At 59.4% G+C, this 57,671-nt stretch carries 47 protein-coding genes and 1 pseudogene (2 of these 48 running past the window's edge); 26 read left to right on the forward strand and 22 right to left on the reverse strand.

Going from position 1 to position 57,671, the window contains the following annotated elements; translation table 11 throughout:
- The 5 genes from KYE_RS19895 to KYE_RS19915 form a co-directional block, all read right to left on the reverse strand.
- Positions 1-955, reverse strand: partial view of an ArnT family glycosyltransferase gene (locus tag KYE_RS19895; RefSeq protein ID WP_008177100.1) — the 5' portion only. Its footprint begins 794 nt before the window's first position; 955 of the gene's 1,749 nt are visible here — the first part of the coding sequence; its start codon is at positions 953-955; the stop codon falls past the left edge of the window.
- Positions 956-964: 9 nt separating this feature from the next.
- The gene (locus KYE_RS19900) at positions 965-1,633 is read right to left on the reverse strand and encodes a TVP38/TMEM64 family protein (protein ID WP_008177101.1); all 669 of its coding nucleotides are present in this window, start codon (positions 1,631-1,633) and stop codon (positions 965-967) included.
- 1 nt (position 1,634) lies between these two features.
- The gene (locus KYE_RS19905) at positions 1,635-2,402 is read right to left on the reverse strand and encodes a glycosyltransferase family 2 protein (protein WP_008177102.1); all 768 of its coding nucleotides are present in this window, start codon (positions 2,400-2,402) and stop codon (positions 1,635-1,637) included.
- Between the two features lie 93 nt (positions 2,403-2,495).
- Entirely contained in the window at positions 2,496-3,917 is a 1,422-nt protein-coding gene (locus KYE_RS19910; protein ID WP_008177103.1) for an ATP-binding protein, read from the reverse strand.
- Positions 3,908-4,594 (reverse strand): response regulator transcription factor, encoded by a 687-nt coding sequence (locus tag KYE_RS19915; RefSeq protein ID WP_008177104.1) that lies wholly within the window; start codon positions 4,592-4,594, stop codon positions 3,908-3,910. The genes KYE_RS19910 and KYE_RS19915 overlap by 10 nt, the downstream gene beginning before the upstream one ends.
- Before the next feature lie 138 nt (positions 4,595-4,732).
- Between KYE_RS19915 and KYE_RS19920 the strand changes: the two genes are divergently transcribed.
- From KYE_RS19920 to KYE_RS19955, 8 genes are all read left to right on the forward strand, one after another.
- A complete protein-coding gene (locus KYE_RS19920; RefSeq protein ID WP_008177105.1) occupies positions 4,733-5,443 on the forward strand; it encodes a thermostable hemolysin in 711 nt (236 codons plus the stop codon).
- Positions 5,427-7,613, forward strand: coding sequence for an AMP-binding protein (locus KYE_RS19925; protein ID WP_008177111.1), 2,187 nt, complete (start codon positions 5,427-5,429; stop codon positions 7,611-7,613). The genes KYE_RS19920 and KYE_RS19925 overlap by 17 nt, the downstream gene beginning before the upstream one ends.
- The gene (locus KYE_RS19930; RefSeq protein WP_008177113.1) at positions 7,600-8,382 is read left to right on the forward strand and encodes an SDR family oxidoreductase; all 783 of its coding nucleotides are present in this window, start codon (positions 7,600-7,602) and stop codon (positions 8,380-8,382) included. Before KYE_RS19925 ends, KYE_RS19930 begins: the two co-directional genes overlap by 14 nt.
- The gene (locus KYE_RS19935) at positions 8,379-8,999 is read left to right on the forward strand and encodes a tetratricopeptide repeat protein (protein WP_008177116.1); all 621 of its coding nucleotides are present in this window, start codon (positions 8,379-8,381) and stop codon (positions 8,997-8,999) included. The genes KYE_RS19930 and KYE_RS19935 overlap by 4 nt, the downstream gene beginning before the upstream one ends.
- A 77-nt stretch (positions 9,000-9,076) precedes the next feature.
- Positions 9,077-10,591: a diguanylate cyclase gene (locus KYE_RS19940; protein WP_008177121.1), complete on the forward strand. Its 1,515-nt coding sequence runs from the start codon at positions 9,077-9,079 to the stop codon at positions 10,589-10,591.
- Between the two features lie 82 nt (positions 10,592-10,673).
- Positions 10,674-11,540 (forward strand): MBL fold metallo-hydrolase, encoded by an 867-nt coding sequence (locus tag KYE_RS19945; protein WP_008177122.1) that lies wholly within the window; start codon positions 10,674-10,676, stop codon positions 11,538-11,540.
- Positions 11,541-11,548: 8 nt separating this feature from the next.
- Positions 11,549-13,282: a SulP family inorganic anion transporter gene (locus KYE_RS19950; RefSeq protein WP_008177123.1), complete on the forward strand. Its 1,734-nt coding sequence runs from the start codon at positions 11,549-11,551 to the stop codon at positions 13,280-13,282.
- 81 nt (positions 13,283-13,363) lie between these two features.
- The gene (locus KYE_RS19955) at positions 13,364-14,023 is read left to right on the forward strand and encodes an energy-coupling factor ABC transporter permease (RefSeq protein ID WP_008177124.1); all 660 of its coding nucleotides are present in this window, start codon (positions 13,364-13,366) and stop codon (positions 14,021-14,023) included.
- Between the two features lie 11 nt (positions 14,024-14,034).
- Here KYE_RS19955 and KYE_RS19960 read toward each other — a convergent pair whose 3' ends face one another.
- The 3 genes from KYE_RS19960 to KYE_RS19970 all read right to left on the reverse strand — a co-directional run bounded on the left by KYE_RS19960 (position 14,035) and on the right by KYE_RS19970 (position 18,132).
- Positions 14,035-16,167, reverse strand: a complete 2,133-nt coding sequence (locus KYE_RS19960) for a GGDEF and EAL domain-containing protein (RefSeq protein ID WP_008177125.1) — start codon at positions 16,165-16,167, stop codon at positions 14,035-14,037.
- A gap of 166 nt (positions 16,168-16,333) precedes the next feature.
- Positions 16,334-16,864, reverse strand: coding sequence for a response regulator transcription factor (locus KYE_RS19965; protein WP_008177126.1), 531 nt, complete (start codon positions 16,862-16,864; stop codon positions 16,334-16,336).
- Positions 16,861-18,132 (reverse strand): sensor histidine kinase, encoded by a 1,272-nt coding sequence (locus KYE_RS19970; RefSeq protein WP_008177128.1) that lies wholly within the window; start codon positions 18,130-18,132, stop codon positions 16,861-16,863. Before KYE_RS19970 ends, KYE_RS19965 begins: the two co-directional genes overlap by 4 nt.
- 138 nt (positions 18,133-18,270) lie before the next feature.
- Here KYE_RS19970 and KYE_RS19975 point away from each other — a divergent pair, with 138 nt between their 5' ends.
- From KYE_RS19975 to KYE_RS20005, 7 genes are all read left to right on the forward strand, one after another.
- The gene (locus KYE_RS19975; protein ID WP_227497891.1) at positions 18,271-20,280 is read left to right on the forward strand and encodes a TonB-dependent receptor domain-containing protein; all 2,010 of its coding nucleotides are present in this window, start codon (positions 18,271-18,273) and stop codon (positions 20,278-20,280) included.
- Positions 20,281-20,539: 259 nt separating this feature from the next.
- Positions 20,540-21,988, forward strand: a complete 1,449-nt coding sequence (locus KYE_RS19980; protein WP_008177132.1) for a YfcC family protein — start codon at positions 20,540-20,542, stop codon at positions 21,986-21,988.
- A 36-nt stretch (positions 21,989-22,024) separates the two neighbouring features.
- Positions 22,025-23,254 carry an arginine deiminase gene (locus KYE_RS19985; RefSeq protein ID WP_008177134.1) on the forward strand — a complete coding sequence of 410 codons (1,230 nt, stop codon included), beginning with the start codon at positions 22,025-22,027 and terminating at the stop codon, positions 23,252-23,254.
- Positions 23,255-23,272: 18 nt separating this feature from the next.
- Positions 23,273-24,274, forward strand: coding sequence for an ornithine carbamoyltransferase (locus KYE_RS19990; protein ID WP_008177136.1), 1,002 nt, complete (start codon positions 23,273-23,275; stop codon positions 24,272-24,274).
- A 1-nt stretch (position 24,275) separates the two neighbouring features.
- Positions 24,276-25,184 (forward strand): carbamate kinase, encoded by a 909-nt coding sequence (arcC, locus tag KYE_RS19995; RefSeq protein WP_008177137.1) that lies wholly within the window; start codon positions 24,276-24,278, stop codon positions 25,182-25,184.
- An 85-nt stretch (positions 25,185-25,269) separates the two neighbouring features.
- Positions 25,270-26,343, forward strand: coding sequence for an efflux RND transporter periplasmic adaptor subunit (locus tag KYE_RS20000; RefSeq protein WP_008177138.1), 1,074 nt, complete (start codon positions 25,270-25,272; stop codon positions 26,341-26,343).
- Positions 26,340-29,570 (forward strand): efflux RND transporter permease subunit, encoded by a 3,231-nt coding sequence (locus KYE_RS20005; protein WP_008177139.1) that lies wholly within the window; start codon positions 26,340-26,342, stop codon positions 29,568-29,570. Before KYE_RS20000 ends, KYE_RS20005 begins: the two co-directional genes overlap by 4 nt.
- A 10-nt stretch (positions 29,571-29,580) precedes the next feature.
- Here KYE_RS20005 and KYE_RS20010 read toward each other — a convergent pair whose 3' ends face one another.
- Positions 29,581-30,636 (reverse strand): GGDEF domain-containing protein, encoded by a 1,056-nt coding sequence (locus KYE_RS20010; RefSeq protein WP_008177140.1) that lies wholly within the window; start codon positions 30,634-30,636, stop codon positions 29,581-29,583.
- Positions 30,637-30,775: 139 nt separating this feature from the next.
- On the reverse strand, positions 30,776-31,225 hold the full coding sequence (locus KYE_RS20015) for a potassium channel family protein (RefSeq protein ID WP_008177141.1): 450 nt from the start codon (positions 31,223-31,225) through the stop codon (positions 30,776-30,778).
- Positions 31,226-31,377: 152 nt separating this feature from the next.
- Between KYE_RS20015 and KYE_RS20020 the strand changes: the two genes are divergently transcribed.
- The 5 genes from KYE_RS20020 to KYE_RS20040 are packed head-to-tail and all read left to right on the forward strand — an operon-like array spanning position 31,378 to position 39,828.
- Entirely contained in the window at positions 31,378-32,616 is a 1,239-nt protein-coding gene (locus tag KYE_RS20020; RefSeq protein ID WP_008177143.1) for an efflux RND transporter periplasmic adaptor subunit, read from the forward strand.
- Positions 32,613-35,780 carry an efflux RND transporter permease subunit gene (locus KYE_RS20025; RefSeq protein ID WP_008177144.1) on the forward strand — a complete coding sequence of 1,056 codons (3,168 nt, stop codon included), beginning with the start codon at positions 32,613-32,615 and terminating at the stop codon, positions 35,778-35,780. Before KYE_RS20020 ends, KYE_RS20025 begins: the two co-directional genes overlap by 4 nt.
- 10 nt (positions 35,781-35,790) lie before the next feature.
- On the forward strand, positions 35,791-36,474 hold the full coding sequence (locus tag KYE_RS20030; RefSeq protein ID WP_008177145.1) for an ABC transporter ATP-binding protein: 684 nt from the start codon (positions 35,791-35,793) through the stop codon (positions 36,472-36,474).
- A gap of 7 nt (positions 36,475-36,481) precedes the next feature.
- Positions 36,482-38,752 (forward strand): FtsX-like permease family protein, encoded by a 2,271-nt coding sequence (locus KYE_RS20035; RefSeq protein WP_008177146.1) that lies wholly within the window; start codon positions 36,482-36,484, stop codon positions 38,750-38,752.
- Positions 38,749-39,828, forward strand: coding sequence for a lipocalin-like domain-containing protein (locus tag KYE_RS20040; protein ID WP_008177147.1), 1,080 nt, complete (start codon positions 38,749-38,751; stop codon positions 39,826-39,828). The genes KYE_RS20035 and KYE_RS20040 overlap by 4 nt, the downstream gene beginning before the upstream one ends.
- Before the next feature lie 19 nt (positions 39,829-39,847).
- Here KYE_RS20040 and KYE_RS20045 read toward each other — a convergent pair whose 3' ends face one another.
- The 9 genes and pseudogenes from KYE_RS20045 to KYE_RS20085 all read right to left on the reverse strand — a co-directional run bounded on the left by KYE_RS20045 (position 39,848) and on the right by KYE_RS20085 (position 47,967).
- Entirely contained in the window at positions 39,848-41,056 is a 1,209-nt protein-coding gene (locus tag KYE_RS20045; protein ID WP_008177148.1) for an ammonium transporter, read from the reverse strand.
- A gap of 222 nt (positions 41,057-41,278) precedes the next feature.
- Positions 41,279-42,202 carry a flagellar motor protein MotB gene (locus tag KYE_RS20050; RefSeq protein WP_008177152.1) on the reverse strand — a complete coding sequence of 308 codons (924 nt, stop codon included), beginning with the start codon at positions 42,200-42,202 and terminating at the stop codon, positions 41,279-41,281.
- Between the two features lie 2 nt (positions 42,203-42,204).
- The gene (gene pomA / locus KYE_RS20055) at positions 42,205-42,975 is read right to left on the reverse strand and encodes a flagellar motor protein PomA (protein WP_008177154.1); all 771 of its coding nucleotides are present in this window, start codon (positions 42,973-42,975) and stop codon (positions 42,205-42,207) included.
- A gap of 65 nt (positions 42,976-43,040) precedes the next feature.
- Complete coding sequence (locus KYE_RS20060) at positions 43,041-43,463, reverse strand: YkvA family protein (protein WP_008177156.1); 423 nt, start codon at positions 43,461-43,463, stop codon at positions 43,041-43,043.
- A 78-nt stretch (positions 43,464-43,541) separates the two neighbouring features.
- Positions 43,542-43,799 carry a TIGR03643 family protein gene (locus KYE_RS20065; protein WP_008177157.1) on the reverse strand — a complete coding sequence of 86 codons (258 nt, stop codon included), beginning with the start codon at positions 43,797-43,799 and terminating at the stop codon, positions 43,542-43,544.
- A 70-nt stretch (positions 43,800-43,869) separates the two neighbouring features.
- Positions 43,870-44,334, reverse strand: a pseudogene (locus KYE_RS20070) (DTW domain-containing protein); the annotation flags it as partial.
- Positions 44,335-44,469: 135 nt separating this feature from the next.
- The gene (locus KYE_RS20075) at positions 44,470-46,131 is read right to left on the reverse strand and encodes a phytoene desaturase family protein (protein ID WP_008177159.1); all 1,662 of its coding nucleotides are present in this window, start codon (positions 46,129-46,131) and stop codon (positions 44,470-44,472) included.
- Entirely contained in the window at positions 46,122-46,628 is a 507-nt protein-coding gene (locus KYE_RS20080; RefSeq protein ID WP_008177160.1) for a DUF6231 family protein, read from the reverse strand. The genes KYE_RS20075 and KYE_RS20080 overlap by 10 nt, the downstream gene beginning before the upstream one ends.
- Positions 46,629-46,644: 16 nt before the next feature.
- Entirely contained in the window at positions 46,645-47,967 is a 1,323-nt protein-coding gene (locus KYE_RS20085) for a DASH family cryptochrome (RefSeq protein ID WP_008177161.1), read from the reverse strand.
- Between the two features lie 168 nt (positions 47,968-48,135).
- Here KYE_RS20085 and KYE_RS20090 point away from each other — a divergent pair, with 168 nt between their 5' ends.
- On the forward strand, positions 48,136-49,248 hold the full coding sequence (locus tag KYE_RS20090; protein ID WP_008177162.1) for an S-(hydroxymethyl)glutathione dehydrogenase/class III alcohol dehydrogenase: 1,113 nt from the start codon (positions 48,136-48,138) through the stop codon (positions 49,246-49,248).
- A gap of 38 nt (positions 49,249-49,286) precedes the next feature.
- Here the strand turns inward: KYE_RS20090 and KYE_RS20095 are convergent, their stop codons facing one another.
- Positions 49,287-50,312 carry a peptidoglycan -binding protein gene (locus KYE_RS20095; protein WP_008177163.1) on the reverse strand — a complete coding sequence of 342 codons (1,026 nt, stop codon included), beginning with the start codon at positions 50,310-50,312 and terminating at the stop codon, positions 49,287-49,289.
- On the reverse strand, positions 50,309-51,037 hold the full coding sequence (locus tag KYE_RS20100) for a MotA/TolQ/ExbB proton channel family protein (protein ID WP_008177164.1): 729 nt from the start codon (positions 51,035-51,037) through the stop codon (positions 50,309-50,311). The genes KYE_RS20095 and KYE_RS20100 overlap by 4 nt, the downstream gene beginning before the upstream one ends.
- A gap of 95 nt (positions 51,038-51,132) precedes the next feature.
- On the opposite strand from KYE_RS20100, the gene KYE_RS20105 reads away from it, so the two are divergent.
- Positions 51,133-51,579 carry an acyl-CoA thioesterase gene (locus tag KYE_RS20105; protein ID WP_008177165.1) on the forward strand — a complete coding sequence of 149 codons (447 nt, stop codon included), beginning with the start codon at positions 51,133-51,135 and terminating at the stop codon, positions 51,577-51,579.
- 69 nt (positions 51,580-51,648) lie between these two features.
- On the opposite strand, the gene KYE_RS20110 is transcribed toward KYE_RS20105, so the two are convergent.
- Entirely contained in the window at positions 51,649-52,332 is a 684-nt protein-coding gene (locus KYE_RS20110) for a type 1 glutamine amidotransferase domain-containing protein (RefSeq protein ID WP_008177166.1), read from the reverse strand.
- Between the two features lie 191 nt (positions 52,333-52,523).
- Here KYE_RS20110 and KYE_RS20115 point away from each other — a divergent pair, with 191 nt between their 5' ends.
- The 4 genes from KYE_RS20115 to KYE_RS20130 all read left to right on the forward strand — a co-directional run.
- The gene (locus KYE_RS20115; protein ID WP_008177168.1) at positions 52,524-53,276 is read left to right on the forward strand and encodes a substrate-binding periplasmic protein; all 753 of its coding nucleotides are present in this window, start codon (positions 52,524-52,526) and stop codon (positions 53,274-53,276) included.
- On the forward strand, positions 53,273-54,655 hold the full coding sequence (locus tag KYE_RS20120; protein ID WP_008177170.1) for a ribonuclease J: 1,383 nt from the start codon (positions 53,273-53,275) through the stop codon (positions 54,653-54,655). The genes KYE_RS20115 and KYE_RS20120 overlap by 4 nt, the downstream gene beginning before the upstream one ends.
- A 40-nt stretch (positions 54,656-54,695) precedes the next feature.
- Positions 54,696-55,460, forward strand: a complete 765-nt coding sequence (locus KYE_RS20125) for a substrate-binding periplasmic protein (RefSeq protein WP_050898355.1) — start codon at positions 54,696-54,698, stop codon at positions 55,458-55,460.
- 112 nt (positions 55,461-55,572) lie between these two features.
- A protein-coding gene (locus KYE_RS20130; RefSeq protein WP_227497893.1) for a putative bifunctional diguanylate cyclase/phosphodiesterase crosses the window boundary here: on the forward strand, positions 55,573-57,671 show its 5' portion. 175 nt of this gene lie beyond the right edge of the window; 2,099 of the gene's 2,274 nt are visible here — the first part of the coding sequence; its start codon is at positions 55,573-55,575; its stop codon lies off the right edge, out of view.

Below are 57,671 nucleotides of genomic sequence, written 5' to 3' on the forward strand. Positions count from 1 at the left end.
GAAGTACAGGAATAATCGGCCGGTACCGGGCGGTTTCAGACAGGGGCCGGATCAAGGCCAGCAGCAACAGCGGAAGAGGAAACCAGAGCGAGGGAATTACGCTGGTGAGGTAATAGTACCAGGGCTGGATATGGCCCCATGAGTCGGCATAGCGCTCGCCGGTCTGCTTGAACAGGATATTATTCCGATAAGCCAGGGCCTCTTCGGTGCCGAGATTGTTAACGTAAAGCACCATGGGAATCAGCCAGGCGGCAACCACTGCCAGCATGGCCAGCGGGCCCAGTGCGCAGCGCCAGGTGAGCGTGCCACGGAACAATGCGCGATCGCGAAGCTTCATGACCACGATCGGAATGAGCATCAGCGCCGGCAGGAAGCCAACCCCTTTGGTGATGATCCCGAGCCCCATAAATGCCCAGCCAACGAAGTACCATCCCCAGGCGGGCCCGCTAAAAAAGTGTCGGATCAGGCCGTAGCAGGCAACCGCAATCCAGCAGGCGACCATGGCGTCGATCTGGGCTTTCTGGGCCTGGATCACGAACTGGGGCGCAAGCATCAGCAACATGACCGCGATGGCACCGGTTCGCTGGTTCCACAGGCGGGTGCCCAGATCAAAGACCAGTCCCAGTGTCAGCAGGCTACACAGCGCATTGGGCAGCAGGAATGCAATCTTCAGGTTGCCGGTCAGCCAGTAAAAGAAGGCAATACTCCACATGAACACCGGTGGCTTGTCCGGGTAGAACTCACCACCCCGCATGGGGATCAGCCATTGCCCGGAGGCGACCATTTCGCGGGCCACTTCCGCGAACCTCGGTTCGTCGGCAGGCCAGGGGGAACGTAGTCCGATCCCGGTAAAAATCACGACTGCGGCAAAGGCCAGCAGTAACAGCAGGAGTTGATTGCGGGAAAGGTTAAACACGGTGTCCGGCAGGTGGCGGACGAAGGGTGATGCAGGCATGGTTCGGTCTCAGAGAGAGTCGGAAACGGAATCGGCCAGCGTCCTGGCCCTCTGGTTGTGATAGAGAAAAGCACCAATCAGCGAGGCGAGAATGAAAAAGCCGATGCTCACGGCAAGCTGATAGGCATTAGCATTGCCGATACCGGCACCGGCCAGGGCAAACACCAGCATCTGGGGCAGGTAGCCAAGGGTGCTGCCGAACAGGAACGGTGAGAAACGGATCCCGGAGCAGCCTGCGACAAGGTTGGTCACCAGGTTACTGCCCACCGGCAGCAAACGCACCATGAGAACCTTCAACAGCGTCTGCTCCCGGAACAGGCGATCAAACTGCTGCATGCGATGGCTGAACCGCCGGCTCAATGGCGTTCGCAGCAGCCAGCGGGCGGTCAGGAAACAGCCGGTGGCCCCGATGGCGGCGGCCAGGGTCGACAGCAGTGTCCCGTTGAACCCGCCCAGCGCAAAACCCAGCACGAAGGCGAGCAACTGGCGTGGAGCGCCGAGGCCGGTAAACAATGCGCCGGCGAGGGTAATCACCACCAATCCGCCGACACCATGGCTGTGGAGATAGTTCGCCACTTCATTCTGGTCGGCAATGAAGTCGAGCCAGCCGTTGTGGATGGTCAGATAGCCAACCAGCACCAGGGCGGCGAAGGCCAGCCAGCGGGAACCGTTGATCATGTCAGGAGCGCTCCGCCACCGATCCCTGTGGATCGGCCTGACCGGCACTGCTGATAACAGGAACCCGGGTGCGGTGCAGCAACCAGAGTACACCGAGCAGGTCCAGGATGCCGGCCCAGGTCCGGTTCCAGGCGTTGTATTTGGAAATCCCGGCGATGCGTGGGCGGTGGTTTACCTCCACGATGGCAATGTCACCGCCGATCCCGCGTACCAGCGCCGGGATGAATCGGTGTCCGTGATCGAACCAGGGGAGTTTGAGGAAGGTTTCCCGGGGAAACAGCTTCAGGCCGCAACCGGTATCGGGCACGCCATCATGAAGCAGTGCATCCCGCACGCGATTGGCCAGGCGGGACTGGAAGCGCTTCCACGCAGTGTCCTTGCGATTCTTGCGATAGCCGGCAATACAGAAGTCCGGGTTCCGCATGGTGTTGGCTTTCTGCAGCATGGCGGGAATGTCGGCCGGATCGTTCTGGCCATCGCCATCCATGGTAACAATCAACCTGCTCCGGGCCTGTCGGATACCCGATGCCAGGGCACCGCTCTGGCCGATGCTGCGCTCGTGGCGAATGGTCAACAACCGGCCGCCGAGGGCCCGGGCTGTCCGAACGGCTGTGTCCAGCGTGCTGTCTGTGCTGCCATCATCCACCAGCACCACCTCAAAGCCGTGATAGTCACGCATTACCCCATAGGCCTCGGTCAGCAGGGTAGCGATGTTGGCTTCTTCATCCTTGGCCGGTATAACCAGCGAAAGAGTTCTTTCCTGACCCATGTAAAGACATCCTCGAAAACGGAATATCAACCGGGCCGTCTGTCGGCCCTGTTCAATTGGGCCGGAGTATCCTCCTCAAACCTTAAAACAATCTTAAACCTTCTTGAGACGAGAGGTGGCACGGGCCGGGAGCCAGATGCTGACGCACAGGCCCGAGTTGCCATCCGGCCGGTCGCCCAGGGTGAGCTGGCCACCATGAAGTTCAGCGATGCGCCTGGCGATGGCCAGCCCGAGACCCGCGCCACCACCGAGTCGCTGGTCCAGCCGGACAAAACGGCTCAAAGCCCGCTCACGTGCCTCGGCTGGGATGCCGGGGCCCTGGTCGCACACGGTTATATGGTATCCCTCACCGGCAGGCGTGAGGTGTGTTTCGATGCTTGTGTGTTCGGGGCTGTACTGGATGGCGTTCGCCAGCAGGGAGCGCATGAGCGTGTTGATCAAGGCGCTGTGGCAGGAGACCAGGGCATGACCGGCATCGTCCTGCAGCACGGGGTCGATGTCCTTTTTCAGGGCCAGCGGTGCCACATCGGCAATGCTCTGTTCCACGATGGCAGACAGGTTGTGGTATTCCGGGGTGAAATCGGCACCAGAGTCGACGCGGTTGAGCAGCAGCATCTGCTCAACCAGGTGCACCATGCGGTCCACGGACTGGATCAGACCGCCGTATTGCTCCGGGTCGTTCTCGTAGACTTTTTCCAAATTCAGGCGCAGGGCCGTAAGCGGTGTCCTCAGTTCGTGGGCGGCATCGGCAGAAAACCGCCTCTCCCGTTCCAGGGCCTGGTTGAGGCGAAGGAGCAGACCATTCACCGCCTGCACCAGACCGGCGACTTCCTTGGGCGCCTGCCGGTCGTCCAGTGGGTGTATATTTTCCGGGGCCATGTTGCGGATTGGGCGCTCAAGCTTTAAAAGCGGCCTGAAACCGAGCTGGATGGCGGCACTGGCGGCAAGTAACAGCAGGGGCAGGGCAATCAACAACGGCAGAATGTTCCCCAGGGCCAGTTCCTCGCTAAGCTCCTCACGAATATCTTCGCGCTGTGCCGTCCGGATCCAGAAACCGGTGATTGGATCCTGGAGTGTAAACACTCGCCAGCGAAAGCCACTGGACTCTGCCCAGGAATAGCCGGGTGTCAGTCCTTCGGTATCGTCGGCTTTGAGGGTATCCAGCAATGGTTCGCGCTCCGGGGTCCAGACCTCGAATGCCAGTTTCTTCTCGTACTTGTGCCCGGTTCCACCGGGCAGGATTTCGTTATTGTCAGCTTCAAAATCCACTCCTGGCGTGTCGGGTCGGGGCAGTTCCAGGGTTTCGCTCAGGGTCTTTGGCAGTTGCTCGACAGACTGGGTGTCGGCCAGGTGCTGTACCAGTCCCTGGACGATCCGCGTGCTTTGTGCCAGCTCGGCGTCAAACAGCTCCTCGAGCTCGTGGTTGCTTTCGATGTAGCTCCAGGCCGCAGCAACAAGTGCAATCAGCAGAACGGTGGAGGTAACCAGCAGGGTCAGTGTGCGGGTCAGGGACATTCGGTCACCCTGGCGGCAGCCTGGCTGTCGAGCAGATAACCGACACCGCGTAGGGTCCGAATGGTTTCCTTGCCAACCCTGCGACGCAGGTGGTGGATGTGCACCTCCAGGGCGTTGCTTTCCGCGCCGTGGTCCCAGCCGTAAAGCTGTTCTTCCAGCCGTCGTCGTGTGGCTACCTGATCCGGGTGTCGCATCAGGTAGTGAAGAATCTGGAATTCACTGCGGGGCAATGTGGTGGTTTCGCCGCCGCTGGTCAGTTGTCCGTTGTCCGGGTTGAGCACCAGTTGGCCCACCGTCAGACCGTTCTGCGGCACCGAGGAGCCCCGACGTGTGACTGCCCGGATTCTGGCCTTGAGCTCCGCCATGGCGAAGGGTTTGGTGAGGTAGTCATCGGCGCCGGCATCCAGGCCGGTCAGTTTTTCATCCAGACCGGAACGGGCAGTCAGGATGATCACCGGCGTTTGCACGCCCTGTTTCCTGGCTGCCTTCAGGATGTCCAGGCCATCAACGCGGGGCAGAGTCAGGTCCAGTATTGCCAGATCAAAGTGCTCGCTGGTGAGTGCACCCAGGGCCTGCTGGCCGTCGTCGAGCCAGTCCACCGTGTTCTGTCCGTCACGCAACATTCCCAGCATGGTGTTGGCCAGGTGATGGTCGTCTTCTACAAGCAATATCCGCATGGCAGGTCCTGTTACCGGTCTGGTGATCATTCTGGCACAGAAATCTTAAGGCCAGCTTAAGAAAACTTCCGGCTGTTCTTAAGCCTTGGTTAAGGCTGGCGCTCTAGTCTGGGAGGCGTACCTTAAGAGAGGCCTTTTATGACAGACCCGCTGATGATGTCCACATGTTGTCCCCCGGACTCCGGGGAGGTGGTTCCGGTCATCCGTTGTGCCGGTCGCTGGTTTAACGAGATCCGTCCAGACACGGCAATGGCCGAGACGGTTGCGGGTTTTATCCGTCGGCGCTTCCTGCATGCCTATGGTGCCGAGCCTTCTCTGCGCATACCGGCATTGCTTGCCCTGACAACGGCTCAGGGCAGTCTTCTTGCCGCGGTCGGTGTTCGTAACGCCGCGCTGGAAAAACTGTTCCTGGAAGACTACTTGTCGGTGCCGGTGGAGTCGGTGATGCCGGTTGCGGGCATCGAGCGACATCGGATCGCGGAGATTGCCCATCTGGCGGGCGTTGAAGCCGGCGTCAGCCGTTTTCTGTTTGCCTCGTTGTCGGTGTGGCTGGATGGGGCCGGTTATGACTGGGTGGTGTGCACCGGCACGGATCAGCTGCGCAACAGTTTTCATCGCCTGGGCATTGCCACTCAGGTCCTGGCGACTGCCGATCCCGCCATGTTGCCCGATGGCGGTTCCGGCTGGGGGCGTTATTACGACCATCATCCGGTGGTGATGGCCATTCGTGTCGCCGATGGCATGTCGGCACTGCGGAGCGCCGGTTTGCTCCGGTTGATTCAGCCGGTTGAGTCCGAAGCCCCCGGGGAAGAAGCGATGGCAGGAGGTTCCTATGGCCACATTGCCTGAACTTCTGCAACGCCAGGCGGCCGTCCAACCCTCACAAACGGCGCTCCAGGGGCCGGAGTCGGCCTTCACTTATGCTCAGATGATGCAGGCGGCCGAGGCTCTCGCCGACCAGTTGACCCGCCTTGGTGTGCGCCGGGCCGGCCTGTGTGGCGACAACTCCGTGGCGTGGATTCTTGCCGATCTGGCCTGTTTGCTTGCCGGCGTGGTGTGTGTCCCCGTGCCGGTGTTTTTTTCACGGACTCAGACGGAACACCTGACTGAACGAGCTGGCCTTGATTGCCTGTTGTCAGGGGGCGCAAGCAATGGCGGTGAGCACATTGGCCATGGTGTCTGGCTAAGGCATTTGCCGGTAACAGCGGCAGCCGCCTGGATGCCGGAGCAGACCGCGAAGATAACCTTTACGTCCGGCAGTACAGGCAACCCGAAGGGCGTCTGCCTGTCGGTGGCCCAGATGACGGCCACCACGCTGGCCTTGCAGGAGCGTCTTGAGGGCGTCGACCTTGAGCGGCACCTGTGCATCCTGCCACTGGCCACATTGCTGGAGAACATTGCCGGGGTTTATCTGCCATTGCTTATGGGCAGTACGGTAATGGTCGCACCCTTGCAGGATCTGGGCATGACCGGAAGCAGTGGGCTGGACATCGGCCGGCTGGTGCAGGGCATCAACGAACACCAGCCGCAGTCCCTGATTCTGGTGCCGGAACTGGCTATGGCGCTGGTGTCTGCGGCCGAACAGAAACAGCTGGACAGTAATTCTTTCCGGTTTCTGGCGGTTGGTGGCGGACGGGTTTCGTCCGACCTGCTTGCCAGGGGCCGCGCGGTCGGCCTGCCGCTTTATGAGGGTTATGGGCTTTCCGAGTGCAGTTCCGTGGTTGCATTGAACGTGCCTGGAACCGAACGCGAAGGTGCGGTGGGTAAACCGCTCTCCCATGTTCGGGTACGGGTGGATGACCGCGGACACATTCTGGTGGCCGGGAACACCCACCTGGGTTACCTGGGGGATGAACCGGCAGGGGATGAATGGCTGGATACCGGTGACCTGGGTTCCCGGGATGCCGGGGGTTTCCTGTCGGTGAGCGGTCGCGCGAAGAACCTTCTGATTACCAGCTTTGGTCGCAACATCAGCCCGGAATGGCTGGAGAGTGAACTCATCCAGGCGATAGGTGCCCGCCAGGCGGTGGTGTTTGGTGATGGCGATCCCCGCCCGTCCGCCCTCGTTGTTGTGCAGGATGGCCGCTCACCCGATGCGTTGCGCTCGCAGCTGGACGTTCTGAACAACAATTTGCCGGACTACGCTCGTTTGTCCGGTGTCTATATCCGCCGTCAGCCATTGAGCCAGGCCGAGGGCTACCTGACTGCAAACGGCCGGCCTGTTCGCCAACAGATTCAGGCGGATCTGCCAACGCTGCTGGCCGGCGCATTTCCGATTTTCATGAATCTTTCGATATCCAATTCTGAACTTTCAAACCCGCCAGGAGGATCTTTCATGGCATTTTTCGATCGACTGCAGTCCGAAACTGCACAAGCCCGCGCCCACGTAACCGGTGCGCCTGTTATTGAGGCCATCCGCGAGGGCCGGTTTGACCTGAATGGCTATACCTGGTTTCTCACCCAGGCGTATCACCACGTGAAACACACCGTGCCCCTGATGATGGCCTGCGGTGGCCGCTTACCCGAGCGTCTGGAATTTGTGCGAAAGGCGTTGGTGGAATACATCGAGGAGGAGTATGGCCACCATGAGTGGATCCTCAACGATCTTGCGGCCTGCGGAGAGGACAAGGAAGCCATTCGTCATGGCAGCCCGGATACCTCTATCGAGCTGATGGTCGCCTACCTCTATGACCGCATTAACCGCGGTAACCCGGCCGCCTTTTTCGGCATGGTTCAGGTGCTTGAGGGAACGTCGATCGAGCTGGCGACGCCGCTCGGTGAAGCCATCCAGAAACAGCTTGGCCTGCCCAAAGAAGCGTTCAGCTACCTCTACTCCCATGGTGCTCTGGACCAAGGGCATTTCGAGTTCTTCCGGAACCTGATGAACGAAATCACCGATCCGGATGATCAGCAGGCCATTATCGAGGCGGCCCGTATGGTCTACCGGCTTTACGGCGACATGCTGCACAGCATTCCCGTGCCCGAGAATCGCAAGGAGCGGCGCCATGAGGCTGCATGATCGGGTGTTCCTGCTTCTGGGGGGCACCGGCGGTATAGGAAAGGCGCTCGTGGAGCCGTTGGTCAGGGCAGGTGCTCGCGTGATTATCGCTTCCCGGCACCCGGAAAAGCTTGAACATCGGGAAGGTGTCTCGCTCGTACATCTGGATCTTGCGGCGCCGGACCTCGACCAGCAGCTGGTTCGGCTCGGCGATGCCTATCCGGATATTGATGGCGTGATCCACTGTGCCGGCCAGAACTGCTTTGCCAGCCTGGGCAATATGACAGTCAATGAACTGGACGCCCAGATTGCCGTCAATCTCCGGTCAGCGATGATTGTCGCTAGGCATTTTGCACCAAGGTTTGAAAAAGCCGAACAGGGAGCGCTGGTGTTCGTGGGGTCCACCTTTGGCAGCATCGGTTTCCCCGGCTACACCGCATACTGCGCCAGCAAGTTTGGTCTGCGCGGTTTCAGCGAAGCCCTGCGCAGGGAACTGGCCGATACCCCGGTTCAGGTGATCTATGTGGCCCCCCGCGCCACTGCCACGGACATGAATCCGGAGGCCGTGAACGAGCTGAACCGGGCACTCGGCAACGCCATGGACGCACCTGAAGCGGTGGCGGCGCAGATTCTGGCGGCCATGGAAAATGACGATCGCCGGCGTTTCCTGGGCTGGCCCGAGAAGTTGTTCGTGGTCATCAACGGCATCCTGCCCAAAATTGTCGACAAGGCGATGCTGAAGCAACTGCCGGTGATCCGGCGGTTTCTGAATCCGGGAGTGTTGTCATGAAACGTGTTTTATTGATGGTCCTGTGTCTGGCTGCCCAGCCGCTTTGGGCAGCTGCTCTTGAGACCGAGCTGGCCGACATCCAGCATCGCTGGGCCGAGATCCAGTACCAGGTACCGGAGGACGAAAAAGAGAAAGCCTTCGAGGGCCTGGCTGGCGAGGCGGAACAGTTTGTTGCCCATTATCCGGACCGGGCAGAGCCGCTGATTTGGCAGGGTATTGTGTTGAGCACCTACGCCGGTGCCAAAGGTGGTCTGGGTGCCCTGGGCCTGGTCAAGGACGCCCGGAAATCCCTGGAAGCGGCCCTGACAATCGATCCCGATGCGCTGGATGGCTCGGCTTACACATCCCTTGGCAGCCTTTATTACCAGGTCCCTGGCTGGCCACTGGGCTTCGGTGATGACGACAAGGCCCGTCAGTATTTGCAGAAAGCATTGGCGATCAATCCTGATGGTATGGATGCCAATTTCTTCTTTGGCGATTTTCTGCTGGACCAGGGCGAGCCTGAACGAGCCCGGAGCTATCTGCAGAAAGTCCTCGAAGCACCCGCTAGGGCCGGGCGGGACGTCGCCGATGCTGGTCGGCGGGAAGAAGCCATGAGCCGCCTGGACTCACTCTGAATCCTCGTTTCCTGTCAGCTTGGGCTACACTCTTAACTGGAGAGGGGTGAAGAGTCCGTCAGGAGGACGTGTTGTCCATGGCGTCAAGGTTCGGTAACGGGCAGCAAACTGAGTTGTCTGCCCGTTTTTTTCAGAAGCTGGCCTCAGGAGTTCCTGGAGTCCTTTTCGTTTATTGGGTGAGTTTGGAAGGAGATTCCCACCGCTGTTCCTTCATCAGCGAACATGTGCAGTCACTTTTTGGCATTGATCCTTCGGATCTGAGTGATAACGCGGATCCGATTTTTGCCATGATCCATCCTGAGGACGTTGATGCCGTTACGGAGAGCATCCGGGCCTCGGCAGATACGTTGGGGACCTGGAGCTATCGGGCCCGGCTCAGGCTGGAGAATGGCGGTTACGAGTGGTTTGAGGTTAACGCGGAGCCTGAGCGTCAGCCCGATGGCAGCACGCTCTGGTACGGTCAGTTCCATAATATTCAGCACTATAAGGACCTGGAACAGAGCCTGCGCGAGAGCGAGGCGGAGTTTTCCTTCCAGGCCGGTTTCCAGCGCCTGATTGCCCGTCTATCCACCGAATTCATCAACCTTGGTTTTGGCACTATTGATCAGTGCATTGATGAACTTCTGAGATCCATCGGAATGTTTTTCAAGGTAGACCGAGCCTATCTGTATTGCTTTTCCGATGACTACTCCGTGATGACCAATACCCATGAGTGGTGCAGGGACGGTGTGCCGGCGCTGATCGATACCCAGCAGCAGGTGTCGATCGAAGATTTTCACTGGTGGCAGGAACAGATTGAGGGGATGGTCAGTGGCAGCCGGGTGGTGTTTATTGAGGATGTCGACCGACTGGACCGGGAAGCTGCACCCGAGCGGGCGCTGCTTCAGGAACAAGGGGTGTCGTCCATGTTCTGCGTGCCTATCCGGGTGCGCGGACGGGTGACGGGTTTTTTTGGCGTCGACTCCCTTCGCCGAAGAACCTGGCGTCTGGACCAGGCCGATCTGTTGATTATCGTGTCTGGCCTCTTGTCGGGTGCCCTGGAGCGCAATCGGCTGGAAGAGGAGCTGCTGAACCAGTCCATTCGTGATCCGCTGACGGGTCTGCACAATCGTCGCTACCTGATGCCCAGGCTGGATGAGATGTTGGGCAGGAGCAATCGCCATGGGGAACGGTTCGCGCTGGCCATGTTCGACATAGATCATTTCAAGAGGATCAACGACTCCATCGGACACCTCGGGGGCGATTATATCCTCCAGCGCTTTGCTGACATCCTGGTGAGCCAGACCCGCTCCATGGATGTAATTGTGCGCTTCGGGGGGGAAGAGTTCATTGTTGTCTTCAGCGCCGTGGAGCACGGGGATGTGCGACAGCTTGTGCAGCGAATTCTCGAAGCTGTGCACGAGGAATGTTTTGTGTTCAATGACGAGGACATTCCGGTAACCGTCAGTGCGGGTGTGGCGGGGATCGAAGAGTTCGTTGACCGGCCAGCCAGTCCCGATGCCCTGATTGCCGGGGCAGATGACCGGCTTTATCTGGCCAAGCAGGCAGGGCGGGACTGCCTTGTTGATGCATCAGGAACATTGCGCATATAAAAAAAGATCATTTCACCTCATATTACGAAATAGTATATGCTTATATTAAATTTGATATTCGGATACTCCAGAGGTGACTGCCATGAGCAACCCGATCGTTCAGCATTTTTTTGATGAACCCACCAATACCTTCAGTTATGTGGTGCGCGACCCGGACAGCCAGGCCTGTGCCATTCTCGATTCGGTCCTGGATTTTGATTACGCCGCTGGCACCACCGACGTGCGTTCTGCAGACGAGATTATCGAGTACATCCGCAGCAACGATCTGAAGGTCGAGTGGATTCTGGAGACCCACGTACACGCGGATCACTTGTCGGCCGCGCCTTACCTGCATGAGAAGTTGGGCGGCAAGACCGGCATTGGTGCGCACATCCGAGACGTACAGGAAATATTTGGCAAGGCGTTTAACGCCGGCACCGAATTCCAGCGCGACGGCAGCCAGTTCGATCAGCTGTTCAGAGAGGGCGACACATTCGCCATCGGTGGTCTTGAGGGGCGCGTATTGCATACCCCGGGGCACACCCCTGCCTGCCTGACCTATGTGGTTGGCGATGCCGCCTTCGTGGGTGACACCCTGTTTATGCCGGATTTCGGCACCGCCCGCTGTGATTTCCCGGGTGGCGATGCCCGCACCCTGTACCAGTCTATCCAGAAGGTACTGTCTCTGCCGGCAGAAACCCGTATCTTCCTGTGTCACGACTACAAGGCGCCCGGCCGTGACGAGTATCAGCATATGACCACGGTGGCCGAGCAGCGGGAAGCGAACATCCATGTCCACGAAGGTGTTTCCGAGGAAGAGTTCGTGAAGATGCGGACCGAACGGGACGCGACCCTGGATATGCCACGGCTGATTCTGCCTTCGGTCCAGGTCAACATGCGGGCAGGCCATATGCCTCCGGCTGAAGACAATGGTCAGGTTTACCTGAAAGTACCGGTTAACCTGTTCTGAGATTCCCGATGAATCTTAAACGCTATCTGCCCATTCTGGATTGGGCCCCAAAATATGGCCGGGAACAGGCCACCAGTGATCTGGTGGCCGCGATCATCGTTACCGTCATGCTCATCCCCCAGTCGCTGGCCTATGCCCTGCTGGCCGGGTTGCCTGCCCAGGTGGGTCTGTACGCCAGTATCCTGCCCCTGGTTATTTACGCTGTCTTCGGCACCAGCCGAACACTGTCGGTGGGCCCGGTTGCTGTGGCTTCCCTGATGACCGCAGCGGCCCTGGCACCCCTTGCGGAGTTCGGTACACCGGAATACGTGGCTGGTGCCGTTTTGCTGGCGGTCATGTCTGGGTTGATGCTGACCCTGATGGGTGTCCTCAGGCTGGGTTTCCTGGCCAATTTTCTCAGCCATCCGGTGATTTCGGGCTTTATCACGGCCTCCGGCATTGTGATTGCTGCCAGTCAGCTGAAGCATATCTTCGGAATCCAGGCCTCGGGTCACAACCTTCTGGAGATTGCTCACTCGCTGTTGGGATCCATCGGTGACACCAACCTGGCAACGTTGGGGGTCGGTGCCGGAGCGCTGATTTTCCTGATGCTGGCCCGCAAACGCCTGAAGCCGCTTTTGATGGCAATGGGGTTGGCCCCGAGAATGGCGGATATTCTTACCAAAACCGCGCCGATTCTGGCGGTTCTGGTCACCACCCTGGTGGCCTGGCAGTTCCAGCTTGATGGCCAGGGTGTGCGTTTGGTCGGGGATGTGCCCCGGGGACTGCCCGATTTCACCATGCCGAGCCTGGACATGGGCTTGTGGCAGCAGCTGGCGGTCAGCGCGTTGCTGATCAGTGTTGTGGGTTTCGTGGAGTCGGTGTCTGTTGGCCAGACCCTGGCCGCGAAACGTCGCCAGCGTATTGATCCGGACCAGGAGCTGATTGGCCTGGGTACTGCCAACCTGGGCGCCGGTTTTTCCGGCGGCATGCCGGTCACCGGTGGCTTCTCCCGTTCCGTGGTCAACTTTGACGCTGGGGCCGAGACTCCCGCCGCCGGCGCCTATGCGGCTGTGGGTATCGCCATGGCAACGTTATTCCTGACGCCAGCCATTGCCTATCTGCCCCAGGCGACCCTGGCGGCGACCATCATCGTCGCCGTGGCCACGCTGATCGACCTTCCGGCCCTGGGTCGCACCTGGCGCTACTCCCGCACGGACTTTGGCGCCATGCTCGCCACCATCGTGCTGACTCTGGTGCACAGTGTCGAGGCCGGCATTATCGCCGGGGTGGCGCTTTCGATAGGCCTGTTTCTGTATCGAACCAGCCGCCCCCACAGCGCGGTGGTTGGTCGGGTACCGGGAACCGAGCACTTCCGCAACGTGCTTCGCCATGACGTGGAGCTGTGCCCGAAGGTGACCTTCCTGCGGGTAGACGAGAGCCTGTACTTCGCCAACGCACGCTTCCTTGAGGAAACGGTTATGGACCTGATGATACGGGAGCCGGAGCTTAAGGACCTGGTGCTGATGTGTCCGGCCGTGAATCTGGTGGACGCCTCGGCCCTCGAAAGTCTGGAGGCGATTAACGAGCGTATGAAGGATGCAGGAGTGAGGTTGCATCTGGCGGAAGTGAAAGGCCCCGTCATGGACAAACTGAAAGGCACGGAACTGCTTTCCCACCTGGGTGGCGAGGTTTTCCTCAGCACCTTTGAAGCCTGGCAGCGCCTCACCGACCTTGGCAAGCAAGAGAGACAGGTCGCCTGATCTATCTGGGCTCGCTTGCACCGGGGGTGGGGCGAGCCGCTAAGATGTCATACCCGACCCCGTTACTGCGGTACGTTCACTATGGGCATGACTGAAAATCTGCTATCCACCAGCCAGTGGATCATCACGCTGCTGCTTTTTCTGGTAATTCTTGTCCGGGCGGTGCGCTCCATTGACTGGCCAGCCTTACGCAAGGACAACGCGCTCCAGCACTCGTTCTTCGGCGCGGCCGTGGTGCTCGGATTCGTCTGGCAGCTGAGGGCAGGCATTTCTCCCGGCCTGGCCATCCACATTTTCGGGATCACGGTGATAACGCTGATGCTGGGGTGGGCGCTTGCGGTGCTGGCGGGATTGCTGGCGCTGGTGATCACGGTCATTACCGGACGAGAACCCCTGATCATGTTTGCGGCCAACGGTCTGATTACCGTGATGGTGCCTGCCATTGTCAGCCACGGAATCATGCTCTGGGAACGCCGGCGGGATTTCCGGAATTTCTTCGCCTATATCTTCTTCTGCGGGTTCTTCGGGGCCGGCATTTCCGTGGCAGCCGCCGGTGGTGTCATGTGCCTCATGCTATGGAGCAGTGGCGTCTATACGTTTGACCAACTGGTGCATGAGTACATCCGTTACCTCCCGTTGTTCATGATTCCCGAGGGGTTCGTGAACGGCACCTTTGTGACCGGCCTCATGGTCTTCCATCCGGACCGGTTGACCACGCTGGACCAGAGACGCTACCGGTAGAGCTTTCCGGCTCAGAGGCCCTTGCCACTGGCGACAGCGGTGCTGAGCAGGTCGCCGGCCTTGCCGGAACGGGCCCTACGCTGCCATTTCCTTGCCCAGCCCAGCACCTCGGTTGCCGGCATGGGGCGGGCGATCCCGTAGCCCTGCACGAAATTGCATCCCATCTGCCTCAGTGTTCGGGCGTGTTCCATGGTTTCAACGCCTTCGGCCAGAACCGGGTGGGCGAACCGCTGGGCCAGGAAGATCACGCTCTCAACGATGGCGCGGTCGCCGGCATCCTCAAGCATGTTGCGAACAAAACTCTGGTCGATCTTGATGATGTCCACCGGAAGCGTACGCAGATAAGTCAGGGATGAGAAACCGGTGCCAAAATCGTCCAGCGCCACCTGAAGGCCGAGGCTCTGGCAGCGCGCCAGAACGTTGCTGGCTCGCTGGGTGTCCTCCAGTGCAGTCGATTCAAGAACCTCCAGCGTGATCTGGCCGGGTGCCACCTCCGGGTGGCTGTGCAGGTAACTCTCCAGGTAGTCGGCAAATGAGCGGTCCATCAGGTGCGGAGCGCTGATGTTAATGCTTATCGCCAGATTCTCTCCCGCTTCCTTCCAGGCGTTCATCTGGTGAATGGCTTCTTTCAATACCCACTGTCCCAGTGGTACTTCCAGGTGACTATTTTCGACAATCGGAAGAAATTCGCCCGGTGAAACCAGCCCTTTCTGGGGGTGGTTCCAGCGGATCAGCGCCTCAAAACCGAAAAGCTCGCAATCCGTGACACGGATCTGGGGCTGGAAAAACAGCTCGAACTCCTCGTTTTCCAGGGCCCTGGAGATTTCCATCAACTGATTGCGCCGGTTCCGGCGATGCTCGTCCAGGCCGGGATCGAACAAGTGATACTGATTGCGGCCTTTTTCCTTGGCGGAGTACATGGCCTGATCGGCATGCCGAATCAGACCTTCGGCGTCTGATCCATCTTCCGGGTAGCGGGTAATGCCGAGGCTGGCCGTGAGTGAAACATTCTGATCGCCCACCGTTACCGGATCGCCGACGGTGGCCAGAATGCGCTGGTAAACCGCTTCGTGGTTGTCATCGCCCTGCAGCAGGAGGACAAATTCGTCGCCACCGATCCGGGCAACGGTGTCGCCGCTGCGCAGCGCACGGGTCAGTCGCTCGGCCAGGGTGCGCAGGGTCTGGTCACCGGCCGACTGCCCCCATTTGTCATTGATACCCTTGAAGCCGTCGAGGTCCAGATAGCACACCGACACGCTGCGATGTTGCCGGTCGGCGTGGCTGCGGGCTGTGCGCAGTCGCTCTTCCAGCAACTGGCGGTTGGGCAGGCCGGTCAGATCGTCGTAGTTGGCCGCCCGGTCGAGTTCGCGCGCATGGTTCTTGAGTGCGGTGATGTCCGAGAAGGCCGCCACATGGTAATACTGCCCGGGTTCTTCCAGATGCACGCGGCTGATGGATAGCAGTTCCACAAACTCTTCACCGTTTTTCCGGCGGTTCCAGATTTCGCCCCGCCAGTGGTCGGTTTTCTCGATGGTACGCCACATGGACCGGTAGTATTCCCCGGAATGTCGGCCGGAGCTGAGAATCGCCGGGTTGAGGCCCAGAACCTCCTGCCGGCTATAGCCGGTAATCCGCGAAAACGCAGGATTCACATCCAGGATCCGGTTCGACTGGTCGGTGATCAGGATGGCTTCGTGGCTGCGGTCGAACACGCTGGCCGCGATCCGCAGGCCCCGCTCGCTGTTCTTCCTGTCGGAGATGTTGTTCTGAATGGCGATATAACCAGGGTCAACGCCCTGCTCTGTACCTATCGGAACGCAATAGGTATGCACCCAGTAGGGCTGTCCGGCTTTGGTGTAGTGAAGAATGTCTTCTTCAATGATTTCGGCCCGATGCAGCTTCTGGTTAATGCGCTTGATGGTTTCGGGGTCGGTGTCCGGCCCGTAAAGCACTTCCTTTGGGAGGCATCCGCGCACCTCCTCAAGCTGATACCCCGTGTGTTCCTCAAAGCTGGGGTTAACCCATTCAATGCGGCCGGCATCATCCAGCATCACCAGAAAATTGGGCGTAACCGCCGCAACCATGGCCAGGCGCTTGGGGTCGATGTCTGAGGGTGGTGTAACCGTCGTGGGGGATCTGGGCATGAGAGTCAGTAACGTGTACTCCGGTGTGTAAATTTACGAACTCTCCTCCCGTGAGACCTGTCGCAAATGTCGGGCATGCTACCGGAATAGCTCTGAAAAACCATGGGTAAATGGTCTAGGTGAATTGATAAATGTCAGTTTTGCGCCAAATACCTATGGGTATAGGTCAGCGCCAGCGCGAGTGCTTCTGGAGCTTTCGTTGCAGGGTACGTCGATGCATGTTCAGGGCGCGGGCGGTGGCAGAGACGTTGCCCTCGTTTTCGTTGAGAACCCGCTGGATGTGCTCCCACTCCATTTCCTCGACCGAGGGCGGCTCCGCCCGGAGATCCGGCGGCGCATCAATCGGCTCGAATCCGGCCAGCAGCTGGTTGACCGTTACCGGTTTGCACAGATAGTTCACCGCGCCGCGGCGCATGGCTTCGACCGCCGTGGCGATACTGCCGTAACCGGTCAGCACCAGGATTTCCAGATCCGGATGCATGTCCAGAATCTCTGGCAGAAGCTGCAGGCCGCTTTCGCCGGCCAGGTTCAGATCCAGTACGCATCGGTGAAAGGTTCCCTCCAGCAGGGCGGTTTTTGCTTCCTGATGCCCGTGGGCAAGCTTCGCTTCGATGCCCCGGCGTCCGAGTGAGCGCTGAAGCACCTGCAGAAAGGCGTCATCGTCATCAATAAGCAGCCACGCCTGTTGTTTGCTCACGCCTGTTCTCCCGCTAGGCCGTTGGTCGCTGCCGTTATCGGCAGCTCTATGATGATGGTGGTACCGTCCGCACTACCCCGGGCTTTCAGTGTGCCTCCAAGACGCTGGATGGTGGCGTTGGAAAGGAAAAGGCCAACTCCGAGCCCATTCTCCGAACTGACCACCTTGTCCCCGAGCGTACCTTCCGGGGTGGATTCCAGGCCATCACCATGGTCCTCGACAACCAGTTCCAGCCGGCCATCGGCACCCTCACTGGCTGCAACGGCGACCCAGGACGGGCTGGCTGTTACTGCGTTGTCCAACACATTCAGAACGGCCTGATCAAGGGTGGCGTCCACGGCAACCGGGCAGTCCGGCACAGGCTGACGCCATTCAATGGCGGCACCCGGCCAAAGCAGGGTAGCGGATTCCCGAAGACGTGCCACCCAGTCCCGGGCTGGCAGGGTTTCCAGTTGCGCGGTCTTGGCCTGCACGGCCGCCGAAGACAGCTGTTGCAGGTGGGTCGTGCACAGGCCCAGTTGACTTTCCATCAGTGCGAGGTCGTCGGTGATGGGGTCGCCGACCGGGGCAGCGGATTTCATTTCCTCCACCAGCAGCGTCATGGTGTTCAGCGGCGTCCCCAGGCGATGTGCCACTGCAGCAGCCGACAGTCCGAGGGCGATGATCTGCTCATCTCGCAGCAGGGTTTCCCGTATCTGTGCGAGCTGGGCCTGTTGCTGGCGCAGGCGACGTGCCAGGGCACCGACAACCAGCAGCAGGATGGCAGCGGTTGTGGCGAAGGTCACCCACATGCCGACCAGGTGTAACTGGGCCAGGTTGGCGTTGTGATGTCCATGGGTGACCGGCGTATGCCAGATCACCAGGGAGGTATAAACCGCAACGCCGGCGACGGTAACGGCAATGCTCTGGCCCAGTGGCAACAGCACAATGGCAACGGCGATAGGCAGCAGCAACAGGGAAACCAGGGGGTTGGTATAGCCGCCCGTCAGGTAAAGCCAGACTCCGATCAAAAGCAAATCGACAATCAGCACCAGGCTGACGGCCTGTGTCGAGCGCGGTGGGCGACGGGTAAACCAGAGCCAGGCCAGGGTTGCCATAACCCCATAGGCGAGGGGCAGGATAACCGCTTCAGCCCGATGGGCCAGGGTTACCATGGTTTCCGCCACGGCGATCGAAATAAGCTGCAGCGCAACAATAGCCAGACGCATGCCCAGCAGATAGCGGGCAGTCTGTTGAAATCCGGTCTGTGAGTGGGTCAGCCATTCCATAGCGGGCATTCTAGCGTTTTTTTCCATCGGGATACGCGGTAATACCTCCGAGGGGATGCGGCATTTGGTCTCAGGCGCTGGCGCCGGCTGATGTTTATGATTGGCGCCAACTATCAGAGCTGGTCAGGATAAGGTTGTATGGCGACGGTAATTGGAACGCGTTTCATCGGATTGTGTGCTGCGGGATTGGTTTCCTTGCCCGCCGGAGTGTTGGCCCAGGAGAGTTCTCCTGACTTGCCGGTCATTTATGTTACTGAGGGGCAGAGCATAGAAGAGGCCTCGAGTACGTTGGCTTCAGAGCCCGTTGAACGTTTGTCCTCTGATCCCTCAGTGTCGCTCTCCCGAATGGGAGGTCGCGGCCTGGAACCGGTGATTCGTGGTCAAAGCCAGGAGCGGGTGGATGTGCTTCTGGACGGTATTCGCGTTGAAGGGGCCTGCCCGAATCGCATGGATCCCCCAACCAGTCGCCTGAGTTCGGCACTGGCACCCTTGCTCGAGGTGCGCACCAGTAACCAGACCCTTCGCTGGGGCCCGATCACCGGTGGCCAGATTATTGCCACCACAGCAGCGCCAGTCTTCGATGATTCCGCCACCACAGGTCATTTGACGGTGGGCGGCGCGGACAACGGCAATGGCAAACTGGTCAATGGCAGTGCCGCAGTGGGGAGTGACAGTGCCTGGCTTCGGCTCGCAGGCGGTTACGACGAGGCGGACGATTACGAGGACGGCGATGGCAACGAAGTGCGCAGCGCCTACAAGAACTCTGAGGCCCGCCTCGATGCTGCGTGGAAGGCGGATAACGGGTTCTATATCAAAGGCCTGGTAAGCCGTCAGGAGGAGCGGGACGTGAAATACGCCGGCTCCGGCATGGATGCGCCGAAAACCGATACCGACATCATGCGACTGGAGCTGGGCTCGCCCGTGGCCAACGGCAACTGGAACCTGCTGGCCTGGCAGGCCGATGTTGATCACATCATGGATAATTTCAGTCTCCGTGAGTCCATGATGAAAATGCTGACCGATTCCGAGACCGAAACCCGGGGCCTCCGTCTGACCCTGGATCAGAGTCCGGATGCCAGAACAGACTGGGCCATTGGTGCGGATGTCGAGACCAATAACTGGCACGCCGAACGGTTTGGCGGCGCGAATCTGGATATGCTGACGTCGGTACTCTGGCCCGACGTGGATCGAGACCGTTTCGGCCTCTTCGCTGAGCGCTTCTACCGGGTAACCCCGGCGTTAAAACTGGGTGGTGGCGTGCGCTACGATCGCGTGGAAATGTCCGCTGGGGCCGCCGATCAGGTGTTTGGTAGTGGCATGATGGCCATGTCTGCCGCCGATGCCTACGAGGCGATCTACGGCACTACCAACACCGATGCGAGCGATGACAACTTCAGTGGCTTTGTAAGCAGCGATTGGCGGTTTTCTCCCATCCAGTCGCTGGTGGTTACGGCAAGCCATAGCGTCCGCAGCCCGGGCGTGACTGAACGCTACATTGCCAGCTGGAACAACATGGATCCGGCAAGACGCTGGGTAGGCAACCCTTCTCTCGACCCTGAGACGCATCGCAAGGTGGAAGTGGCGATGCCTGGCCAGAGCAACGGCTGGCACTGGCGCCCGGCCGTGTGGGTGGATCAGGTGGATGACTTCGTCCTGCGCACGCGCAATGTGGATCAGGTCAGCGTCTACCGCAATATCGATGCGCGGCTGATGGGTGTTGAGGCTCAGCTTGGGTGGAGCAACGGCACCTGGAGCACTAACAGCAGTCTGGCCTCGGTACGAGGTGAAAACCGTGACAAAAACAAACCCCTGCCGCAGATTCCGCCGGTGCAGTTTATTCAGACCCTTGGCTGGCAGCACATGGGCCATGGCATTGAACTGGAGTGGGTGCTGGCCCGCCGCCAGGACCGGGTGGATCTGGAGTCCGGCCAGGATCCCGGCACCTCGCCAGGCTACGGCGTACTGAACCTGTCCGGGAGCCACCCGCTCGCCGACTATCTGAGCATCAGCTGGGCAGTGGATAACCTGTTCGACAATACCTGGGCGCCCCACGTTAGCAGGGCCAATACTGATCCATTCAACCCCGAAGCCGTAAGAGTTAATGAGCCTGGCAGGACCCTGCGTGCCGCACTGACAGCCAGGTGGTAAGACCTTGCATGGCGGTTACCCGCTTCTCATAGCCGGCGGGTGACATTCTTGCCCCGGGTGGAACCAACTCCTCCAACCGGGGCTTTTTTATGGTTGATTAAAAATTGCGCTATCTCAATTCAGGAAGCGGCGGGCTGCACTATGCTGGCCTGATGCAGATCTGAACCAGTGGCCATCAGCCGCTGAGGCTGTGTTTGGCTTCTTGAGGTTCCCGGAAGGAACCTGTCTGCACAATGCGGTTCAAGAAAGGAGACGCATCGTGACTGAAGACGAAAAATTGCCAGAAAATCCCGAAACCGACCTTGCTTCCCGATTTCCTACCGCCTACACCATTCTTTTCGGCCTCATTATTCTGGTGGCCGCCCTGACCTGGCTTATTCCGGCCGGGCAGTACGAGCGCGCCATGAATGAAGAGGTTGGTCGGGAAGTGGCAGTTCCGGGCACCTACCAGACCGTTGATCCGAATCCCCAGGGGTTCGTTGATGTCCTGATGGCACCCACAGCCGGGTTCTACGACCCCGACAGTTACGTTGCCAATGCCATTGATGTTGCCATGTTTATACTGTTCCTGGGTGGTTTCCTCGGTGTGATGAATGCGACCGGAGCTATTGATACCGGCATTCGCAGCGCGATGCGGCATCTGAAAGGCCATGAGATCTGGATGATTCCGATACTGATGGTGCTCTTCGCCATCGGTGGCACCACCTACGGGATGGCAGAGGAGACCCTGGCTTTTTACGCCATTCTGATTCCCGTGATACTTGCGGCCGGCTACGACGCCGTTACAGGCGTTGCCATCATCCTGATCGGAGCCGGGATCGGCGTGTTGGGCTCAACCATCAACCCGTTCGCCACGGTGATTGCAGCCAATGCTGCTGGAATACCGTTCACCGACGGCATCGTGCTGCGTTTCATTCTGCTGATCGGCGGCCTGTTGATCTGTATCGGCTACGTTATGCGATATGCCCATCGCGTAAAAACCGACCCCTCGCGCTCGGTGGTGGCAAAGCAATGGGCAGCGCACAAGAAACTGTTTCTGCAGGGAGGTGACCAGGAGATTCACAGCGCCACCCTGACAACCACCCAGATTATTGCTCTGGTTATCTTTGCCCTGACCTTTGCCGTGATGATCTGGGGTGTGTCATCCCAGGGCTGGTGGATGGCCCGGATGGGCTCTCTGTTCTTTGGTGCAGCCATTGTGATCGGCATCATTGCACGACTGGGCGAAAAGAAACTGACCGGCAGTTTTGTCGATGGCGCCCGGGATCTGCTCGGGGTTGCCCTGGTGGTCGGCCTTGCCCGCGGCATCGTGGTGATCATGGAGCAGGGCATGATTGCCGATACCATCCTCCACAGCGCCGAAACCTCGCTGGGTGGCCTGCCGGAACTGGCCTTTATCAACCTGATGTTCTGGATCGAGGTGGGCATGAGTTTCTTCGTGCCGTCGTCCTCTGGCCTGGCCGTCCTGTCCATGCCGATCCTCGCGCCGCTGGCGGATTTTGCCAACGTCGGGCGGGATCTGGTGGTAACTGCCTATCAGTCTGCCAACGGTCTGGTGAACCTGATCAACCCCACCTTCGCGGTGGTGGTTGGCGGCCTTGCCATCGGGCGCGTGTCCTACGATCGCTGGCTGGCCTTTATCTGGCCCTTGCTGCTTATTCTGACCGTGTTTATCACTGTGGTTATCAGCGTCGGCACACTTTTGTGACCCCCGCTGTAACCCTGCGACAAAAGGAGTTTTGTCATGTCTGAACAAACACTTGGAGTGCACTCTGAGACCGGGACCCTGCGCCAGGTCATCATCTGCCGGCCGGGGCTGGCGCACCGGCGGTTGACGCCGTCCAACTGCGATGCCCTGTTGTTCGATGATGTGTTCTGGGTCAAGCAGGCCCAGAAAGATCATGACGTGTTTGCCAGCGTGATGCGTGGTCGGGGCGTGGAGGTGCTGGATGTCAACGAGTTGCTGGCGGAAACGCTGGCCATTCCCGAGGGACGTGCCTGGATTCTTGATCACCGGATCAACTGGAACCATATCGGCGTGGGCATGGTGTCGGACCTGCGCGCCTGGATGGATGAACTGCCCGAGAAGGCGCTCGCCGAATTCCTGATTGGTGGTCTGGAGGTGGGGGATCTGCCATTCGATCCCGTCGGTCTGTTTGGCAACCACCTCGGGCGTTTCGGATTCGTGCTGCCGCCGCTGCCCAACTTCCTGTTCACCCGGGATAACAGCGCCTGGGTGTATGGCGGGGTTACTCTCAACCCGATGTATTGGGTTGCCCGCAAGCCTGAGACCCTGCTGATGGCCGCTATCTACCGATTCCACCCGAAATTCGCCGGCAAGGTGAACGTGCACTGGGGCGATCCTCTGGAAGATCATGGACTGGCAACCCTGGAGGGTGGGGACATCATGCCGCTGGGGAACAGAACGGTTCTGGTAGGCATGGGCGAGCGATCCTCTCCCCAGGCCATCGGGCAACTGTCAAAAGCACTCTTTGATGGCGGAATGGTGGATCGGGTAATCGCCTGTCAACTGCCCAAAACCCGGTCGGCCATGCACCTGGACACCGTGTTTACCTTCTGTGGTGGCAACGTGGTCACTGCCTTCAAGGAAGTGGCGGATGCCGTGATCTGCTACGACCTGCGCCCCGGTGAGGGAGCAAAAACACTGGCGTTCAACCAGGATTCCCGGCATCTGTTCGAGGTGGTTGCTGAAATTCTCGGCTACCCGGCCCTGGAAGTCGTGGCAACCGGCGGCGACACGCCGGAAGAACGCGAGCGGGAACAGTGGAACGACGGCAACAATGTGCTGGCCCTGAGCCCTGGTGTGGTTGTCGGCTACGACCGCAACGACGATACCAACGCGGCGCTTTCGGCCGCGGGTATCGAGGTTCTGGCCATACCCGGTGCCGAGCTGGGACGTGGCCGGGGCGGGGGTCGGTGCATGAGTTGCCCGACCATCCGGGACGCGATCTGAGAGCCAGGGAGAAACGTTATGGCATTCAATCTCAAGAACCGACATTTTCTTACCCTGCGGCATTTCAGCCCCAGGGAAATCGCTTTTTTACTGAAGCTGTCTGCGGATCTGAAGACGGCCAAGTACGCGGGCACCGAAGTGCCCAAGCTCGAAGGCAAGGATATCGCTCTGATCTTCGAGAAGAATTCCACGCGGACCCGGGTCGGGTTTGAAGTTGCTGCCTTCGACCAGGGGGCGCGGGTAACTTACCTGGGGCCGACCGGAACCCACATTGGCCACAAGGAATCAGTGAAAGACACTGCCCGGGTTCTTGGCCGGGTTTACGATGCCATTGAGTATCGGGGATTCGGACAATCGGTTGTGGAAGAGCTGGCACAGTACGCCGGCGTGCCGGTCTACAACGGGCTCACCAATGAATTTCACCCCACCCAGATCCTGGCGGATTTTCTGACCATGCAGGAGCATGTGGAAAAGCCGTTGCGGGATGTGGCCTACGTGTTCATCGGCGATGCCGCCAACAATATGGGCGACAGCCTGCTGATCGGTGGCGCCAAGATGGGCATGGACGTGCGCTTGTGCGCACCAAAAGCCTGCTGGCCTGGCCAGACCGTTCAGGAGGAGGCCCGGGCGCTGGCGGCCGAAACCGGAGCGCGCATTACCATCACGGAGGATGTTGACGCCGCCGTTTCCGGCGTCGATTTCGTGTATACCGATGTCTGGGTCTCGATGGGCGAACCGAAAGAAAAGTGGGCCGAACGGATCAAATTGCTGATGCCTTACCAGGTGAATGCGGCCCTGATGGCCAAAACCGGCAATCCGCGGGTTCGGTTCATGCACTGTCTGCCGGCCTTTCACAACACCGAGACGGTGGTGGGGAAGGAGATTCAGGAGACCTATGGCATCGACGCCATGGAGGTGACTGAAGAGGTCTTCGAAAGCCCCGCCTCGATTGTTTTCGATCAGGCCGAGAACCGCATGCACACCATCAAGGCCGTCCTCGTGGCGACCCTGGGAGGCTGACATGTTGGTTGTGGCAGCGTTGGGGGGGAATGCCCTGCTGAAACGCGGAGAACCGCTGACGGCAGGGGTCCAGCGTAAAAATGTGCAGATTGCGGCCCGATCGCTGGCCGCGGTTGTCCGGGCGGGCCACGACCTGGTGGTCACCCATGGGAATGGGCCACAGGTCGGGCTGCTGGCTTTACAGGGTGCCTCCTACAAACCGGATGAGGCCTACCCGCTGGATGTCCTGGGAGCGGAAACCGAGGGCATGATCGGCTACATGATCGAACAGGAGCTGGAGAACGCCCTGGAACATGACCGGCCTGTCGCAACCCTGCTGACCCAGGTAGTGGTGGATCCCAGAGACCCGGCTTTTGAAAAGCCGACCAAGTTTGTCGGGCCGGTCTACGATCGTGAAGAGGCCGAGCGCCGGGCCGCCGGTGCGGGCTGGAGCATTGCGCCGGATGGCGACAAGTGGCGCCGGGTAGTGCCTTCGCCCAAACCCCTGGAAATACCGGACATGCGCGTACTGAAGTTACTGCTCGACCAGGGCGTGGTCGTGGTGTGTGCCGGGGGTGGCGGAATACCGGTGCTGCGCAGGGACGACGGCAGCATGGTCGGCATTGAGGCGGTCATCGACAAGGATGCCGCCAGCGCATTGCTTGCCAGCCAGCTTGGAGCGGACGCGATGCTCCTGTTAACCGATGTGGATGCTGTCTACCGGGATTTCGGAACCGATCATTCGACGCCGCTTGCCGAACTGACAGTGGCTCAGGCCCGGGCCCTGGAGATGCCGGCCGGATCCATGGGCCCGAAACTGCAAGCCGCCTGCGATTTTGCCGAGGCCGGGGGGATTGGCGGCATTGGTCGGCTCCAGGATGCCGTGGCCATACTCGAAGGTTCGGCGGGCACTCGCGTGTCGGCTGGTTAGCGGTCCTTCTCATGTTTTCCGGGTGCACATTCTGATAATATTCGGTTATTAGGTAATAACCAAAATGATTGCCCGGAGGTGCCTCATGGGGCGAATGGCTGCCGCAATATTGTTTGTAACTCTGGTCTTGCTGGCCACCGGAGCGCACGGGCAGCAAGCGCCGCTTTCTTCGCCAGAGACAACAGCAGTCGCCGAACGCAGTGTGTTTCACGAAACCGTGTATCTGGATGGCGTCATCGAAGCCGTGCAGCAGAGTACGGTCTCTGCCCAGACCAGTGGTACCGTTCAAAGCCTTCCTTACGATGTAGATGACTCTGTTGCTGCAGGCGCCCTGATTGTCCAGTTGGAGGACAGTGAGCAGCGAGCCCGATTGCGTCAGGCCGAGGCCGGGCTGGAAGAAGCTGAAGCAGCATTGGCGGATGCGACGCAGCGCTTTGAGCGTATTGAGGCGGTGCACGAACGGGGCCTTGTTTCCCGGCAGGAGTTCGATCAGGCCCGTAACAACCTGGCCGCCGCCCGGGCCCGGGTCGAACGCGCCAGGGCAGCGGTATCCGAGGCGCAGGAGCAACTCTCCTATACACGCGTGTTGGCTCCCTACGGCGGCATCCTCACCCAGCGTCATGTTGAGGTTGGCGAAGCCGTCAGCCCCGGTCAGCCGCTGCTCAGTGGATTGTCCCTGGAACAGCTCCGGGTTGTGGTCGACCTGCCCCAGAAGTACGCCGAACTTGCCCGCACGCAGCGTAAGGCGCAGGTTACACTGGCCGATGGCCGGGTGCTCGAAACCGGTGAGATGACCTTCTATCCCTACGCCGATCCACAAACGCACACCTTCCGCCTGCGAATGCGGCTGAGCGAGCCCAATGGTTCCCTGTTTCCCGGCATGCTGGTGAAAGTCAGCGTACCGGTTGCCAGCCGGGAGGCTCTGTGGGTGCCTGCCAGCAGCCTGGTTCAACGCAGCGAACTCAGGGCTGTCTTTGTCCTGGACGAGCAGAATCAGCCCCGGCTGCGCCAGGTGCGTACGGGGTTACGGGATGGCGGCCGGCTGGAAATCCTGGCCGGCCTCAGTGAAGGCGAGCGTGTGGTTACGAATGCCTCCGAACTGGTGGGCAGCGATCGTTTGAATCCGGTTGAAGACATGGGCGAGGAGTCGAATCCGTGAGCCGTGATTTGCCGCCCGTTGGTCCATCCGCGGCCATCGCCCGAGTCTTCCAGGACAACCACCTGACGCCGTTGCTGGCCATTCTGGCGATCATTCTTGGCGTGCTGGCCGTGGTGGTCACCCCGAAAGAGGAAGAGCCCCAGATTGATGTCACCATGGCCGATATCATGGTGGCGTTTCCCGGCGCCAGCACCCGTGAGGTGGAAAGCGCAATAGCAACGCCAGCCGAACAGGTGATGAGCGAGATCCAGGGCGTGGAACACGTCTACTCGGTGTCTCGCCAGGGCCAGGCGGTGATCACGGTGCAGTTCGAGGTGGGCATTCCTCGGCAGGAAGCTCTGGTCCGGCTCTACAACCAGGTGTACTCCAACCAGGACTGGTTACCGCCCAATCTGGGCGCGACACAGCCGGTGGTCAAGCCCAAGGGCATTGATGATGTGCCGGTGATGACCCTGACACTCTACGATCCGGTAAACGGCCACACGGGTGAAGAATTGACCCGTCTGGCGCACATGCTGGAAGTCGCCCTGAAGCGGGTTCCCGGCACCCGGGATGTCTATACCACCGGCGGCATTCCGGATCGCGTGGATATCCGCTTCGATCCGGCGTTGCTGGCAGGCTTCAACCTGACCATCGACGATATCCGCAACGCGCTGATGGCGGCCAACACCAGCAGCCAGGAGGCCCGGATTTCCCGGGACAATCTGTCCATACCGGTCCAGGTCGGAACGCTTCTGGAAACCGTGGAGGATGTCCGGCGCCTGGTGGTGGGTATGCACAACGGCGCTGCCGTGTTCCTGGAGGATGTCGCGGACGTCAACCGGGGTGGCACCGTGGCGGATCAGAGTGTGATGACCGGATTCGGACCGGCCCATGAGGCCGGCAAGGCTGGCCAGCCCGGTCAGGTTTACCCGGCCGTCACCCTGGCCATCGCCAAGAAACCGGGCGAGAACGCCATCAATATCACCACGGCTATTGAGGAGCGCTTGGCACAGTTGCGCAACCGGGCCTTGCCCGAATCCGTGGAAGTGCTGGTCACCCGGGACTATGGTGTAACCGCCTCCCAGAAAGCCCGCAAACTGATTACCGATCTGATCTCCGCCACTTTGTGCGTTGTGCTGCTGGTGCTGGCGGCCATGGGCTGGCGCCAGGCCCTGATCGTGGGCATTGCAGTTCTGATTACCCTGCTGCTAACCCTGGTGTTTTCCTGGGCCTGGGGTTTCACCCTGAACCGCGTCTCCCTGTTTGCGCTGATCTTCTCCATCGGGATTCTGGTGGACGACGGCATTGTGATCACCGAGAACATCAACCGGCGGATCCAGAACTCTCGGCGGGCGGTGAAGGACATTATTCCCGTTGCTGTCGACGAGGTGGGCACGCCTACGATCATGGCCAGTCTCACCATCATGGCGGCCCTGATCCCGATGGCGTTTGTCAGTGGCCTGATGGGCCCCTATATGAGTCCGATTCCGATCAACGCTTCGGCCGGTATGGTGCTGTCCCAGATTGTCGCCTTCGTGGTGGCGCCCTGGCTGGCCTTCAGGCTTCTGAAGCACAAAAAGGGGGAGCAGGCCGCCGAAGCCGAGGAGGCTTCCAGCTCTGCCGACGGCGTTAGCCCATTGTCCCTGCGAATTTTCCGGACGGTGCTCGGGCCCTTCCTGGGCGATCATCCCTGGCGGCGCCGTTTGCTGGCAATGGGGGTGGTGGGGCTGACCCTGGCGGCCACCTCGCTGCCGGTATTTCAGGCGGTGATCCTGAAAATGCTGCCCTTCGACAACAAGTCCGAGCTGCAGGTGGTGGTGGATATGCCCGAGCGCACGCCCATGGAGCAGACCCAGCGGGTGTTGATGGAAATGGGCAGCTATCTGGAGACGGTGGACGAAGTGGCCAACTGGCAGACCTACGCCGGCACCGCCTCGCCGATCAATTTTAACGGACTGGTGAGGCAGTATTACCTGCGTGGCGATCCCTACCACGGGGATATACAGATCAATCTCATGGATGAGGAGAGTCGGGACCGGTCCTCCCATACGATTGCTCAATCCCTCCGGGATCCCCTGACCGAAATCGGTGACCGGTACGGAGCCAGTGTGAAGATAGTCGAGGTGCCGCCCGGTCCGCCCGTGCTGTCACCCGTGGTAGCGGAAATCTACGCGGTGGACGAAAACCGTCGGGCGGAGCTGGCCCGGCAGGTGGCCGAGGGTATGACCGAGGTGGATGGCCTGGTGGATATCGATACCACGCTGGAATCGCCCACGCGGCAGTGGGAAGTGGTTGTTGATCGGGACCGAGCGGCACGGCTTGGCGTCTCCCAGGCCCAGGTGGTCGGTGCTCTTCAGACCGCCCTGGGGGGCACCAGTGTCAGTTTCCTGCATGATGATCATGCCAAGTATCCGGTTCCGATCCGGGTGATTCTGAGCGAAGCCGACAAGGCCCAGCCCTCGGTACTGTTATCCCTGAACGTACGCAGTCGTGATGGCAACCTGGTTCCATTGGCGAGTATTGCCGAGGTTCGCGAGGCGGACTGGATGGGGGCCATCTACCACAAGGACCTTTTGCCGGTGACTTACGTTACCGCAGACATGGCGGGTGAGGTTGATTCACCGCTGTACGGCATGTTTGCCATGGTCGAGCGACTGAACCAGCAGACAGGAGCGCCGGAGCAGTATTTCATTGATCAGCCGCCGTTGCCGGAAAAAGGCACCCTGAAGTGGGATGGTGAATGGCAGATCACCTACGAAACCTTCCGGGACATGGGGGCAGCCTATAGCGTGGGCGTGTTCATGATTTTCGTGCTACTGGTGGCCCAGTTCCGGTCCTACATTCTGCCGCTTGTGATCATGGCGCCCATCCCCCTCACACTGATCGGCATCATGCCTGGTCATGCCCTGTTGGGGCGGGAGTTTACCGCCACCAGCATGATCGGCATGATTGCCCTGGCCGGCATCATCGTGCGCAACTCCATCCTGCTGGTGGTGTTTATCCGGCAGCTGATCGAGGAGGGCGTGGAGCTGGACGAAGCGGTGGTCCTGGCGGGCGCGGTGCGCATCAAACCCATCGCACTGACGGCGATTTCGGCGATGGTAGGCGCTTACTTCATTCTGAACGACCCGATTTTTAACGGTCTGGCAATATCACTGGTCTTTGGCCTTGCCATGTCCACTTTGCTGACCGTCGTGGTGGTGCCTCTGCTCTATTACACGCTGGCGCGTTGCAAGTGGGTGTGAACAGAGTTTGTTACGCCTGGCAGGGGGTCAGAGCGTTGTCAGAACTGATGATCCGGTTACGGCCCGAATCCTTGGCATGGTAAAGGTACTGGTCCGCCCGGCCGATCAGGCTGCGCAGATCTCCGCCGTCCGGACCAAACTGGGCAATGCCGCCGCTGATGGTGAGCCCGATGGATTGGTCCTGATGAGGAACGGGGTTTGACTCAATCGCATTCCGGATCTTGTCTGCCACTCTATGGGCCTGGTCTGCAGTGGTGTTGGTGAGCAGAATGGCGAACTCCTCGCCACCCAGCCGGGTGGCAAGATCGGTCGCTCTCAGCGATGCCCGGAGTGTGCTGGCGACATGCCGGAGCGCAAGGTCGCCGGCCTCATGACCATGCTGGTCATTGACCTGTTTGAAGTGGTCGAGATCCAGCACCAGCATGGAAAGCGGGGTTCCGTTGCGGAGGCTGCGTTTGCGCTCCTGTTCGAAAACGTCGCTCAGGCGTGCCCGGTTGGCGAGGCCGGTCAGTGCATCGGTCTGGGCCATTTTCAGCAGGCGTGATTCGGATTGCTCCCGGGTGATCTCGTAAATATGGGAGAACGCGAGAATGGTCAGGGACATCAACCCCATATTGGCAATAGGAAGAGGCTGCATCATCTCTGGAGCATCGTGGTATTTGAAGAAGAAAATCACGGCCGCCGTACCCATGAATACAGCGGATACCAGAAGGCCCAACCCTCGACCCATCAGAAGATGAGAAAGTATGGGGATCAACAGAACCCAGGCGAAAACGGTTGTTGTGGCCCGGGGTGACGTGAGGGCGAACATCATGGTGATGCAGAAGGGCAGGATGAACGCCAGAATCCAGCGCTCAAGGTGTTTGGTGTTGCCGATGGCCCAGAAAATAAAAACCGAGTAGCACGCCATGCCCAGCTCGGCGAAGGCCAGGGGATAATTTTCTCTCTGGATGTTGAGCGTGAAAAACAGCAGACCGCTGATGGCAGTAAGGATCAGAAGTGTCTGCAGTACCGCTTTTCGGTACGGACGGGCAAGGTGCTTCTGTGATTCCCTATAGCTTTCCATGGTTCTGGTCTGGGTATCCGGAGCGCTGAATCGATATGTACAAAGACAATGCACATTCTGAGAGATTCAGGTATTAGATCAGAATTCACGCAAAGTAGCCGTCGATCTTCGACTAAAGTCTAGGGGGGGTAGTGTTTCCTTAACGAGTCGGCCAGTAACGCTGCATTTCCACAAACAGGAACGAAGCGCTCCAGGTGATCAGCACCAGTCCGGCCAGTGCTTCTATGCCGGTGAGAAAGCGCAGGATACCGAAAGCTTCGATATCGCCATAGCCGAGGGTGGTGAAGGTGGTGAAAGAAAAGTAGACGCAGTCCAGGATACTGCCGCTGAAATTGCCGGCCAGCTGGCCCCAGCCCTCGGCGTGATGCATGAAATAGAAGGCACTGGCAAAGATCCACACCTGCAAGGTGTGGGCGGCAAGAACACCGAAAACGGCGGCGATCAGGCGGAAGCGGTGGCTCTGGCGCATTCTCGACAGGATCCCGCTCAGATGGATCAACACTTCGTGGTGGATCAAAACCACGATTGCAACGATCAGCCCGTTGATGAGCGTTGCGTTAAGGAGATTGACATGATGTTCTGCTGCCAAGAAGGATGCTCTCCGTTGCCATGACTGGGGGCAAGCCGCGTAAAATTGCCGCAGTTCTGCGGGATGCCCGATCCGAAAACGAGCCTTGATTGTATAGTAGTCTGAACCGAACAGCCCGAAGGGCTTTATTTACCTTAGCTGGCCTGCAAGTAATGTCCAAACGACTCATTCCCGTATTGATTCTCGCCGTCGGTATCGCCGGTTTCATGATTCTCAAGATGACCCGCCCGGAGCCTGCAGAGGTCAGTGCCACCGAGCGGAGTTGGCGTGTTCAGGTTCAGCAGGTTGAGCCGGGAACCCACACGCCGGTTTTGCCCCTTTACGGAGAGGTTCTTGCGCCTGAGCAACTGACGGTAACCGCTACCCTGGCGGGCCGTATCGGTGCCAGACCGGTAACGGAGGGGCAGCGTGTCAGTGAGGGAGAGCTCCTGGTGGCTCTGGATGAGGCCGATATCCAACCCGCCCTGGCTCAGGCCGAGGCTCAGGTAAACGATCTGAAAGCCCAGATCCGATCGGAGCAGGTGCGCTATCGGAATGACCAGGCAGCGCTGGCCAGCGAGCAGGCGATTCTCGAGAACGCCCGCCGACAGCTGGAGCGAACCCGATCGCTGGTTAGCCGGAACCTGGCCTCCCGCGAAGCGCTGGAGGCGGCCACCGATGCTGCCGCACGAGCCGAGCTGACGGTGAATACCCGGCAGCGCGCGATTGAAGAGCACCCGGCTCGGCTGCAGAGCCTCGAAGCAAAATTGGCCCAGGCCGAGGCAAACCTGCTCAGCACGCGGCGGGATGCCGAACGAGCCCGTATGGTTGCGCCTTTCGACGGCATGGTGACCGATATCCGGGTTGCCGAGGGAGATCAGGTAAGCCGAAACGAACCGCTGCTGTCGCTCTATCCCGTGGATGGTCTTGAACTCAGGGCCCGGGTCCCGGAGATGTTCCGTGGCGAGCTGCTGGATGCGCTGGCCCGCGGGGAAACCCTGACGGCCACCAGCGAGGGGGATCAGCACCGGTTCCGGCTCACCCGCTTCGCCGGCACCAGCGATGCCTCCGGTACTGAAGCCATTCTTGAACTTGAGGGCGAGGCCGGTGGAATACGGCCGGGGGGGCTGTTGCCCGTGACCCTGGAGCGGGCCGCCCGCAGCAATACCGTGTCGATACCGTTCAGCGCCCTCTACGGTGCCGACAGCGTCTACCTGATGTCCTCTGATGGCCGGATGGAGCGCGCCCGGATCGAGCGCATTGGCGAAGCCCGGGGTAGCAATGGCGAGCGTCGCCTTCTGGTGTCTGGCGAAGCCCTGGTGTCTGGCGCGCAACTGATCACCACACACCTGCCCAATGCGGTGACCGGCCTCAAGGTGGATGTCGCGGATTCCGGAGCTTCGGCACAATGAGGCGGAAAAAGGGCGTCATCGGTTTTTTTGTTCACCATCGGGTCGCTGCCAACCTGGTGATGCTGGTCATGCTGCTGGGTGGCGTACTGGCACTCACCCGCATGAATATCCAGTTTTTCCCGACTTTTGCCCTGGACGTGGTCAGTGTCCGCGTGGTCTGGAGTGGGGCCTCCGCCGAGGACGTCGAGCAGGGCATCACCAACCCCCTTGAGCAGCGACTGCGAAGCGTCGATGGTCTGAAGAAAATGACCTCCACCTCGGCCCAGAGTGTCTCGTCCATCACGCTTGAGTTCGAGGAGGGCACCAACCCGATCCAGGCCCTGGATGACGTTCGCCAGCAGGTGGACGAGTTCACCAACTTCCCCGCCGAGGCGGAAGAACCCCAGGTAACCCGGATAGAACGCTACGAGCCGGTAGCACGCTTGCTGGTGTTTGGTGATGTGGATCGAAGCGAGCTGCGACAGCTGGCTTACCGGTTTGAGGATGAATTGCTTCAGCGCGGTATCGACCGGGTATCGATTCGTGGCCTGCCGGAGCAGCAGATCAGCATTGATGTGCCGGTTGAACGGCTGGAGACACTGGGGCTGTCACTGGATCAGATTGCCGAGCGCGTGGCTGCTATCTCACGGGATCTGCCTGCGGGCATGATGGCCCAGCAGGATGCCACCCGGGAGCTCCGGGCCGTGGAGCAAAGGCGCAGCCCCCAGGAATTCGAGAGCGTTCCGGTGCTCAGTGGTGAGCGGATTCAGCTGAACCTGGGCGATGTGGCGATCATCCGGCAGGAGGCCCGCGAGAGCCAGCTAACCCTGGAAAAGGACGGCAAGCCCGCGGTAGAGCTGCAGCTTCAGCGGTCCGAGAACGGCAATTCGCTGGCTGCGGCGAAGGTACTGGAGACCTGGCTGGCGGACACCCGGCCGGTCCTGCCCCCGACGGTGAAGCTGGAGGTATACGACGAGACCTGGCAGCTGCTGGATGATCGTATCTCACTGCTGGTGAACAATGGTCTGGGTGGTCTGGTACTGGTGGTCTGCCTGCTTTACCTGTTTCTCCCCGGCCGGGTGGCCATGTGGGTGGCCATTGGTATTCCGACGGCTTTTTTGGCCGCCATGGGCGTACTCTGGCTGATCGGTGGCTCGATCAACATGATTTCCCTGTTTGCCCTGATCATGGCGCTGGGGGTGATCGTCGACGATGCCATTGTGGTGGGCGAGGATGCCGACGCCCACGCCCGCATGGGAGAGGAATCCATTTACGCCTCGGAGGGGGCGGCCAAACGCATGGTCTGGCCGGTGCTGGCCTCATCCCTGACCACGGTGGCCGCCTTTATGCCGCTGTTGGTGGTGGGGGGTGTCATCGGCAATATTCTTGGCGATATACCGCTGGTGATGATCTGTGTTCTGATCGCTTCCCTGCTTGAGTGTTTTATCGTACTGCCGGCGCACCTGCGCCATGCCTTTGTGCCCCGGCGCAAGAAAAAAGTGGGGGAGGCTGAACCGGAGCCGAAACGGCCGGGCCCGGTAGAGCGCTTCCGACGAGGCTTTGAACAGCGTTTCGACCGTTTCCGGGAAGGCCGGTTTCGCCGATTCTCCCGTTACAGCCTGGAACACCGGGGCGCCACGGTGGCGAGCGCGGTGGCTCTGGCTATTGTAACGGTTGGTCTGCTGGCCGGCGGCCGGCTCGGGTTCAACTTTTTCCCGACACCGGAGCCTTCGGTGTTCTACGCCAATGCCAGCTTTGTGGCCGGTACCGACCGTGGCACGGTGAATGATTTCCTGAGCCAGATGCAGCAAACGCTCAATGAGACGGAAGAAGCCCTGGGTGGCGATTTCATCCTTCACGCCGTAACGACACGGGGTGCAACCCAGGGCGCCGAGGGCAGCTCCCGAAGTGGTGACGAACTGGGCTCAATGATGATCGAACTGGTGCCTTCCGACCGCCGTTCGGTGCGCAACCCGGAATTCATCACCGAGTGGCGCAGCCGGCTGGAGACCCCCGCCGGGCTGGACAACCTGACGATTTCCGAGCGCCAGGCCGGGCCTCCTGGCCGCGACGTCAACGTGCGGCTGACCGGTGAGAACGCTGAACGCCTAAAGCAGGCCGCCGACGAACTGGGGCAGGCGCTGTCGACGCTGCCTGGCGTACTTGATGTGGAAGATGACATGCCCTGGGGGCGGGAGCAGCTGATTTACCAGGTGAGTGCCTATGGTGAGGCGTTGGGGCTGACCACGTCGGATCTGGGTCGCCAGCTCCGGGCGGCCTTTGATGGTCGCATTGCCCAGATCTACCAGGATGGCCGGGATGAAGTGGAAGTTCGTGTACAGCTGCCACAAGATCAGCGCGAGCGGCTTTCGACCCTGTCTCGTATCACGATCCGGGTTCCGGACGGTCGTTTTGTGCCCCTGACCCAGGTTATGAACCTGGATCACCGGCAGGGTTTCCAGGCCCTGCGACACGCCGAAGGGCGACTGGCTGTTGAGGTGACGTCTGGGCTGAACACCCGGGTCAGCACCACCGATCAGATCCTCACCAGCCTTGAGGCCGAGGCCCTCCCCGACATCGCCAGTCGTTATAACGTGCGTTACAGCTTCGAGGGCCGGGCGGCCGACCAGCGGGAAACCCTGGGTGATATGCAAACCGGCCTGGTTATCGGACTGGCGCTTATGTACGTGGTGCTGGCCTGGGTGTTTGCGTCCTGGAGCCTGCCGCTGATTGTCATGGCCATCATTCCCTTTGCCCTGGTGGGCGCATTGTTGGGCCACTGGCTGATGGGGCTGCAGCTGACCATTCTCTCCCTGTTTGGCCTGTTCGGTCTGTCCGGGATTGTGGTCAATAACGCGATCATCCTCGTAGCCTTCTATAACCAGCAGCGGAAAAAAGGGCTGGACATCACCGATGCGCTCAACGAAGCGGCGGTACAGCGGGTTCGGGCAGTGATGCTGACATCGCTGACAACGATCGGTGGTCTTCTGCCCCTGTTGTTCGAGACGTCCCTGCAGGCCCAGTTCCTGATTCCCATGGCCACGTCCATCGCGTTTGGTCTGGGGCTTTCGACCCTTCTGGTGTTGCTGGTGGTTCCTGCCTTGCTTTCTTGGCTGGAGCAATTCCGGGAATGGCGCGCACGGCGGCATGGCGAGATGGCAGAGCCGATCGGGGCGCCCGAGTGACAGGACAAGCATGGTGGATTCTTTGCTATCGGCCCGAGGCCTGAACAAGCAGTTTCGCAGCGGCGATGAGCCGGTGCCGGTGCTTACCGATTTCTCGTTGCAACTCGGTGCGGGTGAATCGCTGGCGCTGACAGGCCGATCGGGGTCTGGCAAAAGCACCCTGTTGAACATCCTGTGTGGCCTGGAAAAGCCTGATTCAGGTACCGTTCAGGTGCTCGGAGAAACATTTGATGCCCGGTCAACGGAGGCCGCAAGCAAGGCCGACGCGCGCTGGGGCGGTCTACGCCGACAACAGATCGGTGTGGTGTTCCAGGAAGCCAATCTGATGCCCGCCCTGTCGCTGCTGGACAATGTGCGTTTTCGGGCCCGGCTTGCTGGTCAATCCGAGGACGATTGCCGGGACTGGCTGGAGCGACTGGGCATTGGCGAGCTTGCGGACCGCTTTCCGGATCAGGTGTCAGGCGGGCAGCGCCAGCGTGCCTCGCTTGCCATGGTCTTTGCCATGAAGCCGGCCCTGATTCTTGCCGATGAACCAACCGGCAGTCTTGACCGGCATACCGCTGAGGCCGTGATCGGGCAGCTTTTCGAGCTGCAGGCCCGTCACGATTGCGGACTGATCCTCGCCACCCACGATCCCGAACTGGCGACCCGCTGCAGCCAGCACCTGGATCTGGGCCATCTGCCGCAAACCTGAGCCCGCGATGACTCTCCCGGCCGCCCTGTTCAGCCACTACCGTCGCCATCCTCTCCAGTTGCTGGCCCTGGCCGCCATGATTGTGCTTGCCACTATGCTCTGGACGGGCGTCCACCATCTCACCAGCCAGGCCCGGGCCAGTCTCGACCAGAGCGAGTCGGCGGTGGCCGAGCGCCAGCAGGTGGCTCGCACAGATGGTAGCCCCGTAACTGTGGACGACTTCGTGGAGCTGCGTCGAGCCGGGCTTTGTGTCATGCCCTGGCTGGAGGTCTCCGAGCCGGAAGGCGGTCGAGTCGTGGGTGTCGACCCTCTGGCAGCGGGCTGCTTCCAGACCCCCGGAGGGCAGGAGTCGCCCTGGGGTGGGGAGCTGAATGGCCGGCCTTTTGTCGATATCAGTGAAGCGGCGGAACTGGCCCGTGAGCAGGGCAGCGAATTGTCGCTGCTGGTATCTGATGACCACAGCAAGGGCGATCTACCACCCGGCTATCAGCTGGTGCCGTTCAGCGTTGGCCCGGCTACCGGTGAACTGGGTGACAGTTTCCTGTTGAATCTGGATGCCCTCGGGATCCTGGTTCTCCTCATTACCGCTTTGCTGGTGCGAAGTGTTTACCTGCTCGGCCTGGCCCAACGTCGCGACAGCTTTGCCCTGTTGCATCGGTTTGGCGTTCCCCATGGCCGGGTGAACCGCTTGCTGGTTGTCGAGATCCTCTTGCTGGCTGCGGTTTGTGTCCTGCCCGGAATCTGGCTTGGCCGCTGGTTGGCGGCTGGTCTGGGCAGCGGCTTCGGGCAGGCGCTTGAAGGGCTCTTCGATCAGCCGTTATACGCAGGCCAGGGCGGGAGCTGGCTGGTGCCGCTTGTCACCATGATGGCCGTGATTCTGGTTGCCTGTCTGGCGGATTTCCTCCGGCCAATTTTCCGGGGGCTTATGGGAGGCAACCGCCGATACGGCTGCCTGGTGTTGTTGGTTCTGATCGCAGGCCTCGCCTTGACGGTGTGGGTCACCGATCTGCTCTGGCTTTTCATTGCCGTGGCCATGGTATTCGTGGCGGCGGGAATTCTCGCGCCCAGGCTGATTGCCTCGCTTGCAGACTGGCGGTCCGGCCACGACAGGGATCTGCAGGCACGCTGGCGCCATCGAGAGCTTGCCGTGCTGGCTCGTCGCCTGGCCTTGCCATTGGTAGCCCTGCAGTTCGCCATGGCGATGGTCCTTGCGGTGCAGGCACTGGTTACGACTTTTGAAAGTACGTTTGACCGGTGGCTGGCGCAGAGACTGGAAGCGGACTATTACGTCGAAGTCCCGGAATCAGCAGATGCTGCCCTGGCTCTCGACTGGCTCGCTGAACAGCCGGGGCTCTCTGCTTCCGGGCTGTGGCACCGGGTCATTCGTGGCCGGGCAACTCTGCCGGGCGGCGAGGATGAGGAAGAAACCAGGGTAGACGTCTTTGCCATCGGTCCCGTTGGCCCACTGGTGACCGGTTGGGAGTTGTTTGAATCAGCGCCGCAGCCCTGGCAGCGACTGCAGCAGGGCCAGGGCGTGATGGTGAATGAACAGCTGGCGCGCCGGCAGGATATAGCGGTTGGCCAGACAGTGACGGTACTTTTCGGAAGCCAGTCCTTCGAACTTCCGGTACTGGCTATTTACCCGGACTACGGCCGTCCAGCCGGCGAGATCCTGATTCATCCGTCGGTTCTTCCAGCGGAGTTCGAAACCGGCTTCCAGAGCCTGTCAGTTTCGCCGGGCAATCTCTCCATTGAGGCAGTGACCGATGGATTAAAAGGGGTATGGCAGGTCGAGGCGTTGACGGTCCGGGACAACCGGGCGATTGAAGAGCTCGCCTCTGCCATTTTCGACCAGACCTTTTTGCTGACCCGGGCCATGACCACCCTGACCCTGATACTGGCGGCTATCGCCCTTCTGATGATGGGCTGGGTCTTTTTCTCGACCCGGGCCTGGTATTTCCGGTTGCTTGTGGTGTGGGGGCTGTCACGAAGGCAGGCTACGGCTCAACTGGTCCGGTTGTCAGTGTCGTTGAGCGGTGCCATTGCCCTGCTGGCACTGCCATTGGGTGTCTGGCTGACCTGGGTACTGGTGCATCGGATCAATCCCATCGCTTTTGGCTGGTCCCTGCCCATGGCCGTCTACCCCCGGTTCTGGCTGGAGCTTGGTGTGCTCAGCATGCTGATCGGTCTCAGCATCGCCTTCCTGATGAGCCGCCAGTTGAAATCGCCGACGGTCGCACCCGTAAACGCCAATGCCCTGGCAGGAGGTGAACGATGAGGCGCTGGATCTTCATCTGGTTCGCCGTGGTTCTGGCTGGCTGTTCGGAGCCACAGGAAGAGTCAGGCTTTGCCGGACTGGCCGGCATCGCGGATAACGAATCCGGTGTGCCCTTTCTGCAGCCCGGGCCGGGAGAACGGCTGTCGTTTCCCGAGGATTATGGCCCCCACCCACAGCACCGGATCGAATGGTGGTACCTGACCGCCAATTTGAAGACGGAGGATGGCGAGCCCCTTGGCCTGCAATGGACCCAGTTCCGCCAGGCAATCGAGCCGAGGCCGGCAGACGCTGAGCCTCCGGATGCAAATAACTGGCCTCTGGAAGCCGCCTGGATGGCCCACGCCGCAGTAAGCTTTGATACCCGGCACTACTTCGCAGAGAAGCTGGCCCGGGGAGACGTTGGCCACGCCGGAGCCCGGGCAGAGCCGATCGCCGTGTGGCTGGACGACTGGCAGCTTGAGGCTGAACCCGGGCAGAGTTCATGGCGGTTGCAGGTCGCGGCGGATAACTGGTCCTACGATTTGACCCTGAGCATCACCGGAAAGCCTGTAGCCCATGGCGATCAGGGTTTCAGCGCCAAATCCGCCGATGGCGAGGGTTCCATGTATTTCAGTCTGGTGGACCTTCAGATCGACGGCAGGGTCACCCTGGGCGATCAGACGTTGGACGTCAGTGGGAAGGGTTGGTTTGACCGGGAGTGGAGCAGCCAGTTTCTGAAATCCGGCCAGCAGGGCTGGGACTGGTTTGCGTTGCACCTGGATTCGGGTGACAAACTGATGGCTTTCCAGCTCAGGGAAGAAGACGGTGGCTTTCGTGCCGGAACCTGGATTCCGGCTGATGGCGAGCCCATCGCTCTTGGTGCCGATCAGCTCAACCTGACGTCATTAACCCAGGGCGACGGTTATCCCCGTGCATGGCGTCTGGAAGTGCCAGACTTTGGCCTGAACCTGGAGGTGGCTGCGCCAGCGGGGGACTATCGGAACACCGGGCTTTACCCATATTGGGAAAGCCCGGTGTCGGTATCCGGCAGCCATGACGGGGTCGGCTATATGGAGCTGACCGGATACGGTGAGTGAACTGCTCCGTGAACCGGCGTCACTCGACTGCGGTCGCCCCAATCCGGTGGATGCTCAGGTCCGCTCCGTTGAATTCTTCCTCTTCGGTCAGGCGCAGGCCGGAGATGGCGTTGATTGCGCCATAGACAATCAGACCGCCGACAAAGGCCACCACAACGCCGGCCACTGAGCCGATGATCTGCGACATCAGGCTGACGCCGCCAAGGCCTCCCAGCGCTTCCTGGCCGAAAATGCCGCAGGCAATCGCTCCCCAGACACCACAGACTCCGTGCAGGGGCCAGACACCCAGAACATCGTCCAGCCGTTCGATCTTGGCCTGCGCCCATTCAAACAGGTAAACGAAGATGGCGCCTGCTACGCCGCCAGTCACCAGAGCACCCACCGGATGCATCAGGTCAGAGCCAGCACATACCGCCACCAGTCCCGCTAGCGGACCGTTGTGGATAAAGCCCGGGTCCTTACGGCCCAGCAGCATGGAGACGAGGATGCCGCCGACCATGGCCATCAGGCTGTTCACGGCCACCAGGCCGCTGATGCCGTCCAGGGTCTGGGCCGACATGACGTTGAAGCCAAACCAGCCAACGGTCAGAATCCAGGCGCCCAGGGCGAGGAAGGGGATATTGGAGGGGGCAAAGGCCACCACCTTGCCGTTGCGGTAGCGCCCATTTCGTGCACCCAGAACCAGTACGGCCGCCAGGGCGATCCAGCCGCCCACCGCGTGCACTACAACGGAGCCGGCAAAGTCGTGGAATGATGCACCAAACTGGTTCTCCAGCCAGCCCTGGAAACCATAGTTGCCGTTCCAGATCAGCCCCTCAAAGAAGGGATAGATAAAGGCGACAATCAGGCCTGAGGCAATCAGCATCGGGTAGAACCTGGCGCGTTCGGCAATACCGCCGGACACGATGGCGGGAATGGCCGCGGCGAACGTCATCAGGAAGAAAAACTTCACCAGATCATAGCCGTTGGCAGCAGTGAGCTCGGCGGCGCCGCTCATGAAATGGCTGCCGTAGGCGATGTAATAGCCGATAAAGAAGTAGGCCACGGCGGAGATGCCGAAGTCAGTCATGATCTTGACCAGGGCATTCACCTGGTTCTTGTGACGGACGGTGCCGACTTCCAGGAAGGCAAAGCCGGCATGCATGGCCAGCACCATAATGGCGCCGATAAGGATGAACAGCGTGTTGGCGCTTTCGGTCAGGGTGTGTACTGCACTCGTGATGTCCACGGGTTTTCGCTCCTGATGTTGTGTGTCCGGCCTCTATCGGACCGTTTACGTTGACTTGTGCATTGTTGAGGTGCAGCTGAAGCAAGAGCTGTTCCAAAACAAGGCATATCAAGAGCTGAAGGGCAGTTGAGGGGGCTTTCAGAAATGTGAGGTACTATTTTCACTCTAATAGTGCACTAATACTGTGCGTTTTAGCGTGTAGCGCACCAAAATAGAGTGCGCTTACCAACTGATTTCGTTTGGTGTCGAGCTGTCGGATTCGGATTCGATCCCGAGGCTGGATTCGGCATCATCCGATTCGGACTGGATCAGTTCCCGAAGGCGTACTTCCTGTTCCTGCATCGGGCCGGAGAGATCAATGATGATTTCCACGCGCCGGTTCTTGGCGCGGTTCTCTGCAGAGGTGTTGGGTACCCGCGGCTCGGTATCCGCCAGACCGGTGACGGACAGACGGGTGGGTTCCACCTGGTCCCGGGCAACCAGAACGTTGGCAACGGCGGCTGAACGGGCGGCGGAGAGGTCCCAGTTACTGTAAAAACGGTCGGTCCGGATAGGCACGTTGTCGGTGTGCCCCTCGATCGTCAGGTCACCGGGAATGCCTTCAATCACCTCCGCCATATCCAGCAGCAGGCCCTCGAATTCCCAGGTCAGCTGAGCCGAGCCGGAAGGGAAAGAACCTTTTTCCTCAACCCGAATCACGATTCGCCGCTGATCCTCACTCACATTGATGCGCCCATCGGCGATCGCCGGCTCCAAGACTTTCAGGATATCGTCCATGGTTTCCTGCATCTGTTCCTCCATGGCGGCTTCAACGGCCATGTCGGTGGGGCTCTTCAGGGTCTGGAGCTCCGGCGCTTCGTCCGTGGTGGTCTGTTTGACTTCGTTGACCACCGTGGGCTCGGGCGGCGCAGGGGAAAACTTGTCAAAAATAGGGCTGGTACCCTTCGGGATCTCCAGGGCCGGCACATCCCGCTGGACGCCAAAGGCTTTGGACAGCTCACCGGCAATCTGCTTGAACTTCTGGGCGTCGATCTCGGAAAAGGACAGCAGCAGAACAAAGAAGCACATCAGCAGGGACATGAGATCGGCGAAGGTGACAACCCACGCCGGAATCCCCGGCTTTTCCTCTTCTGGTAACTCGTCCATGGTTACGCGCCTTCTGCTTCGGCCACTTTTTCACGTTCTTTGGGTGGCAGGTAGCTTGAAAGCATCTGCTCAATGATACGGGGATTGGTCCCTTCCTGGATGGCAACCAGTGCATCAATGTACAGGGACTGCATGCGTGCTTCCTCGGTCATTCGCAGAGAAAGCTTGTCGGCTATCGGGGTTGCAAACATGGTTGCAATCATGGCGCCATAAAGCGTGGTCAGCAGGGCGACCGCCATGGCCGGGCCGATGGATTTGGGATCTTCCATGTTCGACAGCATCTGAACCAGACCAATCAGTGTGCCGATCATGCCCATCGCCGGCGCCACGTCCGCCATGGCCGTGAAGACCTTGGCGCCAGAGCGATTGTGGTCGAGAGTCATCAGACGCTCCTTGTTCAGAAGCTCCTTGATGGTTTTGCTGTCCTGTCCGTCCACCAGCATCTGAATGCCCTGGGACAAAAAAGGGCTGCTGATCTCCCTGCCTTCGAGGCCCAGCACGCCCTCTTTCCGGGCTACGTTGGCGATGTCCACCAACTCCTCAATGCTGGCCTGGGTTTCCGGCAGTTTGAATTTGAAGGCGCGGGCGGCCGCTTTGAAAGCCCCCAAAAATTGCGAAACGCTGAACTTGGCGAGCACGACGAACATGGTGCCGCCCACAACGATCAACAGCGAGGCCGGATTGATAAATACAGCAGGTGAAACACCGAGAATAACGGCAGACGCGATCAGCAGTGTAGCGCCGGCAAGACCGATGAGAGTGGCTAGATCCACGACAACTCCAGATTTGATTCAGGTATCCCAAGAGCAGGGGCGGGAGAATACCGCCAGTTCAGAAATTAATCAATTCGCACTGGCCCTGTTTGAGATTCTTCCTGCTGCTCTTTCCAGGCAGCATAGCGGTGAATATCGGACTCCACCAGCTTCAGGCACAGCGCAACAACGCCGGCGTCGTCCACCAGACCGAATCCGAAAATCAGGTCGGGAATAACATCGAGGGGGTTCATGACATAGATCAGCGCGCCGGCCACCGCTGCGATCGTTTTCCACGGCACGCTCCGGTAATTGCCGTACCAGTAGTCGCGGATCATCGAAAACATCAGCTTGATGTCGGCGCTGAAGCGAGACAGTTTGCCGCTTTCTTTTACTTTCTCTTCAATACTGCGCTGGCGGTCGAGCAGCGTTTCCAGATCCGCCCGATGCACCTTGCCCGCCTCGGCGTCCAGTTGTTTCCGGGCGTTTTTCTGGTTGAACAATGCCATCGAGAGGGTTCCTCACTTGCTTGATGCCTGAGTGCTCATGATCGCGCAGCTTCGCCGTCAATGCCAATGACAAGGCGTTTATCGGTGCTTGTACTGGGTCGGACAATAGCCGCGGTCTACACCCTCGGGTCGTAGCTGGCGATGTTTGGTGTTGCGCCCGGTTACCCGCTTGCGCCATAGCCGGAAGCTACCGGGCTTGAGCTCACGACGCATCAGGCGAATAACATCTTTTTCGCGAAGGCCATAGAGGGCTTCGATGGCCTCGAAGGGTGTGCGGTCCTCCCACGCCATCTCGATGATGCGGGAGAGGTCCGCCGGTTCAAACTGCTCTGACATGGGGTTTCTCTGTTTGACTTACGTGTTCCCAGAGTACGTTTGAGCTGGCCAGTCGTCTCACCCGGCTGGTTTATTGGTAGTGCCTGTGCAGCCGGGCCGGGATCTGGGCCAGCTGTTTGTCTACCAGTGTGCGCATGGCGTGGGCGATTGGCCGGGTATCCAGCTCTGGCTCAAGCACATTGAGCAGATAGGCAACGGCCTCTGCCGTGGCCAGGCGGTGTTCTCCGGGCGCCTTTCGGATGGCGTAGGCGGAGGCCGGCGGATTGGCGAAATGGAAACGCGGCAATGCAGAGAGTTCCGGGTTCTGGTGAAGGATTTTGGCGGCCTTGCGCCAGGTGCCGTCGAGAATGATCCAGTGATCGAACTGGCGTACGTCTGAGGTTTCGAGCGCCTCACTGCCGGGCCCCGGAAACAGCAGGGCCGGGTGATGACTGCCGGCGACGGAATCAAACCCGGCCTGATGGAAATCGCCCGGCATTTCGCCTGTGAAGAGCCTGAGATTTGCGAGGCACCGGGTGAGGATACGAACGGTACCCTTGGCATGGCCGACCTAGGTCGGGTGCTGCAGTATCGTCACCCCCGTGCGGTTTCGCACGGGGGCACACGCTTCGCAAACACAGATATTCGGATGCATGCCGCAATCGGCGCAAATCGGTCTGGGCAACCCCTGTTACCCCACGAAAATACGCTTCGCCAGACCGGCCCCGCGCAAGCCCTGAATGGCCAGGGTGCTGACCAGTCCACCGATCATTGCGCCCACGACACCGCAGGTGAGGATATCTTGGCCGGTAAGGTAGAGCCCAGGGATGTCGGTCTTGGGTTTCAGCCACTCCTGTTCGAAGCGCTCGGGGTTGTGGTCCAGGCCGTAGAGCTCGCCCCGGCCGTAACGGCAGAACCAGGCGGTGGAAAGCGGGGTTGAGGTTTCCACGTAATCCACTTTTCCGCGCAGCTGGGGCAGTTTCTCGTACATCACTTCCAGCAACTGGTCGGTGATTTTCTGCTTCAGGGCCTCATAGTCGTCGCCCCGCTTGCCCCAGATGGTGTCCTGCCAGGGCTCGAACATCTCCCAGGTCGTCGGGGCGACGATCTCGATGGTGGAGGTGCCAGGCCAGCGGTTCTGGTAATCCGGATCCTTGGCTGCCGGAAAGGAGATGTAGACCACCGGGAACTCGGTGTTGTCCGGGTCATCCAGAAACTGTTGCACGTTGCCATCGTGGTCCGCGCTGGGATAGATCCAGAAATTGGTCCGCGGCAGGCCCAGTGCCTCCGGTGTGCCCTTCAGGCCAATGTAGAGGCCGATGTGGGGCATGGAGGGAATGATGTGCTGGCGTTTGCTTTTGTAGCCGATCTTCTCAGCGGACTCGGCGGGCAGCAGTTTTTCGAAAGTGTTGATAACTCCGGCGTTGCTGATGACCAGCGGTGCCCGGATTTCCTCGCCATCGGCCATGCGCACGCCGGTTGCCCTGCCTTTCTCCACCAGGATGTTGGTGACGTCGGCGTAGGTAAAGACTTCACCGCCGGGCTGCTGGATAACAGGGATAATGGTTTTGGCAATTTCCGACGCGCCGCCTACGGGGTAAAAGCCGCCGTAAAGGTAATGTTTGGCAATCAGCGCATGGACCATAAAGCTGGATTGCATGGGCGTGACGCCGCAGTCGCCCCACTGGCCGGTGATAGCGCCGATCAGTTCCTGGTTGTCGGTGAGCTCGCTCAGCACCTCCCACGTGGTCTTGTTGAAACAGTCAGGCAGGACGACATCCAGCCCTTTGTTGATAACCGGGCTCAATATGCCGGGGGCGAGCTTGGAGAGTGTGTACCACTGCATGCCGTCTGCCACCTTGCCCAGCAGCTTTACATACTGGTCGATGGCTTCTTGTTCTTCTGGAAAGGCATCGAGCAGGGAGAGACGCAGCCCTTCCTTGCCGGCGCGCAGATTCACGACCTTTTCGCCCAGGAAGAAGCGGTCGTAGTTCTCGTCCATGGGGGCCCATTCCAGCTTGCCGTCGGTGATGTAATCGAACAGCCTGCGGCCCAGGGTGTGGGGAGAGCCCATGTCGCCGATGTAATGGACGCCTACGTCCCATTCGTAGCCGTTGCGAGCGTAACTGTGGGTGTAGCCGCCGGCCGTGTAATGCTGCTCAAGCACGAGGACTTTCTTGCCCGCCTTGGCCAGGCAGGCTGCGGTGGTCAGGCCGCCGATGCCTGAGCCAATTACGATGGCGTCGTAGGGGCCTTTCAGGCGATTGGCCCGGTAACGGGTACCGATCCTGATCGTACTGGGCTTCAGTTTCTGAGAAGACGGACTGTTCACTTCAGTGCTTTTTACCACCATGCCTTGCCCCACATTTCCGGATTGGCCCAGTTCTCTGGATTGTTCCAGGCCCGTTTGTGGTTGTAAGTATTCAGATTGTAGGTGTACAGCGTGAGTGCGCCGTTATCATTTTCCAGTTCGGCATGGCGACGGAAGCCAAGGCCGATGAAATCAGTAAAGGCCCAGCCTGGCGCTTCGCCAACCAGCACCGCGATCTGATGTGTGCCATAGTTTCTTAGCTGGCCCAGCAGCAAGGCGCCTTCATCATGAGGCAGGTGTTCCAGGGTGCCGGTTATCAGCGCCAGATCTGCAACCCGGTCGATGTGCAGCCTGGCATTGGGGTCGATGGTGTCGAGAGTTCGAACATCGACGCCATCCTGGTGCTTCTGCCACATCCGCGATATTTCGGTTGCGAGGCTGCCGCAACTCAGCAGGGTTGCAGGTGAGCTGGTTTCGATGATGCGGGCCAGTGTCTCCCGTGCTGCATCCGAGTTGCTGTTGTCCGTCATTTCCGCCATGGCGATTCGCCTTTTACTACAGGGGCCAGTCTGCCGCATCCACTGTGTGTAAGCCTACGGGCTGATCTGCATGCCCGCCCCAGCGGTCAATAAAGGTGCCGGTGGGATCGTACTGCTGCGTCTGTTTTTCGAGGTTGAACTGCCGCAGGCCTCTCGGGTCCGCCCCTACGCCAGCCAGGTACTGCCAGTTGCCGTAGTTGCTCCCTACATCATAGTCGATCAACTGCTCCTCAAACCATGCCGCTCCGTAGCGCCAGTCCAACCCGAGTTCGTTGATGAAACAACTGGCGACCAGTTGTCTGGCCCGGTTGCTCATGTAACCGGTTTCACGCAGCTGGTTCATGGCCGCGTTCACGATCGGATATTCGGTGTTGCCCTGGCACCAGGCCTTGAAACGATGGCCGTAGAGGGTGCCATGCCGACGTTTGCGCTGGACGCCGTCCCGGCGGAACAGGTTGGCGCCGTGTTTCAGGGCGTACCAGTAGAAGTACTCGCGCCAGAGGAGCTCAAACCAGAGCCAGTAGGTGGATTCGTTTTTGGTCTCGCTGGCTTCGTATTCGGTGATGGTTTCTGCTACTTCCCTGACCGAGAGACAGCCGTTGGCCAGCCAGGGTGAGAACTTGGAGGAGGCGTCCCAGGTGTCCAGGGCGTTCCGGGTTTCCTTGTAGCGGTCAATGCTGTGGTTGTCGTAAAGGAACTCCTGCAGCCGCGCCAGGCCGGCGGCTTCACCACCCATAAACTGTAACGGATGCACCGGTTCCGGTATCGGCGGGCAGTCGCCGCGATTGTCCTCCGGGAATCCCGGCGGTGGCGGCAGGGCTGTCAGGGTGCGGATTCGCAAGCGCTCTGAACAGCGATCTCCGGTTTTCTCAACTTGCTTGCGGAACTGGGAGAAGGTATCCGGCAACTCCCCGAGCGCCATCGGCAGGGAACCCTCGGTGAACAGGCTGAGAGTCTCGAATTGCTGGAATACAGCCTTGGGCAGCCTGTCCTTGATGGCTTGCCACTGACCGGCCTCCTGGGTACCCGGAAGCCGGGAGCGTACAACCCGTTCAATGCTGTGAGCGTGCGCAAGTTGCGGAATGACCGTTTCCGGCTCCCCAAAGGCGATGTGGAGCCGCTGGCCCAGTGTTCGAAGACTGCGTTCCAACGCCATCAAGCTCTGCCAAAGAAAGCGCCACCGATGATCCCCCATCGCCTTGCTCTGCAGGGGACCGGGCGCAAACCAGCGCGGATCGACCACATAGAGGCAGAGCAGCATGTCGGACTTCGAGGCCGCCAGCAACGAAGCGTTGTCGTGCAGGCGAAGATCCCGCGTAAACCAGTAAAGCGTGCGCAACGTAAGAGCTCCTCTCTCGGTATCTGTCAGCTGTGAGAAGATACGAGCCAGTTCCGAAAAAGATTTCGCCGCCCATCTGGTTGCGCACTTCGTCTAGAATGAACGAACAGCCGGCACATCGTGGCGTGAAATCCAAAACACAGATCCGAATTCAACAGGAGTCCGACAGTGATTAAATCCCGTGCAGCGGTGGCTTTTGAGGCCAACAAGCCGCTAGAAATTGTCGAAGTCGATGTGGCGCCGCCCCAGGAGGGCGAGGTTCTGGTGCGCATCGTTGCCACCGGTGTTTGTCATACCGACGCCTACACCCTGTCTGGTGCTGACCCTGAAGGCCTGTTCCCGACCATTCTGGGCCACGAAGGTGGCGGTGTTGTCGAGGCGGTCGGACCCGGCGTCAAAAACCTGGAAGTGGGTGACCACGTGATTCCGCTCTACACGGCCGAATGCGGCGAGTGCAAGTTCTGCACCTCTGGCAAGACCAATCTGTGTGGTGCCGTGCGTGCGACCCAGGGCAAGGGCGTGATGCCCGACGGTACCTCCCGTTTCTCCTACAACGGTCAGCCACTCTATCATTACATGGGCTGCTCCACGTTTTCCGAATACACGGTACTGCCGGAAATCTCCCTGGCCAAGATTCCCAAGGAAGCGCCCCTGGACAAGGTATGCCTGCTTGGCTGCGGCGTCACCACCGGCATCGGCGCGGTACTGAACACTGCCAAGGTTGAGGAAGGCGCCACTGTGGCCATCTTCGGCCTGGGTGGCATCGGCCTGGCGGCGATCATCGGAGCCAAGATGGCCAAGGCGGGCCGGATTATCGGCGTCGACATCAATCCGGGCAAATTCGACATCGCCAAACAGCTGGGTGCCACCGATGTGGTTAATCCCAACGACTACGACAAGCCGATTCAGGAAGTGATTGTCGACATGACCGACGGCGGCGCCGACTACACCTTCGAATGCGTAGGCAATGTGAAACTGATGCGCGCAGCGCTTGAGGCCTGCCACAAAGGCTGGGGTGAATCCACTATCATCGGTGTTGCCGGTGCCGGCGAGGAAATCAGCACCCGTCCGTTCCAGTTGGTTACGGGCCGGGTCTGGCGTGGTTCAGCCTTTGGCGGTGTGAAAGGTCGTACCGAGCTGCCGGGCTATGTGGAAAAAGCCGAAAAGGGTGAGATCCCACTGGATGTGTTCATTACCCATGAAATGCCGTTGGAAGACATCAACAAGGCGTTTGATTTGATGCATGAGGGTAAGAGCATCCGGACGGTTATTCATTTCTGATCGCCGACTGATCAGGCGCAGTACTATGCTGCGCCCGATCAACGATCCGTAAGCTTCAGCTCAATCCTCCGGTTTCTCTGCAACGCCTCCGGAGAGGTGCCTTCCGCCACCGGGAAGAACTCGCCAAATCCGGCCGCCGCCATGCGCCGTTCCGGTACACCCTGCGCTGCAAGGTAGCGCACGACTGCCACGGCACGGGCGGTGGACAGCTCCCAGTTCGAGGGGAATCTCGGGGTATTGATAGGTATGACATCGGTATGACCATCAATCCTCAGGATCCAGTCTACGTCCTCGGGAATCTTGGCGGAAACATCCAGCAGTAGTTTGGCTAGCTTGTCGAGCTCCTGCCGGCCTTCCTCGCCCAGTTCCGCCGAGGCGGAAGCGAACAACAGTTCGGAAGGCAGCAAGAAACGGTCGCCGACGATCCGGACATTTTCGTTGCCGGCCAGAATATCCCGCAGCCGGGCAAAGAACTCGGACTGATACTGTTCGAGTTGGTTGACGCGCTCGGCCAGTAGGGTGTTCAGCCGTCTGCTGACCTGTTCCAGTTCCTGCTCCTTGTCGGCGGTCATCTGTTCCTGGAGCTCCAGCGCCGAGGCAATCTGCCTGAGTTGCTCTCGCAAGGAGGCTATCTGATTCGACAGCCTCAGGATCATCGCCTGCTGGCTGGCCGATATATCGTCTTTCTCGTCAATCGACTCTTCCATGCTGGCCAGCCGCTCCGATTGCGCATCGGCCATGGCGGTTTGCCGCATCAGTTGTTCACGGGTGGATTCCAGCTGACCGACCAGACTGTTGTTCCGCTCCTGAAGGCTGGTTAACTGATTTTCCAGTGCCTCGCTTCTGTTTTCTTCCAGGCCGAGCAATTCCGAGAGCTCGTTCAACTGGGCATTGAGTCGGGCGAGCTGGGTATCCCGGTCAGAGAGTGTCTGGGACAGGTAGAGCTGGCTGACCACGTAGACCAGCAGCATGAATATGACCAGCATCAGCAGAGCCGAGAGCGCATCCACGTAGCCCGGCCAGACGTTGGTGGTGCTGCGGCTTCGGCGCCTGGATCCGATCATGACAGGTCTTTCTCGCTGTCTATACGATCTACAAGATTGGTGACGCCGGTCAGCCACTCCTCGAGGCCGTCATAAAAGCGGTTCTGGGCATGGCCGGCCTGGATGTCGAGGAAACCCAGGATCAGCGAGCCGCCAAGGCCCAGCAGGGAGGAGCTGAACGCAGTACCCATGCCCTCAAGGGGCGTAAGCAGGCCTTCCTGAAGCTCCGCAAACACCTTTCCGAAGTCTTCCTGGCTCATGTCCAGGCCGGTAATCACCTGGCCGACGGAGTTGATGGTGCCCAGCAGGCCCCAGAAGGTGCCGAGCAGCCCCAGGAACACCAGCAGGCTGATGAAATAGCGGGTGATTTCCCGCTGCTCATCCATCCTGGAATGAATGCCATCGAGCACGGTTCGAAGAGACAGGGTAGATAGTGTGAACCGGTCCTTGGTGGCATCCTCGCCAAGTTGCCTTGCCAGCGGCTTCAGCAATTTGGGCTCCTGGACCACGGACAATCCGGCGTGGCCGGTTCTGAACTGGGCAATCCACTTCAGCTCCGGAAACAGCACGAACACCTGCCTGTAGGTGAGGGCGATGCCGATGATCAGAACCCCGAGAATCAGCAGATTGAAAACCCAGTTGGCCATAAAGGCCGAAATCAGGGGCTTGTGGATCAGGGCGCCGACGATGACGACCACGCCGAGGAACAGCGTCATCCAGAAAAGGGTGTGCTTGGGGTTGCTCATAGCGATGGCCAGCTTTTTTGAGATATTCCTCAAAACGTTAGCACAGATATGAGAAGCTGTTGGCGACAGTAACTGAACTTTAATCGGAGCGCGTCATGGCTGGTGAGTTGCCTTTCCGTTTTCGCTTCCGGGTTCGCTATGGTGAATGCGATGCCCAGGGCGTGGTGTTCAACGCACGTTATGCGGATTTCGTTGATATTGCTGTCAACGAATACATTCGCACCCTGTTTGGCGATTATCAGCACCTGCTGGATCAGGACCTGGATATCCAGGTTGTGAGCCTGACGGTGAACTGGAAGGCCCCGGCGAAGTTTGACGATGTTCTGGAAGCCCGCATTCGCGCCGGGCGAATCGGAAACACCTCATTTACCCTGCATCTGGAGTTTTTCCGGTATGGGGATGACGGATATATCGCCGATGCGGACGTCACCTATGTGCTGATTCAGCCTTCGGTGATGGGCAAGGTGGCGATACCGGATCACATTCGTCAATTGCTGGAGCGGGGCGCTCCGTGCGAGTTGATCAGTCACGCAGGGGAGTAGGCTGGAAGCAAAAAAGAAGGCCAGATGAAATTCATCTGGCCCTGGATTCATCCTGCAGTTACTGCCGGATCAGGCCTCTTGGAGAGCCTGCACAACGGCCTTCGCTGCCCCCTCGGAAGAGGCCGGGTTTTGCCCGGTAATCAGCTTGCCGTCCACCACGATGTGCGGTGCCCAGTCGTCACCGCGGGTGTAGGTGGCGGTGTTTTCCTTCAGCATGTCTTCCAGCAGGAAAGGCACCACGCCGCTAAGGCCAACCGCTTCTTCCTCGCTGTTGGTGAAGCCTGTTACTTCCCGGCCGCCAACGATGTTCTGGCCCGGTTTCACTTCCACGTTTTTGAACACGGCTGGTGCGTGGCAAACTGCACCAATCACCTTGTCCTGCTCGTAGGCTGTCTTGATCAGGGCAATGGACTTGTCGTCGTTAACCAGGTCCCAGAGCGGGCCGTGACCACCTGGATAGAAAATCGCGTCGTATTCGTTCATGTCCACGTCGCTCAGCTTTTTAGTGCTGGCGAGGGATTCCTTGGCATGGGCATCCTGCTGGAACCGACGCGTGGTCTCGGTCAGCGCTTCGTCGGCCTCGCTGTTGGGGTCGACTGGCGGCTGGCCACCCTTCGGTGAGGCAATGGTGATGTCTGTGCCGGCATCCCGGAAAACGTAGTAAGGCGCGGTGAACTCTTCGAGCCAGAAGCCGGTCTTATGGCCGGTGTCGCCCATCTGGTCATGGGATGTAAGAACCATCAGAATCTTCATGGTGTCCGTCCTTTTCGTTGACGAATGAATGGCGCTTCTTGATTGCTGTGATAATGAAGTTGTGCCATCAGTGACTGAATTCAACCGTCAGTACGTAAATCCGACGATCCCGGATCTTGAACCGTCTATACTGGAGACAGATGGCCAGACCTCATAAGAATCTGAAAACCTCACAGGCAAGGATGACTGGAATGCGAGTGTTCGCCACCGCTGTTCTGATGGCGTTAGTGGTTCCTGTTTCGGCCCAGCAGGGCACGGAAACCGTGGAAGCGCTGACGGTAACCGTGGGTGCCAATCATGCGCCCCCCTACCGGATTATCGAGGGTGGGGAGCCAACGGGCCTATATGTGGATATCTTCCAGGAAATTGCTGATCGGTTGGGCTGGAAAGTGCATTATCGGGAGGCGCCTTTCCGGCGGGTCTTGAGGATGGTGCAGCAGGGTGAGGTGGATGTCATGCTGGGGCCCCTGGAGACCGCCGAACGAACCGAGCTCATGGAGTTCGTGGCGCCGGCATTTCCTCCGGAACGGCGATTGTTTTTTTACCTTAACGCAGAAAACCGCATTGAGCGCTACGCCGATCTGTATGGACGAGCCATTGGTATTCTGGAAGGGGAGTCGTATTTCTCCCGGTTTGATACTGATGACAAACTTCTCAAGGAGCCTGCGCCCCGTTACGAAAACCTGATGCTGATGATGCAGAAAGGCCGGGTAGATGTCGTGATCGCCCCAGAGCTTGTCGGTTTGTACGCGGTCGAAAAGTTGGGGCTGGATGTTAAGGTTTCACCGTTCTTTGTGCCTGGAGAGCGCTCCTACATCGCTGTTGCGAAGAACTCGCCCGTGCTGAAGTATGCCGATGACATTCGGGCGGCGCTGAAACTGATTGAACTGGAAGGCATACACGAGGACCTGGTGTTGAAGTACATGGACCGAGTTGCTGAATGAATCCCGAACAGTCTGATCTCTGGTTCCTGCCCCTGGGTGGAACCGGTGAAATTGGTATGAACCTCAACCTCTATGGCCACGATGGTGCCTGGTTGATGGTGGATTGTGGTGTTACCTTTCCAAAGCCTGGTCGCATTGCTGCTGATGGCACGGTGCATCATCGTGGCGAGCCGCCGGTTCAAATGGCGGATCCTGCGTTCATTGCTGACCGCCGTGAACGGCTGGCGGGCCTGGTAATTACCCACGCCCACGAAGATCATGTCGGAGCTGTACCCTACCTCTGGCCGCTGCTGCAGTGCCCGATATACACCAGCCGGTTCACGGCCGAAATTCTGCGTCGCAAGCTCGCGGAGTTCGACCTGCTGCACCGGGTGCCGATCATCGAAGTGGAGACCGGCCAGAGCAAGCAGATCGGGCCATTCAGCGTGCAGTGGCTGGCGCTGACTCACTCCATCCCGGACCCTAATGCCCTGATGATTCGCACCGCCGCCGGTAACATCTTCCACAGCGGTGACTGGAAGCTGGATGAGCAGCCGCTGGTAGGCCATGGCTATTCGCCAAAAACCTTCACCGATCTGGCAAACGAGGGCGTGAACGCCATGGTGTGTGACTCCACCAACGCCACAGTCTCGGGTCACTCGGTATCCGAGGCGGCCTTGCATCAAGGATTGCTCAGAGCGACCCGCTCCGCCGAAGGCCGCGTTGTAGTGACCTGTTTTGGCAGTAATATCGCCCGATTACATACTCTGGCCTCAATCGCCAGGGAAACCGGCCGTTATATGGGTTTATTGGGCCGGTCTTTGATCAATATGAGTGGCGCCGCCAGGGCTGCAGGGCTGTGGGATTCGGCTGACCAGTTGATCAATCCGGCACATCTGGGGTATCTCCCGCGGGACGAAGTACTGGCCGTGGCCACGGGCAGTCAGGGCGAGCCGCGAACGGCTCTGCGCAGACTGGCCTCTGGTACCCATCCGGATTTTGAGCTGGAGGCGGGCGACACGGTAATCTTCAGCGCTCGCGCCATCCCCGGCAACGAGGAATCCATCGAGGCGCTGGTGACCAGACTGAAAGAGTTGGGGGTGAGGGTAATCACGGCCGAGGATGCTGATTTGCCAATTCATGCTTCAGGTCATCCCGCGCAGGAAGAGCTGGAGTTAATGTATAAATGGGTAAAGCCTGCCATTGCCATTCCGGTTCATGGTGAGGCTGAACACATGGAAGCGCACGCTGACATTGCCAAAGCAACTGGTGTACCCCGTGCCATGGTGGGCCGAAACGGCGATCTTTTCATGATCCGGCCGGTGCCGGGAATTCGTCGCCAGGTTGTTGAAACTGGCCGTCTGGGCTGGCACAAAGAGGGTCTTGTCAGAGTTGAATAAGTCATTTACTTCTGTTGTCGGTAGGTCGCTTGTATTCGCAGTGGCTTCCGTGTTTCTGGCCCCGGTTCACGCATTGCCAGACCCTTCCTGCAATACGCACATCGTGAGCGGGAATCCGGAGTATCCGCCCCTGCTCTGGCGCGACCAGCAGCGCCCGGGCTATCTGATTGGCGCGGTGCCTGCTTTGCTCAAGGAAATTACGGAGCCATTGGGCGTGAATGTGGAAGTGAGGGACATAGGCTCTTGGGCCCGGGTCCAGCGCATGGCACGCCAGGGCGATATCGACATGGTGGCGGGCGCGTTCATTACCTCGGAACGCATTGGCTATATGGACTATTTGCTGCCGCCAATAACGCACCTGCCGACCGCTGTCTGGGTCCCCAAAGGCCGGGAGTTTGTCTATCGCCACTGGCCAGACCTGATGGGTAAGCGGGGCAGCACACTGATCAACAACAGTTTTGGCCAGAATTTCGACCGGTATGCAGAAGAAAATCTCCTCATTGAGGGAGTCAGGTCGATTGAGCAATCCTTCCAGATGGCGCTGGTTGACCGGGTGGATTATGTCCTCTATGAAGTGTTGCAGGGCGGGGTAAAACTCGAATATCTGGGCATTGCTGATCAATTCGTTTCCCTGTCGCCCCCGGTGAGTCGTGAGGGCCTGTTCTTTACTTTTTCCAAAGCCTCTCCTTGTAACTCCTTTGAGCTAAGGGAGCGTATTGCGGAGAGCCTATACGAGCTTGTGAATACTGGCCGGGTCGATGAGTTAATCCGGCGGTATAAAGACCTTTACACAGGAGCAGGTTAAGTGGAGGTCTCTTTCAGATGGGCGTGAACTTTAATGTGGCGCCTGTCGTAACTTGAGAGAGACACTCCGAGCAGGTAGAAAACAAACAGGAAGAATTGCTGGGAAGGAGTCCATGGCGATGGTGAAGGCAGTGACCCAAGATCAACGTGAGTTCGTTTACAGGCTATCTCTTGGCCTGTCGAGATCCACTGTCGACGAGCTTGATGGCAGCATCCATAGCTTCATCGCTGAGCTTGGAGATCGGCTTGATGCTGATCGCTCCTATTTGATCATGTTCGACGAAGCTACCCAGACCATTTCCATCACGCATGAAGCCTGCAGAAGTGGCGTTATACCCCAGAGAGATGCAGTTCAGAACGTACCGATGGCCCGTTTTCCCTGGCTAATGGATCAGTTGCAAACCCTATCGATGCTTGTCATCCCCGAAGTCCAAGAACTGCCCCCTGATGCGGAAGAGGAGAAATTGGAGTTCCAGCGGGAGAGTATCCGCAGTCTCGTGCTGGTTGGTTTGAGGCTGGAAGGTCAGGTCCGGGGCATCCTGGGTTTCGATTATCTTGACCAGTCTCGAGTGTTGGATTCAGAAACAGAAGAGTTCGTGCTTCAGGTTGGTGAGGTTTTGGGGGCATCTGTTCACAGACAGATACTGGCAGGCCGGAACGTCAGGTTCGAGAATAGCCTTTATCGTTATTCCGACCAGTTCCCGGGCGTTATCTTCCAGTTCAGGATGTATCCCGACGGACATGTAACTTTTCCTTTCATCAGCGAGAAAGTTGAAAATCTTTTCGGGTTTGCGGCTGATCTGCTTGGTGTCGATGCCCAGCCTCTGCTCGACCTGATCGAGGATGAAGACAAGCCATCCTTTTTTGAAAAGGTTAATGAGTCTCGCCAGCGCATGACCCCCTTTGAAACCGACTTTCGAGCCTACAAATGCGATGGCACGATGGCCTGGGTGGAAGCCAGGTCGGTGCCAGCCCGATTAGCGGACGACAGCATGACCTGGCACGGCTATTTTTTCGATGTTACGGACCGTAAGCAATCGGAATCCGAAATCGAGAAGCTCGCCTTTTACGACCCACTGACCGGCCTGCCAAACCGGCGCCTGCTCAGGGATCGCCTGGCGCAGGCGTTAACCGGGAGCAATCGGGATCATAATCATGGTGCTCTGGTATTTATTGATCTTGACAACTTCAAGAATATCAATGATTCCGCGGGTCATCTGACCGGCGATGAGCTTCTGGTCCAGGTGGGGGAGAGGTTGAAAAACACGGTCCGGGACTGGGATACCGTTGCCCGGCTCGGTGGGGACGAGTTTGTTCTCATTCTGAAGGGATTTCCCGCCGAGCCGGCCGATGCTGCTGCCAAGGTTGAGAAAGTCTGCGAGAAAATCCGCGATGCCCTCAACGAGCCCTATAATCTCAACGGCATAGAATATACGGGCACTCCAAGCATCGGCATCACACTGTTTTACGATCACGAAACGTCCCTTGAAGAGCTTCTGAGCCAGGCCGATATGGCCATGTTTCGGGCCAAGGAGGACGGCCGCAATTGCATCCGCTTCTACGACTCCATGATGCAGAAGAAAGTATCTGAGCGGCTGGCTCTTGAGTCGGACCTCAGGATGGCGATACGGAGGAAGCAGCTGGCAGTCCACTATCAGGTCATGGTTAACGAAAAAGGTGATCCTGTTGGTGCTGAGGCATTGCTTCGCTGGCACTGTCCGGGGCGCGGTATGGTTTCTCCCGCCGAGTTCATTCCTCTGGCCGAGGAAACCGGCCTCATTGAATCGGTCGGCTACTGGGTGCTGGAGGATGTTTTCTCCCGGGTGGCCAGCTGGAAGAAGCGAGGCGGTGCGTTGTCGCAGCTCCAGGTCTCGATCAACGTGAGTGCAAGGCAGTTTCACCTGCCTTCGTTCTGCTCGACGGTGATGGCACTGCTGAGAAAAACCGGTGCCTCCCCAAGAAACCTGAAAGTAGAAATCACCGAAAGCGCTCTTGCCTACGATCTCGAGTTGGTGGAGGAAACACTTCGAACCCTGAGAAGCATGGGAATACGGATCTCCCTCGATGATTTCGGCACGGGTTACTCGTCCCTCGGCTACTTGAAGCGCCTATCTCTGGATGAGTTGAAAATTGATCAGGGGTTTGTGCGAGACATCCTGGATGATCCTAATGATGCGGCTATCGCAGAGACCATCCTGGCCTTGGCCTCTGC

It is taken from the genome of Marinobacter manganoxydans MnI7-9 (assembly GCF_000235625.1).
Classification (GTDB): domain Bacteria; phylum Pseudomonadota; class Gammaproteobacteria; order Pseudomonadales; family Oleiphilaceae; genus Marinobacter; species Marinobacter manganoxydans.

Excerpts from the sequence above, each read along its gene's own strand:
- KYE_RS19900 (WP_008177101.1), bottom strand. The coding sequence starts at position 1,633 with ATGATCAACGGTTCCCGCTGGCTGGCCTTCGCCGCCCTGGTGCTGGTT.
- KYE_RS19905 (WP_008177102.1), bottom strand. The coding sequence starts at position 2,402 with ATGGGTCAGGAAAGAACTCTTTCGCTGGTTATACCGGCCAAGGATGAA.
- KYE_RS19910 (WP_008177103.1), bottom strand. The coding sequence starts at position 3,917 with ATGTCCCTGACCCGCACACTGACCCTGCTGGTTACCTCCACCGTTCTG.
- KYE_RS19915 (WP_008177104.1), bottom strand. The coding sequence starts at position 4,594 with ATGCGGATATTGCTTGTAGAAGACGACCATCACCTGGCCAACACCATG.
- KYE_RS19920 (WP_008177105.1), top strand. The coding sequence starts at position 4,733 with ATGACAGACCCGCTGATGATGTCCACATGTTGTCCCCCGGACTCCGGG.
- KYE_RS19925 (WP_008177111.1), top strand. The coding sequence starts at position 5,427 with ATGGCCACATTGCCTGAACTTCTGCAACGCCAGGCGGCCGTCCAACCC.
- KYE_RS19930 (WP_008177113.1), top strand. The coding sequence starts at position 7,600 with ATGAGGCTGCATGATCGGGTGTTCCTGCTTCTGGGGGGCACCGGCGGT.
- KYE_RS19935 (WP_008177116.1), top strand. The coding sequence starts at position 8,379 with ATGAAACGTGTTTTATTGATGGTCCTGTGTCTGGCTGCCCAGCCGCTT.
- KYE_RS19940 (WP_008177121.1), top strand. The coding sequence starts at position 9,077 with ATGGCGTCAAGGTTCGGTAACGGGCAGCAAACTGAGTTGTCTGCCCGT.
- KYE_RS19945 (WP_008177122.1), top strand. The coding sequence starts at position 10,674 with ATGAGCAACCCGATCGTTCAGCATTTTTTTGATGAACCCACCAATACC.
- KYE_RS19950 (WP_008177123.1), top strand. The coding sequence starts at position 11,549 with ATGAATCTTAAACGCTATCTGCCCATTCTGGATTGGGCCCCAAAATAT.
- KYE_RS19955 (WP_008177124.1), top strand. The coding sequence starts at position 13,364 with ATGGGCATGACTGAAAATCTGCTATCCACCAGCCAGTGGATCATCACG.
- KYE_RS19960 (WP_008177125.1), bottom strand. The coding sequence starts at position 16,167 with ATGCCCAGATCCCCCACGACGGTTACACCACCCTCAGACATCGACCCC.
- KYE_RS19970 (WP_008177128.1), bottom strand. The coding sequence starts at position 18,132 with ATGGAATGGCTGACCCACTCACAGACCGGATTTCAACAGACTGCCCGC.
- KYE_RS19975 (WP_227497891.1), top strand. The coding sequence starts at position 18,271 with ATGGCGACGGTAATTGGAACGCGTTTCATCGGATTGTGTGCTGCGGGA.
- KYE_RS19985 (WP_008177134.1), top strand. The coding sequence starts at position 22,025 with ATGTCTGAACAAACACTTGGAGTGCACTCTGAGACCGGGACCCTGCGC.
- KYE_RS19990 (WP_008177136.1), top strand. The coding sequence starts at position 23,273 with ATGGCATTCAATCTCAAGAACCGACATTTTCTTACCCTGCGGCATTTC.
- arcC (WP_008177137.1), top strand. The coding sequence starts at position 24,276 with ATGTTGGTTGTGGCAGCGTTGGGGGGGAATGCCCTGCTGAAACGCGGA.
- KYE_RS20000 (WP_008177138.1), top strand. The coding sequence starts at position 25,270 with ATGGGGCGAATGGCTGCCGCAATATTGTTTGTAACTCTGGTCTTGCTG.
- KYE_RS20010 (WP_008177140.1), bottom strand. The coding sequence starts at position 30,636 with ATGGAAAGCTATAGGGAATCACAGAAGCACCTTGCCCGTCCGTACCGA.
- KYE_RS20020 (WP_008177143.1), top strand. The coding sequence starts at position 31,378 with ATGTCCAAACGACTCATTCCCGTATTGATTCTCGCCGTCGGTATCGCC.
- KYE_RS20025 (WP_008177144.1), top strand. The coding sequence starts at position 32,613 with ATGAGGCGGAAAAAGGGCGTCATCGGTTTTTTTGTTCACCATCGGGTC.
- KYE_RS20030 (WP_008177145.1), top strand. The coding sequence starts at position 35,791 with ATGGTGGATTCTTTGCTATCGGCCCGAGGCCTGAACAAGCAGTTTCGC.
- KYE_RS20035 (WP_008177146.1), top strand. The coding sequence starts at position 36,482 with ATGACTCTCCCGGCCGCCCTGTTCAGCCACTACCGTCGCCATCCTCTC.
- KYE_RS20040 (WP_008177147.1), top strand. The coding sequence starts at position 38,749 with ATGAGGCGCTGGATCTTCATCTGGTTCGCCGTGGTTCTGGCTGGCTGT.
- KYE_RS20050 (WP_008177152.1), bottom strand. The coding sequence starts at position 42,202 with ATGGACGAGTTACCAGAAGAGGAAAAGCCGGGGATTCCGGCGTGGGTT.
- KYE_RS20060 (WP_008177156.1), bottom strand. The coding sequence starts at position 43,463 with ATGGCATTGTTCAACCAGAAAAACGCCCGGAAACAACTGGACGCCGAG.
- KYE_RS20065 (WP_008177157.1), bottom strand. The coding sequence starts at position 43,799 with ATGTCAGAGCAGTTTGAACCGGCGGACCTCTCCCGCATCATCGAGATG.
- KYE_RS20075 (WP_008177159.1), bottom strand. The coding sequence starts at position 46,131 with ATGGTGGTAAAAAGCACTGAAGTGAACAGTCCGTCTTCTCAGAAACTG.
- KYE_RS20080 (WP_008177160.1), bottom strand. The coding sequence starts at position 46,628 with ATGGCGGAAATGACGGACAACAGCAACTCGGATGCAGCACGGGAGACA.
- KYE_RS20095 (WP_008177163.1), bottom strand. The coding sequence starts at position 50,312 with ATGATCGGATCCAGGCGCCGAAGCCGCAGCACCACCAACGTCTGGCCG.
- KYE_RS20100 (WP_008177164.1), bottom strand. The coding sequence starts at position 51,037 with ATGAGCAACCCCAAGCACACCCTTTTCTGGATGACGCTGTTCCTCGGC.
- KYE_RS20105 (WP_008177165.1), top strand. The coding sequence starts at position 51,133 with ATGGCTGGTGAGTTGCCTTTCCGTTTTCGCTTCCGGGTTCGCTATGGT.
- KYE_RS20110 (WP_008177166.1), bottom strand. The coding sequence starts at position 52,332 with ATGAAGATTCTGATGGTTCTTACATCCCATGACCAGATGGGCGACACC.
- KYE_RS20115 (WP_008177168.1), top strand. The coding sequence starts at position 52,524 with ATGCGAGTGTTCGCCACCGCTGTTCTGATGGCGTTAGTGGTTCCTGTT.
- KYE_RS20120 (WP_008177170.1), top strand. The coding sequence starts at position 53,273 with ATGAATCCCGAACAGTCTGATCTCTGGTTCCTGCCCCTGGGTGGAACC.